Origin of the sequence: Mesorhizobium sp. CA10 (assembly GCF_020165285.1) — a bacterium.
Classification (GTDB): Bacteria; Pseudomonadota; Alphaproteobacteria; order Rhizobiales; family Rhizobiaceae; genus Mesorhizobium.
Map to the genome: position 1 here is coordinate 57071 of NZ_JAIUHV010000002.1, position 56580 is coordinate 113650.

General features: G+C 63.7%; 56 protein-coding genes and 1 other RNA gene (2 of these 57 only partly in view). 15 read left to right on the top strand and 42 right to left on the bottom strand.

What is annotated here, in order from left to right:
* The 24 genes from infB to LB535_RS03870 all read right to left on the bottom strand — a co-directional run.
* On the bottom strand, window positions 1-207 hold the 5' portion of the coding sequence (infB, locus tag LB535_RS03755) for a translation initiation factor IF-2 (RefSeq protein WP_095765962.1). The gene continues 2361 nt to the left of window position 1, outside the view; 207 of the gene's 2568 nt are visible here — the first part of the coding sequence; its start codon is at window positions 205-207; its stop codon lies beyond the left edge, outside the window.
* Entirely contained in the window at window positions 204-854 is a 651-nt protein-coding gene (locus tag LB535_RS03760; RefSeq protein WP_224631655.1) for an RNA-binding protein, read from the bottom strand. Before LB535_RS03760 ends, infB begins: the two co-directional genes overlap by 4 nt.
* Window positions 855-886: 32 nt before the next feature.
* On the bottom strand, window positions 887-2482 hold the full coding sequence (gene nusA, locus LB535_RS03765) for a transcription termination factor NusA (RefSeq protein ID WP_095765964.1): 1596 nt from the start codon (window positions 2480-2482) through the stop codon (window positions 887-889).
* 46 nt (window positions 2483-2528) lie between these two features.
* Window positions 2529-3161 carry a ribosome maturation factor RimP gene (rimP, locus tag LB535_RS03770; protein WP_140629422.1) on the bottom strand — a complete coding sequence of 211 codons (633 nt, stop codon included), beginning with the start codon at window positions 3159-3161 and terminating at the stop codon, window positions 2529-2531.
* Between the two features lie 154 nt (window positions 3162-3315).
* The gene (locus LB535_RS03775; RefSeq protein WP_224631229.1) at window positions 3316-3825 is read right to left on the bottom strand and encodes a GNAT family N-acetyltransferase; all 510 of its coding nucleotides are present in this window, start codon (window positions 3823-3825) and stop codon (window positions 3316-3318) included.
* 3 nt (window positions 3826-3828) lie between these two features.
* A complete protein-coding gene (locus LB535_RS03780; protein ID WP_224631230.1) occupies window positions 3829-4128 on the bottom strand; it encodes a DUF1778 domain-containing protein in 300 nt (99 codons plus the stop codon).
* Between the two features lie 63 nt (window positions 4129-4191).
* Window positions 4192-4902, bottom strand: a complete 711-nt coding sequence (gene trmB / locus LB535_RS03785) for a tRNA (guanine(46)-N(7))-methyltransferase TrmB (RefSeq protein ID WP_224631656.1) — start codon at window positions 4900-4902, stop codon at window positions 4192-4194.
* Window positions 4899-6164 carry a methionine adenosyltransferase gene (gene metK / locus LB535_RS03790; protein ID WP_095765968.1) on the bottom strand — a complete coding sequence of 422 codons (1266 nt, stop codon included), beginning with the start codon at window positions 6162-6164 and terminating at the stop codon, window positions 4899-4901. The genes trmB and metK overlap by 4 nt, the downstream gene beginning before the upstream one ends.
* A gap of 161 nt (window positions 6165-6325) precedes the next feature.
* On the bottom strand, window positions 6326-6748 hold the full coding sequence (locus LB535_RS03795; protein ID WP_140545192.1) for a helix-turn-helix domain-containing protein: 423 nt from the start codon (window positions 6746-6748) through the stop codon (window positions 6326-6328).
* Window positions 6749-6887: 139 nt separating this feature from the next.
* Complete coding sequence (gene lnt, locus LB535_RS03800) at window positions 6888-8474, bottom strand: apolipoprotein N-acyltransferase (RefSeq protein ID WP_224631231.1); 1587 nt, start codon at window positions 8472-8474, stop codon at window positions 6888-6890.
* Between the two features lie 177 nt (window positions 8475-8651).
* Window positions 8652-9122 (bottom strand): VOC family protein, encoded by a 471-nt coding sequence (locus LB535_RS03805; protein ID WP_095765971.1) that lies wholly within the window; start codon window positions 9120-9122, stop codon window positions 8652-8654.
* Between the two features lie 12 nt (window positions 9123-9134).
* On the bottom strand, window positions 9135-10208 hold the full coding sequence (locus LB535_RS03810) for a hemolysin family protein (protein ID WP_224545234.1): 1074 nt from the start codon (window positions 10206-10208) through the stop codon (window positions 9135-9137).
* A 27-nt stretch (window positions 10209-10235) separates the two neighbouring features.
* The gene (gene ybeY, locus LB535_RS03815; RefSeq protein WP_224631232.1) at window positions 10236-10733 is read right to left on the bottom strand and encodes an rRNA maturation RNase YbeY; all 498 of its coding nucleotides are present in this window, start codon (window positions 10731-10733) and stop codon (window positions 10236-10238) included.
* An 11-nt stretch (window positions 10734-10744) separates the two neighbouring features.
* On the bottom strand, window positions 10745-11737 hold the full coding sequence (locus tag LB535_RS03820) for a PhoH family protein (RefSeq protein ID WP_411962568.1): 993 nt from the start codon (window positions 11735-11737) through the stop codon (window positions 10745-10747).
* A gap of 84 nt (window positions 11738-11821) precedes the next feature.
* Entirely contained in the window at window positions 11822-13231 is a 1410-nt protein-coding gene (miaB, locus tag LB535_RS03825) for a tRNA (N6-isopentenyl adenosine(37)-C2)-methylthiotransferase MiaB (protein ID WP_224631233.1), read from the bottom strand.
* Between the two features lie 145 nt (window positions 13232-13376).
* Window positions 13377-14177, bottom strand: a complete 801-nt coding sequence (locus LB535_RS03830) for a lysophospholipid acyltransferase family protein (protein ID WP_224631234.1) — start codon at window positions 14175-14177, stop codon at window positions 13377-13379.
* Between the two features lie 26 nt (window positions 14178-14203).
* Window positions 14204-14698, bottom strand: a complete 495-nt coding sequence (rimI, locus tag LB535_RS03835; RefSeq protein ID WP_224526718.1) for a ribosomal protein S18-alanine N-acetyltransferase — start codon at window positions 14696-14698, stop codon at window positions 14204-14206.
* Window positions 14698-15453 (bottom strand): tRNA (adenosine(37)-N6)-threonylcarbamoyltransferase complex dimerization subunit type 1 TsaB, encoded by a 756-nt coding sequence (tsaB, locus tag LB535_RS03840; protein WP_224631235.1) that lies wholly within the window; start codon window positions 15451-15453, stop codon window positions 14698-14700. Before tsaB ends, rimI begins: the two co-directional genes overlap by 1 nt.
* Window positions 15454-15578: 125 nt before the next feature.
* Complete coding sequence (locus LB535_RS03845) at window positions 15579-16685, bottom strand: DUF1513 domain-containing protein (RefSeq protein WP_224631236.1); 1107 nt, start codon at window positions 16683-16685, stop codon at window positions 15579-15581.
* Between the two features lie 4 nt (window positions 16686-16689).
* Window positions 16690-17763 carry an imelysin family protein gene (locus tag LB535_RS03850; protein ID WP_224631657.1) on the bottom strand — a complete coding sequence of 358 codons (1074 nt, stop codon included), beginning with the start codon at window positions 17761-17763 and terminating at the stop codon, window positions 16690-16692.
* A gap of 20 nt (window positions 17764-17783) precedes the next feature.
* Window positions 17784-19319, bottom strand: a complete 1536-nt coding sequence (locus LB535_RS03855; protein WP_411969522.1) for a di-heme oxidoredictase family protein — start codon at window positions 19317-19319, stop codon at window positions 17784-17786.
* 78 nt (window positions 19320-19397) lie between these two features.
* Window positions 19398-19883, bottom strand: coding sequence for a bacterioferritin (gene bfr, locus LB535_RS03860; RefSeq protein WP_095765979.1), 486 nt, complete (start codon window positions 19881-19883; stop codon window positions 19398-19400).
* Window positions 19849-20160 (bottom strand): (2Fe-2S)-binding protein, encoded by a 312-nt coding sequence (locus LB535_RS03865; RefSeq protein WP_224631238.1) that lies wholly within the window; start codon window positions 20158-20160, stop codon window positions 19849-19851. The genes bfr and LB535_RS03865 overlap by 35 nt, the downstream gene beginning before the upstream one ends.
* Window positions 20161-20261: 101 nt before the next feature.
* Complete coding sequence (locus LB535_RS03870) at window positions 20262-21551, bottom strand: imelysin family protein (RefSeq protein ID WP_224631658.1); 1290 nt, start codon at window positions 21549-21551, stop codon at window positions 20262-20264.
* Between the two features lie 416 nt (window positions 21552-21967).
* On the opposite strand from LB535_RS03870, the gene LB535_RS03875 reads away from it, so the two are divergent.
* The 3 genes from LB535_RS03875 to LB535_RS03885 are packed head-to-tail and all read left to right on the top strand — an operon-like array spanning window position 21968 to window position 23821.
* On the top strand, window positions 21968-23221 hold the full coding sequence (locus tag LB535_RS03875) for an NAD(P)/FAD-dependent oxidoreductase (protein ID WP_224631239.1): 1254 nt from the start codon (window positions 21968-21970) through the stop codon (window positions 23219-23221).
* A 38-nt stretch (window positions 23222-23259) separates the two neighbouring features.
* On the top strand, window positions 23260-23490 hold the full coding sequence (locus LB535_RS03880; protein ID WP_224526731.1) for a type II toxin-antitoxin system ParD family antitoxin: 231 nt from the start codon (window positions 23260-23262) through the stop codon (window positions 23488-23490).
* A 4-nt stretch (window positions 23491-23494) separates the two neighbouring features.
* Window positions 23495-23821, top strand: coding sequence for a type II toxin-antitoxin system RelE/ParE family toxin (locus LB535_RS03885; RefSeq protein WP_224631240.1), 327 nt, complete (start codon window positions 23495-23497; stop codon window positions 23819-23821).
* 48 nt (window positions 23822-23869) lie between these two features.
* Here LB535_RS03885 and LB535_RS03890 read toward each other — a convergent pair whose 3' ends face one another.
* From LB535_RS03890 to ffs, 12 genes are all read right to left on the bottom strand, one after another.
* Window positions 23870-25147, bottom strand: coding sequence for a 4-aminobutyrate--2-oxoglutarate transaminase (locus LB535_RS03890; protein ID WP_224631241.1), 1278 nt, complete (start codon window positions 25145-25147; stop codon window positions 23870-23872).
* A gap of 184 nt (window positions 25148-25331) precedes the next feature.
* The gene (locus LB535_RS03895) at window positions 25332-26078 is read right to left on the bottom strand and encodes an ABC transporter ATP-binding protein (RefSeq protein ID WP_224631242.1); all 747 of its coding nucleotides are present in this window, start codon (window positions 26076-26078) and stop codon (window positions 25332-25334) included.
* On the bottom strand, window positions 26075-26935 hold the full coding sequence (locus tag LB535_RS03900; protein WP_224631243.1) for an ABC transporter ATP-binding protein: 861 nt from the start codon (window positions 26933-26935) through the stop codon (window positions 26075-26077). The genes LB535_RS03895 and LB535_RS03900 overlap by 4 nt, the downstream gene beginning before the upstream one ends.
* The gene (nikC, locus tag LB535_RS03905) at window positions 26932-27852 is read right to left on the bottom strand and encodes a nickel transporter permease (protein ID WP_224631244.1); all 921 of its coding nucleotides are present in this window, start codon (window positions 27850-27852) and stop codon (window positions 26932-26934) included. The genes LB535_RS03900 and nikC overlap by 4 nt, the downstream gene beginning before the upstream one ends.
* Window positions 27853-28048: 196 nt before the next feature.
* Window positions 28049-29116: an ABC transporter permease gene (locus LB535_RS03910; protein WP_224631245.1), complete on the bottom strand. Its 1068-nt coding sequence runs from the start codon at window positions 29114-29116 to the stop codon at window positions 28049-28051.
* A gap of 15 nt (window positions 29117-29131) precedes the next feature.
* A complete protein-coding gene (locus tag LB535_RS03915) occupies window positions 29132-30769 on the bottom strand; it encodes an ABC transporter substrate-binding protein (RefSeq protein ID WP_411969523.1) in 1638 nt (545 codons plus the stop codon).
* Between the two features lie 268 nt (window positions 30770-31037).
* Window positions 31038-32315, bottom strand: a complete 1278-nt coding sequence (locus LB535_RS03920) for a lytic murein transglycosylase (RefSeq protein ID WP_224631246.1) — start codon at window positions 32313-32315, stop codon at window positions 31038-31040.
* Between the two features lie 172 nt (window positions 32316-32487).
* Window positions 32488-33093, bottom strand: coding sequence for a recombination mediator RecR (gene recR, locus LB535_RS03925; protein WP_224631247.1), 606 nt, complete (start codon window positions 33091-33093; stop codon window positions 32488-32490).
* Between the two features lie 201 nt (window positions 33094-33294).
* Window positions 33295-34278, bottom strand: coding sequence for a cell wall hydrolase (locus tag LB535_RS03930; protein WP_224631248.1), 984 nt, complete (start codon window positions 34276-34278; stop codon window positions 33295-33297).
* A gap of 217 nt (window positions 34279-34495) precedes the next feature.
* Entirely contained in the window at window positions 34496-34819 is a 324-nt protein-coding gene (locus LB535_RS03935) for a YbaB/EbfC family nucleoid-associated protein (protein WP_224631249.1), read from the bottom strand.
* A gap of 22 nt (window positions 34820-34841) precedes the next feature.
* Window positions 34842-36656, bottom strand: a complete 1815-nt coding sequence (locus tag LB535_RS03940) for a DNA polymerase III subunit gamma/tau (RefSeq protein ID WP_224631250.1) — start codon at window positions 36654-36656, stop codon at window positions 34842-34844.
* 106 nt (window positions 36657-36762) lie between these two features.
* Window positions 36763-36859: signal recognition particle sRNA small type (gene ffs, locus LB535_RS03945), an RNA gene on the bottom strand.
* A gap of 183 nt (window positions 36860-37042) precedes the next feature.
* Here ffs and LB535_RS03950 point away from each other — a divergent pair.
* From LB535_RS03950 to LB535_RS03960, 3 genes are read left to right on the top strand one after another with little or no spacing between them, the layout of a single operon-like run.
* The gene (locus LB535_RS03950; RefSeq protein ID WP_224545216.1) at window positions 37043-37462 is read left to right on the top strand and encodes an HIT domain-containing protein; all 420 of its coding nucleotides are present in this window, start codon (window positions 37043-37045) and stop codon (window positions 37460-37462) included.
* 43 nt (window positions 37463-37505) lie between these two features.
* Window positions 37506-38447: an NAD(+) diphosphatase gene (gene nudC / locus LB535_RS03955; RefSeq protein ID WP_224545215.1), complete on the top strand. Its 942-nt coding sequence runs from the start codon at window positions 37506-37508 to the stop codon at window positions 38445-38447.
* Window positions 38448-38457: 10 nt separating this feature from the next.
* Window positions 38458-38760 carry a Dabb family protein gene (locus tag LB535_RS03960; protein WP_224631251.1) on the top strand — a complete coding sequence of 101 codons (303 nt, stop codon included), beginning with the start codon at window positions 38458-38460 and terminating at the stop codon, window positions 38758-38760.
* Between the two features lie 262 nt (window positions 38761-39022).
* On the opposite strand, the gene LB535_RS03965 is transcribed toward LB535_RS03960, so the two are convergent.
* Window positions 39023-39886, bottom strand: a complete 864-nt coding sequence (locus LB535_RS03965) for a prephenate dehydratase (RefSeq protein ID WP_224631252.1) — start codon at window positions 39884-39886, stop codon at window positions 39023-39025.
* Window positions 39887-39895: 9 nt separating this feature from the next.
* Window positions 39896-40624: a 3-deoxy-manno-octulosonate cytidylyltransferase gene (locus tag LB535_RS03970; protein ID WP_224631253.1), complete on the bottom strand. Its 729-nt coding sequence runs from the start codon at window positions 40622-40624 to the stop codon at window positions 39896-39898.
* Window positions 40625-40817: 193 nt separating this feature from the next.
* On the opposite strand from LB535_RS03970, the gene LB535_RS03975 reads away from it, so the two are divergent.
* From LB535_RS03975 to LB535_RS04005, 7 genes are all read left to right on the top strand, one after another.
* Entirely contained in the window at window positions 40818-41489 is a 672-nt protein-coding gene (locus tag LB535_RS03975) for a c-type cytochrome (RefSeq protein ID WP_224631254.1), read from the top strand.
* A 252-nt stretch (window positions 41490-41741) separates the two neighbouring features.
* Entirely contained in the window at window positions 41742-43622 is a 1881-nt protein-coding gene (locus LB535_RS03980; RefSeq protein ID WP_224631660.1) for an extracellular solute-binding protein, read from the top strand.
* Window positions 43622-45499, top strand: coding sequence for an extracellular solute-binding protein (locus LB535_RS03985; protein ID WP_224631255.1), 1878 nt, complete (start codon window positions 43622-43624; stop codon window positions 45497-45499). The genes LB535_RS03980 and LB535_RS03985 overlap by 1 nt, the downstream gene beginning before the upstream one ends.
* 30 nt (window positions 45500-45529) lie before the next feature.
* The gene (locus LB535_RS03990) at window positions 45530-46627 is read left to right on the top strand and encodes a microcin C ABC transporter permease YejB (protein ID WP_224631256.1); all 1098 of its coding nucleotides are present in this window, start codon (window positions 45530-45532) and stop codon (window positions 46625-46627) included.
* A complete protein-coding gene (locus LB535_RS03995) occupies window positions 46627-47766 on the top strand; it encodes an ABC transporter permease (protein ID WP_224631257.1) in 1140 nt (379 codons plus the stop codon). Before LB535_RS03990 ends, LB535_RS03995 begins: the two co-directional genes overlap by 1 nt.
* On the top strand, window positions 47763-49391 hold the full coding sequence (locus LB535_RS04000; protein ID WP_224631258.1) for an ABC transporter ATP-binding protein: 1629 nt from the start codon (window positions 47763-47765) through the stop codon (window positions 49389-49391). Before LB535_RS03995 ends, LB535_RS04000 begins: the two co-directional genes overlap by 4 nt.
* Before the next feature lie 38 nt (window positions 49392-49429).
* Entirely contained in the window at window positions 49430-50371 is a 942-nt protein-coding gene (locus tag LB535_RS04005) for a 2-hydroxyacid dehydrogenase (RefSeq protein WP_224631259.1), read from the top strand.
* Window positions 50372-50468: 97 nt separating this feature from the next.
* Here LB535_RS04005 and LB535_RS29025 read toward each other — a convergent pair whose 3' ends face one another.
* From LB535_RS29025 to LB535_RS04020, 3 genes are all read right to left on the bottom strand, one after another.
* A complete protein-coding gene (locus LB535_RS29025; protein WP_411969524.1) occupies window positions 50469-50786 on the bottom strand; it encodes a hypothetical protein in 318 nt (105 codons plus the stop codon).
* Between the two features lie 288 nt (window positions 50787-51074).
* Window positions 51075-51449 carry a hypothetical protein gene (locus tag LB535_RS04015; RefSeq protein ID WP_224631260.1) on the bottom strand — a complete coding sequence of 125 codons (375 nt, stop codon included), beginning with the start codon at window positions 51447-51449 and terminating at the stop codon, window positions 51075-51077.
* A gap of 135 nt (window positions 51450-51584) precedes the next feature.
* A complete protein-coding gene (locus tag LB535_RS04020; RefSeq protein ID WP_224631662.1) occupies window positions 51585-52529 on the bottom strand; it encodes a class I SAM-dependent DNA methyltransferase in 945 nt (314 codons plus the stop codon).
* Window positions 52530-52639: 110 nt separating this feature from the next.
* Between LB535_RS04020 and LB535_RS04025 the strand changes: the two genes are divergently transcribed.
* Window positions 52640-53650: a ligase-associated DNA damage response exonuclease gene (locus tag LB535_RS04025; protein ID WP_224631663.1), complete on the top strand. Its 1011-nt coding sequence runs from the start codon at window positions 52640-52642 to the stop codon at window positions 53648-53650.
* Between the two features lie 241 nt (window positions 53651-53891).
* The gene (locus tag LB535_RS04030) at window positions 53892-55493 is read left to right on the top strand and encodes a cisplatin damage response ATP-dependent DNA ligase (RefSeq protein ID WP_224631261.1); all 1602 of its coding nucleotides are present in this window, start codon (window positions 53892-53894) and stop codon (window positions 55491-55493) included.
* 161 nt (window positions 55494-55654) lie between these two features.
* Here LB535_RS04030 and LB535_RS04035 read toward each other — a convergent pair whose 3' ends face one another.
* Window positions 55655-56580: the 3' portion of a hypothetical protein gene (locus tag LB535_RS04035; RefSeq protein ID WP_140843796.1), read on the bottom strand. Its footprint extends 271 nt past the window's final position; the window shows 926 of its 1197 coding nt (coding positions 272-1197); its start codon lies beyond the right edge, outside the window — the gene reads right to left on this strand; its stop codon occupies window positions 55655-55657.

Consider the following 56580-nt stretch of genomic DNA (forward strand, 5'->3'; position numbering starts at 1 on the left):
CGTGAAGACGGACGCAGCCACCGGTTCCGGCTTGTCGCCGGGCAGCGAGAACTTGCGCTTCTTGGTCTCGACCACGACCGACTTGGTGCGGCCATGCGAGAAATTCTGGCGCACGGTGCCCTGCTCGAGGCCGGGGCGCTTCAGCGTCAAGGTCTTCTTCGGCGTCACGCTCAACGTCTTGTCGTCGCCCGATTTCGTATCGCTCATTCCATATCCTCTGCGGCATCATCTTCGTCAGCAACGGCCGCAAGCATTGCCAGATCGTTCGGGGTACCGCCCCGATATCGGTCGAGCGCAACTACGCGCTTCTCAACCGCCTGTCCCGCGTCCTGCGCGAGAACGGCAGCATGTATCACATTTGTACCCCCCAATGCCAAGCTCAACTCGGCTTCGGGGAAAAGTTTGTAGGCAAGGATGGCCGGTCCGCCGAGATGGACGGTTGCCCGCCGCGCCTGACTGATCTTGCGGACACCGTCGTCCGAAGCCTCGGTCGCATGCAGCACCAGAAGCGCCAGCCCGTCGCGCACCGCGCCTTCGACCTTGGCGGCGCCAAGGACGACGGCGCCAGCCTTGCGAGCAAGGCCGAGCATGCCCAGAGCGGATCTGGAGAGCAGCCCGTCGACCATGCCGCCGAGATCGGCCGGAACGGTCACCTGCGCCTTGAAGGCACGGGCAAACAGGTTCTTGGCCGCTGCCTTCTCGATATGTAGGCGATCGGCAGTAACCCAGCAACCGCGGCCGGGCAGATTTCTCTTGATGTCCGGAACGACGGCCGAATCCGGGCCGACGACGAAGCGGATCAGTTCATCCGCTTCGGCCTGCCTGCGCGTAACGATGCAAGTGCGATCGTTCATCTCGTCCACGGGCTTTGCGATTGGTGGTCACCTCACGCACCAACGGTTTCGTCGGCCGCTGCCTCTTCGGCAGCGAGTTCTTCCTCGGTGATCCAGCCGGCCTGCTTGCGGGCGGCGAGCACCATCTGCTCCGCCTCCGCGCGCGAGACGCCGTGGCTGGCGAGCACGCCCGGATAGACCTTGGTCTCGCCGTCCTTGCGCTCTTTCCAGCCGATCAGATCGTCGGCGGCATAGCCGGCGAAGTCCTCGACCGTCTTCACGCCGTCCTCGCCGAGCGTCACCATCATGGCGGTGGTGATGCCGGGAATGTCGCGCAGTTCGTCCTTCACGCCCAGCGCCTTGCGCTTTTCGTCGTGCTCGGCCTCGATCTTCTCCAGATATTCGCGGGCGCGGGTCTGGATTTCCGAAGCGGTGTCCTCGTCGAAGCCATCGATCGAGGAAATTTCGCCAGAGTCGACATAGGCGACTTCCTCGACGCTGGTGAAGCCTTCGGAGGCAAGCACCTGGCCGACCATCTCGTCGACGTCGAGCGCTTCCATGAAGAGCGCCGAACGCTCGACGAATTCCTTCTGGCGACGCTCGCTTTCTTCCTGCTCGGTCAGGATGTCGATATCCCAGCCGGTGAGCTGCGAGGCAAGGCGCACGTTCTGGCCGCGGCGGCCGATCGCCAGCGACAGCTGGTCGTCCGGTACCACCACCTCGATGCGCTCGGCGTCCTCGTCGAGCACCACCTTGGCGACCTCGGCCGGCTGCAGCGCGTTGACGATGAAGGACGCGGCCGATGGCGACCACGGAATGATATCGATCTTCTCGCCCTGCAATTCGCCGACCACCGCCTGGACGCGGCTGCCGCGCATGCCGACGCAGGCGCCGACCGGATCGATCGAGGAATCGCGCGAGATAACGGCGATCTTGGCGCGCGAGCCCGGATCGCGGGCGACCGACTTGATCTCGATGATGCCGTCGTAGATTTCCGGCACTTCCATGGTGAACAGCTTGGCCATGAACTGCGGATGGGTGCGCGACAGGAAGATCTGCGGGCCGCGCTGCTCGCGGCGCACGTCATAGACATAGGCCCGCACGCGGTCGCCATATTTATAGTTCTCGCGCGGGATCAGCTCGTCGCGGCGGATGATCGCCTCGCCTCGGCCGAGATCGACGATGACATTGCCGTACTCGACGCGCTTGACGGTGCCGTTGACGATCTCGCCGATGCGATCCTTGTACTCGTCATACTGGCGATCGCGCTCGGCCTCACGCACCTTCTGCACGATGACCTGCTTGGCCGACTGCGCGGCGATGCGGCCGAAATCCATGGGCGGCAGCTGCTCGGCGATGAAGTCACCGATCTGGGCGTCGGGGTTGCGCTCGCGCGCCGTGGAAAGCGCGATCTGCGTCGCGTAGTCCTCGACCTTCTCGACCACTTCCATCAGCCGCTGCAGCTTCATCTCGCCGGTGTTCGGGTTGATGTCGGCGCGGATGTTGGTCTCCTGACCGTAACGAGAGCGCGCTGCCTTTTGGATCGCATCGGCCATGGCGGCGATGACGATCTGCTTGTCGATCGACTTTTCACGCGCGACCGCGTCGGCGATCTGCAGCAGTTCAAGCCTGTTGGCGCTTACAACCATTGTCTTTCTCCCGATTTCGCGCCGGGCATACGGCCCGGCTACTCAATCAACTTTCCTGTTCGGTTTCATTTTCCTCGCCGTCGGCGGCGTCTTCCGCCTCGCCACGGCGCTTCCTGGCTTCCTTGCGCGCCCGGTTGTCCTTCGACAGGGCATCGCGGATGAGATCGTCGGTCAGCACCAGCCGGGCCTCGGCGATCGCGTCGTAAGGCACGCGCACCGTCGGCTCTTCGCCATAGGCCGCCTTGTCGCGCTCGATCAGGATGCCATCGGCATCCGCCTCGGCGATCTTGCCCTTGAAGCGTTTGCGGTCGCCGACAAGAACCGATGTCTCCAGCTTGACCAGATGGCCGGTCCAGGCGGTGAAATCCGACTTGCGCACCAGCGGCCGGTCGATGCCTGGCGAGGAAACTTCCAAATGATACGCCTTTTCGATCGGATCATCGACATCGAGCGCCGGCGACACGGCGCGGCTGACCTCTTCGCAATCCTCGACGGTCATAGTGCCGTCCTCGCGTTCGGCCATGATCTGCAGCGTCAGCCCGTTCTGGCCGGTCAACTGCACCCGCACGAGCCGGAAGCCGATGGCCTTGAGCACCGGCTGCACGATCAGCGCAATGCGCGCATCGATACCGCTTTCGCGGATGATACGGTCGTCGGCCTCGCTTGCCGCTGCAGTCATCAGATCCCTGTCGTTTTTTGGCTTCCGGCCGGCGGGTAATAAAAAAGAGCGGGACCGGGTGGACCCACTCTTCGTCATACCGACCAAGAATTTGAGGCTGATATAGACGATTGCCGCCGGCGTTTCAAGCCTGCCGGCACAGGCGGTGCCTACCTTACCTTTGTGCCTCCACGAGCGAAGCGGCGATCGCCGCGATCGAACGAAGCAGGACAAGCGGATCGTCCTTCGTCGGGAGAAATCCCCGCCGTTGCCAGAATTGCGCCGCTTCCGCGTCGACTGCATTGACCATCAAAGCGCGGCCGCCGATCAGGTCCGCCGCTTGAACACACCGCTGAAGTGCATGTTTCACCAAGCCCGTGCCGATGCCGCGCCCGGCCCATCCGGTATCGGTCGCAAGCTGGCCAAGGAGCAGGCATGGCACCGGGTCGGGCGGTTGCCCCGTGCGGATCGACCGGGGCAGGATCGACGGCAAGACGGCCGTCGGCGCCAAGCCGTAGTATCCGACCACGCGGCCGGCTTCGTGAACAACGAGAACGGCCGTAAAACCCTTCTCCTGATTGGAGAGCGCGCGGGCTTTCAGCCAGTGATCAAGCGCAGGCTTCCCGCAGGAAAATTCCGACACGTCGTGGACTGCGGTGAGCGGTTCGGGCGCCGATAACGCCACCGGTCAGCGCTTCATCGTGTAGCCCGCCTCCCAGGGAGCGGGCCGCTTTGCCAGTTCGACCATATCAAGAACCGGGGCAGCCGGGGCTGACAGAACCTCCATGAACTCCGCAAACCCTTCCGGGCTCATGCGGACAAGACGGTTGTCCATCAGCACATCCTCGGCCGCGCGCACGGCAGCATCGCGCACGAAATCCGTGCGGGACCGGCCGCGCAGAGTGGCGGCACGATCGATCATCGCCACGTCCGCTTCCGGCAGGCGCATAGAGATTGGATATTCCTTTCGTTCGACAGTGGCGGACATAACAGTCTCCTTACCGGCAATGTAGCGATTTGTAGCGCTAAATGCAATACAAGGCAGGGCGGCCTATTTCCGTATGAAGGTCAGGTAAGCGGGCCGCCGTCCTTCGCGGATGGCCTTGGCCTCGTAGCGGGTGCCGGGCCAGCCGTCATAGGGCTGGTGCCAGCCGGCAGCGTCCTCGGCCTGCCATGCGAAGGCGCCGTGATCCCGGCAGGCAAGCAGCGTCCAGTTCACATAGCTGTCGATGTCGGAAGCGAAGCGGAACCTGCCGCCGGATCTCATCACCCGGGCAAAGCGGTCGAGATTGGCGGCGCCGACAAAACGCCGCTTCCAGTGCTTCTTCTTCGGCCACGGATCGGGATAGAGCAGGTCGATGCCGTCGAGCGAGCCAGACGGCAGCCAGTCGAGCAGCCGCATGGCGTCGTCGTCATAGACCCTGAGATTGCCAAGCGGCGCCTTGCCGAGCGCCGTCATCATCTTCGCCATGCCGTTGACGAAGGGCTCGACTCCGATGAAACCGGCTGCCGGCGCTTCCGTCGCGCGATGCAGGAGATGCTCGCCGCCGCCGAAGCCGATTTCCAGCTGGAGCGTCGAGACCGGTGCCTTGAACAAGGTCCTGAGATCGGCCGGCGCTTGCGCCGTCAGGTCGATCCGGTATTGGCGCAGGCCGCTTTCGAGGGCGATCGCCTGCTGCGGGCGGATAGTCTTGCCGTGCCGGCGACCGAAGAATCCTTCGGTCGCCCGGCTCGGCCTATCCTTTGCGTCCGCTGGCGTCAGGCGGCGACGGCGTCCTTGAGCGCCTTGGCAAGATCGGTCTTTTCCCAGGAGAAGGAGCCGTCGCGACCGGCCTTGCGACCGAAATGGCCGTAGGACGAGGTTTTTGCATAGATCGGCTTGTTGAGGTCGAGATGACGGCGAATGCCCGACGGCGACAGGTCCATCACCTTGCGCAGCGCATCCTCGAGCTTCGCTTCGTCCACCTTGCCGGTGCCGTGCAGGTCGACATAGACCGACAGCGGCTGGGCGACGCCGATGGCATAGGAGAGCTGGATGGTGCAGCGGTCGGCAAGCTTGGCCGCCACCACGTTCTTGGCAAGATAGCGCGCCGCATAGGCGGCCGAACGGTCGACCTTGGTGGTGTCCTTGCCCGAGAAGGCGCCGCCGCCGTGGGGGGCTGCGCCACCATAGGTGTCGACGATGATCTTGCGGCCGGTGAGGCCGGCATCGCCGTCAGGGCCGCCGATGACGAACTTGCCGGTCGGGTTGATGTACCAGTTGCAGTCCTCGGCGATCTTCAAGTCGCCAAGCGCCTCGCGGATATAGGGCTCGACCACCTTGCGGACCTTCTTGGAGTCCCAGTTCGCATCGAGATGCTGGGTGGAGAGCACGATCTGCGTGACTTCCGCCGCCTTGCCGTCGGCATAGCGCACGGTGACCTGGCTCTTGGCGTCCGGGCCGAGCTTGCCGGCCTCGCCATTGCCTTCATGACGTGCCGCTGCCAGCAGTTCGAGAATCTTGTGGCTGTAATAGATCGGTGCCGGCATCAGGTCGGGCGTCTCGCGGCAGGCGTAGCCGAACATGATGCCCTGGTCGCCGGCCCCTTCCTCGCCCTGGCGGTCGGCGGCATTGTCGACGCCCTGGCCGATGTCGGGCGACTGGCCATGCAGCAGCACGTCGATCTTGGCGGTCTTCCAGTGGAAGCCGGACTGCTCGTAGCCGATCTCGCGGATCGCCTTGCGGGCAACCGACTTGAACTTGGCCGGGTTGACCACAGGGTGGCCGGACGCGTCCTTGAGGACGTTGCCCGCCTTGTCCTTCTTCAAAAGCGTGTCCGGGACGCGGACCTCGCCGGCGATGACGACGCGGTTGGTGGTGGCCAGCGTCTCGCAGGCAACGCGCACCTTCCACGGATCCATGCCCGTCTTCTTGGCTTCGCGATAGACCAGATCGACGATCTCGTCGGAGATACGGTCACAGACTTTGTCGGGATGACCCTCGGAGACGGATTCCGAGGTGAAGAGATAGTTCTGCCGCGTCACGGGTGTCCCCTCTTGAAAAGATCGGCAAGCCGCCGATTTGGCGCGCCACGTGTTAGCGGTGCCGGGCGCTGCTCGTCAAGCGGCGCGACGGATCTGGCATGAATGTAGGCAAGGTCGGCTATGCCACCGGCGGCATGAAACCGCCGGCGGCATCAGGCAAATCAATCGGCGTCCTCGGCGGAAAGCGCCTTCACCAGATCGATGATCCTGCGGCGCACCTTAACGTCGCCGATCTTGACGAAGGCCCGGTTGAGCTGGAGACCCTCGGGACTGCCGCAGAATTCGATGGCGAACGCCATCGAGGAGTCCTCGGCAAATCCCCTGGTGCCGCCGGCGGGCTCCTCGCCCGGGGCATCCTCGAAGAAGAAGGCGACAGGAACGCTCAGGATGGAGGCGATCGCCTGCAGGCGGCTGGCGCCAACCCTGTTTGTGCCCTTCTCGTACTTCTGGATCTGCTGAAAGGTGATGCCGAGATTTTCACCCAGCTTTTCCTGGCTCATTCCAAGCATATTGCGACGCAGCCGGATGCGGCTCCCGACATGGATGTCGATCGGATTCGGCTTCTTCTTGTTCTCTTCTGTCATTTTTTCCTCGCCGAATTTTTCCGGCTTTTTCTATTTGTTCCGCCCATATGAAGCCGGAGCCACCTGCCCCAACAGAACCCTCCAACCGACTTCGAGAAAATTTTAGGCGTTACAGTATGAGTTTCTAATGTGCCGACTGTCAATTCACCCGTAGCCGCTGCCTTACATTCAATGTGAAGGCAATCAGCGCAAACAGCAACATGATCAGCAATCCGTTAATGCGTCGCTGTTCGGCGGGCAGGAGGGAGCGCCCAGAAACGGGCACATGCGCGTCGATAGCGCCGCGCGCGTCGACGGCAAGCGCATCGACAATGCGCCCGCGCGAATCGACGACGGCCGATATGCCATTGTTAGCCGCGCGCAACAGAGGCATTCCATTCTCCGCCGCCCGAATTTGGGCCTGCCTGAAGTGCTGATACGGGCCCGGCGTGTCGCCGAACCATGCATCGTTGGTGACGTTCACAATCAAGTCGGCGGATGCAGCGTCAGCAGCAACGAGATCGGGAAAGATCACCTCGTAGCAGATGAACGGAGCGGCACGCAGGCCGCCCGGAACGCCGATCGGATGGCGTTTATTGCCGGCGGCGAAATTCATCGGCCCGGCAACGAGTTGGCCTATGCCCAAGCGTTCGAACAGGCCGGCGAAGGGCAGATATTCGCCGAACGGCACCAGATGCACCTTGTCGACGGCATCGACGATCTCGCCCTTGTCGTTGATCGCCACGACGGAATTGTAATAGCGGCTGCCGGCATTGGCCGATCCGCCTTCTTCGCGCACGACACCGGCAATCAACATCTGACCGTCGGCCAGCATGTCGCCCAGCGCCGTCAGCGCGTCCGGACGCTCGGTGAAAAGGAACGGCACCGATGTCTCCGGCCACAGGATAAGCTGCGGCTTGGCGTGGCCCTGTTCCGGCGCTTTCCCCGATATCCCCAGCAAAGTTGCGAAGATGCGGTCGCGCACCGAGGCATCCCATTTCTCGCTGAGATCGACAGCGGGCTGGACGATGCGGACGTCGATCGCGCGGCTCGATTCGACCGGTGCCACAAGCCTGACATAGCCGAAGCCGACATGGGCGGCGACGAGGATGACAAACAAGGCGAGGCCGAGCTTGAGATGGCGGCGCGCGGCGATGAGCGCCGGAAGCGAAAAGACAAAGACCGCGAGCGCATTCATGCCGATCATGCCGGTCACCGATACGCTCTGCATCAGGAGCGGCACCGGCATTGCGGCATAGCCGACGGCATTCCACGGGAAGCCGGTGAAGAGGAAATCGCGCAGCCATTCCGCGAGCCCGAAGCCGAAGGCCAACGCTGCGATACGACCGATATCGCTGCTCCAGAACAGCCGCGCCACAACGGTGGCGAAACCATAGAAGAAGGCCAGCGCGAAGGGGATGCCGACAACGGCGAACGGCAAGGCCCAGGCGAACGTATCGGCCTCGACCAGCAATGCCTGGCCGATCCACCAGAGACCGGCCAGGAAATAGCCGAAGCCGAACCACCAACCGGCAGCGAAGGCCGGCCTCAGGCGCCTCAACCAGCCATCCGATGCCTCGCCGGTGGCGCCGTCGAGCAGCCAGACAAGGACCGGGAACGAAACGAAGCAGACGGCGAAGAAATCGTAAGGCGCCTGGGCAAGCACCGCCAGCGCTCCGGCGGCAAACGCCACCAGAGCCCGCCGCCACCCCCACAGCAGAATTATCCGGCCGGCAAAGCGCTGCATCAAGCTTCCCAAGTCGCGCGAATCAGGGAGCTAGAGGTTTAACAGGCTGCGCCACCCGATCCAAACCCAGATAAGCGCAGCCTGATGCGCCGTCGCGCTATATCGGTATCCCGCCACAGCTCTTTGCCTTAGCCGCATTTCTGCAACGCCAAGCGATTCCGGTTGGGTGCAAAATGCTCAGTTGTGCCAGCCCTCGATCCGCAGGCCGCTCAGCCGCTCGGCCTCGTCCTTCGGGACAACGCGCACGGTCTGGCTGAACGTCCAGACATGACCCTCGGGATCGCGGGCGCGGTATTGGCGCTCGCCGTAGAAATGATCCGTCGGTCCCTGAAGAATTTCCGCGCCGGCCGCACGTGCCTTTTCGCAATGAGCGTCGAGATCTTGCCGCAGCCGGATATAGACGGCCTGGGTGTTCTTGCCGCCGACCGAGGCCGGGCTGGCGACATGCTCGGCCCATTCGCAATCGACGATGATGTAGCCGTCGCCGAAACGCATTTCGGCGTGGACAAGCCGGCCGTCGGCGTCGCTCACCACCATGCTCGGTTCGAAGCCGAAGGCCGCCTGCAGCCAGGTCAATGCGGCGCGCGGATCTTTATAGAAGACGCCTGAGCCGAGAACGGCATGCTTGAATGGATCGTCGACGGGCATGTCGCGACGGTATCAGGCCTGCTCGGTGCGCGCGGCGCGGCGGCGACGCTCGCCTTTCTGGCTCTGCACGATGCGCACGCGCTTGACGCGGCGCGGGTCGGCGTCGAGAACGTGGAACTCGAAACCTGGGATGGCCTGCACCACTTCGCCGCGAGCGGGGACGCGGCCGAGCGTGTTGAAGATCATGCCGCCGATGGTGTCGACATATTCGCCATGCTCGCCGGCGGCGAAATCCTCGCCGATCATCTTGGCGACCTCGTCGATCTCGGCCTTGCCGTCGACGACGAAGACGCCGTCGCCGGTCTGCGTGATCATCGGCTCGTCGTCGTCATGCTCGTCCTCGATGTCGCCGACCACCATCTCGACGATGTCCTCCAGCGAGGCGAGGCCGTCGGTGCCGCCATACTCGTCGATGACCAGCGCCATCTGCGTGCGGGTCGTCTGCATGCGCCCCATCAGGTCGGAGGCAAGCATCGAGGGCGGCACGAACAGAACCGGGCGGATCAGGCTGAGATCGCCGATGGTGCGCGCGAGGTCGACCTGAGCAAGGTCGAGCGCGGTCGACACCGGCGTCTTCGCTCTGCTGCGGCCCTTTTTGACGCGGGCGAGCTTGGTGATGTGGGCGAGCACGTCGCGAATGTGGACCATGCCGCGCGGATCGTCCAATGTCTCGGAATAGACCGGCATGCGCGAATGGCCGGACTGCTCGAACAGGCCAAGCAGATCGCCAAGCGTCGTGTTGATCTCGACCGCCTCGATGTCGGCGCGCGGCACCATGACGTCCTCGACCCGGACTTCGCGCAGGCGCAGGATGTTGTTGAGCATGGCGCGTTCGCCGGGCGAGAAGGCGCCGGCATCGGTCGCCGTTTCGGCAAGCGCGCCGGCGATTTCCTCGCGCAGGCTGGTGCCATTGCGGTGCCGGAACAGGCCAAGCACGCGGTCGACAAGGGAAGGACCGGCATGCGTCGGCTCAGCGGCCGCGCTGCCGGTCGGAATACTCGGACTTGAGCCCTCTTCCGTCTTTTCGGAAGACTTGGCAGCACTGCCGGCGTCCGGACGGGCGGCAGTTTCTGGTGTGTCGTTCATCGCCATCGGGTCAATTGAGCTTTTTTGTTACGCGTAGGGATCGGGAATGGCAAGTCTCGCAAGCGCCGCGCGCTCGATCGCTTCCATCTTCTCGGCCTCGGCGTCGGTCTCATGATCATGGCCCAAAAGATGCAGCAGGCCATGGATAACAAGATGGGTGATATGGTTCGCAACCGGCTTGTCTTCCAGTGCCGCCTCGCGAGACACCGTCTCGGAAGCCAGCACGATATCGCCCAGCATCGGCGGCAGCTTGCCGCCTTTCGAAAACGAAAAAGCCGGGAAAGACAAGACGTTGGTGGGCTTGTCCTTGCCGCGCCATTCGGCATTGAGCGCCTGGATATGGGCATCGTCGGAAAAAACGACGCTGAGCTCGGAAGCGCCGCCCGCGCCGGTCTCGGCAAAAGCGGCCGCAACGGCGCGCTCGACCAGACGCGTCAACTCGGCTTCCGCGGGCCAAGCGCCGGCCTCGATGAAAATATCGATGTCGACCGGGATTCCGGCAGAGGATTTGTTGTCTGCAGCCATGCGGCCTTTGATCAGCTTTCGGCGCCGAGGCCTCGTGCCAGCTTGCCGTCGCGGTCATAGGCCTTGACGATCTCGGCGACCAGCGGGTGGCGCACCACGTCGCCTTCGTTGAAGCGGACCGTGACGATGCCCGGCACGCCGTCGAGGATGCGCAGCGCCTCGACCAGCCCCGACTTGGTGTTGGGTGGCAGGTCGATCTGGGTCGGATCGCCGGTGACGATCATGCGTGAGTTCTCGCCGAGACGGGTCAGGAACATCTTCATCTGCATCGGCGTGGTGTTCTGCGCCTCGTCGAGGATCACCGCCGCATGCGCCAGCGTGCGGCCGCGCATGAAGGCCAATGGCGCGATCTCGATGACTTCGGCGGCGATCGCGCGCTCGACCTTGTCGGCCGGCATCATGTCGTAGAGCGCGTCGTAGAGGGGCCTCAGATAGGGGTCGACCTTCTCCTTCATGTCGCCGGGCAGGAAGCCCAGCCGCTCGCCGGCCTCGACGGCCGGGCGCGACAGCACGATGCGCTCAACCATGCCGCGTTCGAGCAGCATGGCCGCATGCGCGACCGCCAGATAGGTCTTGCCGGTGCCGGCCGGGCCGATGCCGAAGACCATTTCCGAGCGCTCCAGCGCCCGCATATAGGCGTCCTGCGTCAGCGAACGGGCATAGATCGTCTTCTTGCGCGTCGCGATCTGGGCGGCCGAAACCTTGCCCTTGCGCTCCAACGTGGGCAGCGTCAGCTGGTCGTCGGCGGCAATCGCCATGCGCACGGCGCCGTCGACATCCGACTGGCCGATGTCGACGCCCTTCTGCAGGATGCCGTAGAGCGTATCCAGCGCCCGGCGCGCCTGCTCGGCGGCCGGAGCCGAGCCTTTGATCGCAAGCTGGTTGCCGCGCGAACGGATATCCACGCCGAGCTTCTGCTCGAGCCGGGCCAGATTCTCGTCGAACTGACCGTAAAGGGCGCTGGCAAGCTTGTTGTTGTCGAAGGTCAGTACGATGTGCGCCATGTCGGAAGCCCCGGACGCCTGGTTCGGGGGCGGATTCTTCAGTTCAGCAGCGCTCAACCGTCTCTCCTCATCTGCCGAGGCCCGTCAGGCCAGTTCGGCGAACAGGCTATTGTAGCCGGTCCTTGTGATTCGTACGTCGATAATGTCACCGATTCCGCCGGCCTTGTCGTCAACAATAACGGGCTGCAGCCAGGGCGAACGGCCAACTTTCTGCCCTGCCTGCCGGCCAGGCTTCTCGATCAGCGTGCCGATGGTCCTGCCGACCAGGCTCAAGCCGAAATCCTGCTGCTGCCTGAGAAGCAGAGCCTGCAGAGCCTGCAGACGCTCGTCCTTCACCGCTTCCGAGACATGGCCATCCATTTCGGCGCCCGGTGTGCCGGGGCGCGGCGAATATTTGAACGAGAAGGCCGAGGCATAGTTCACCTCGCGCACCAATTTCAGTGTCGCTTCGAAATCCTCATCCGTCTCGCCGGGGAAGCCGACGATGAAGTCGCCGGACATGGCGATATCGGTGCGGGCGGCGCGAATGCGCTCGATGAGCGCCAGATAATCGCGCGCCGTATGGCGCCGGTTCATCGCCTTCAAAATCCGGTCGGAGCCCGACTGTACCGGCAGATGCAGATAGGGCATCAGCGCCGGCAGGTCCCGATGCGCGGCGATCAATTCGTCGTCCATGTCGCGCGGATGGCTGGTGGTGTAGCGCAGCCGCGCCAGGCCGGGGATTTCCGCCAGACGAAACAGCAGGCGGCCAAGGCCCCATTCCTCGCCATTTTCGCCGATGCCGTGCCAGGCATTGACGTTCTGGCCGAGCAGCGTCACCTCGCGCACGCCGGCCTCGGCGAGGCGCTCGGCCTCGGCGACGATCTGCGCCACCGGGCGCGAAACCTCGGAGCCGCGCGTGTAAGGCACCACGCAGAAGGTGCAGAACTTGTCGCAACCTTCTTGCACCGTCAGGAAAGCGGTGACGCCGCGCCTGGCAAGCTCGGCGCGCTTCGGCTGCGGCAGATGCTCGAACTTGTCCTCGACGGCGTATTCGGTCTCGACGATCTTTTCGCCGCCACGGACCCTCGCCAGGACGTCGGACAGCCGGTGATAGGTCTGCGGGCCGATGACCAGATCGACCGCCGGCGAGCGGCGGATGATCTCGGCGCCCTCGGCTTGCGCCACGCAGCCGGCGACACCGATCAGCAATTCGCGGCCAGCCTCGGCGCGTTCGGCCTTCATGTCGCGAATGCGGCCAAGCTCGGAATAGACCTTTTCCGCCGCCTTTTCGCGGATATGGCAGGTGTTGAGCAGCACAAGATCCGCATCTTCGACGGCGTCGGTGGCGACATAGCCGTCGGCCGCCAGCGCATCGGTCATGCGCTGGGAATCGTAGACATTCATCTGACAGCCATAGGTCTTGACGAAGACCTTTTTCGCCGCCCGGTCCGTGCCGGCCGAGTGCTCGGCGGCAGCGCCGATGTCGTGGCTTTCAATCGTGTTCAATTCCATCGGGCGGCTTCTAGCGCCTTTCCGTGACAAAAAACAGACGAATCTGCCCGAAGCAGGTCGTCCCGACAGGACGCGCTTCAGGTCTTTTTTCTTTATGTATGTCGTTGTCCCAAAACCGCTATGCACTTTGGGCAAAATGCATCGGCTACCGGCTCTTGGCCGGATCGGCGAGGACGGCCTGCATCATCTCGCGCACCCTGGCTTCCATCAGCCGTGCCGTTTCCTTGCGGTTCGAGCCCTTGGAGAACGGCACAGGCTCGCCGAAATGCACCTCGGCATCGATCGCGCCTTCGGCAAGCAGGGTTCTCAGGTGCGGCATCAAATCCTGGTCGCCGATCCAGGCGGACATCGGCCGATGGCGGCGGCCCATCGGCATGCCATGCAGGCGCGTATAGGCGATCGCCACGGGCTGGATGAAGACCTGGTCCGCCGCACCTTCCGAAATCGCCATCGAGGCGGCGCCGAAGAGCGTGCTCTTGAACGGCAGCACAAGGTTGCCGTCTCCGGTCGAACCTTCGGCGAACAGCACCATGGCGTCGCCCTTGGCCATGCGCCTGGCGATCTCGCTCGCCTGGTCGCCGGAGGTGCGCTTGCGCTCGCGCTCGATGTAGACGGTGCGCTGCAGCTTCGACAGCATGCCGATCAGCGGCCAGCCTTCCATGTCGGCCCTGGCGATGAACTTCACATCGACAAAGGAGCCGAGCACCATGATGTCGGTCCAGGAGATATGGTTGGCCGCGATCAGCAGCGGACGTTCCCTGGCCAGCGCGCCCTTCACATGCACCCGCATGCCCAGCGCCCTCAGGATCATGCGATGCCAGATTTTCAGGATGAAGATCTCGGGCCAGAGTCCCGTCTTCATCGACAGTATCTGCAGCGGCACCAGCACCAGTGAACAGACGACGACATAGAAGAGCGCCAGGAAAATCCGCAATTTCTTGATCATTCGCTCCGCCCTATCGCGCGGACTGGCTAGCGAAGATCGCGGCGCATGACAAGCGCGCCGGTCGGACCGTGCTCGGTCGAACGGTAATAGTTCGGGCGGTGACCGACCTGGATGAAGCCGAGCCTGCGATAAAGCGCGATCGCCGGCGCATTGGTCTCGTCGACCTCGAGGAAGAGCGCTTCGGCGCGCTGCGCATGAAGCTCGCGCAGCACCGCATCCATCAATTGCCAGCCAAGGCCCTGTCGGCGATGGCTACGGGCGACGGCCACGGTCAGGATCTCACCCTCGCCGGCCGCGAGCCGCGCCAGCACGAAACCGACCGGAGGTTTCGATCCCTGCCCTGTCTCGCGTGCGGCGTAGCCGAACACCGTGTCCTGCTCGAGCAGCGCTGCGAACTCGCCATCGGTCCAGGGCCGCACGAAATCCTCGCGATGCAGCTCCGAGACGGCGGCGCTGTCGGCAACCGTCAGCGGCTCCAGCGCATAGTCCCTGCGGCGCGGCTGAAAAAACGGTATGCGCATCAGGCGTCGTTTCCTTTTGGACCACGACTTTTCCGCAAAACCGCCTCCCCCTTTTTGGGATCATGGTCTTCCTTTGGGCCATTGTCCTGTCTTGGAAGAATGAAGCCCGCCTGCGGCTTGGCGTCGGCGCCGCGCAGATAGAGCGGCTTGGGCTTTTCGCCCGGCCCTCTGGCCGACGCCAGCCTGGCATAGGTCGCGATGTCGGCGGTGGCGGCAACCGGGCCGGTGTCGAAGGCCCGTCCCGCCGCTGCGGCAATCTGTGGCGCAGCGGTGCCGACAAGGACGGCATCGGCGCCGTTGGCCATGATCGCCGCCACGGAAAGCGTGGCAGCCGAAGGCCCGTAAGTTTCCGCTAACGCTTTGTCAAAGAGCGCCGCGTGGATTTCGTCGCGGCCGGCATCGAGCGCGGCAAGCACCGCGCGCCCGGGAAAGATTTTCGCACCCTCCGCCGCCAGGGCTTCCAGCGTCGTCACGCCGATCGCCGGGATTTTCAACGCCAGCGCCAGGCCGCGCGCGGTCGAGACGCCGACGCGTAGGCCGGTGAACGAGCCGGGTCCGATCGAGACGGCGACGGCGTTGAGATCAGGGTAGCCGACGCCGCCGGCTTTCAAGGCCGTCTCGATGACGGCCATCAGATGCTCGGCATGCCCCTTGCCTAGGTCGCGCACTTCGCGGCCAAGCTCCTTCCCGGCGCCCGCGTCATAGACGCAGGCGGCGCAGAGATTGGCGGCGCAGTCGATGGCAAGCAGCTTCATACGGGCAGTTTCATAGGCCGGTTAACGAACTGGATCGAAACACAATTCCCTCTGCCCGGCATAGGCCACCGCCGCAAGGGCCAGGGCGGAGAAATGTTAAGCGGCTTCGCTTTTACGCGCCGCGATCACGCCGTCGCGACAATGCGCAGCATGTGGTTGTCCCAGACATAGTCCGGCTCTGAACGGGTGGCGCCGGCGCCACCGACGATTTCGCCGGCGCCGGTCGTCGCCATGAAGCCGGCGCCGTCGGGCGCGACGCCGCAGACCTCGACCAGCGCTCTTGTCGTGACCACGCGTCCGCTGGCGGCATCGATGACGGCCAGCGAATTGCCCTCCGGCGAGGTGACGGCGACCGTGCCCGTTGCGCCATTGGCGGCGACCGAGCCGATATAATTGTGGAAGCCCGAGAGCACGTCCTGCGGCATTTCCAGGAGCTCGAGCTCCTTGCCGCGCGCGGCGCGGCCGACCAATGCCGGTCGGTCGGTCGCCGGCCCGCGATACTGGCAGCCGAACCAGACGGTGCCCGCCTGGTCGCGATCCATGTGGCGGATCGAAAGCTGATGCAGCGCCGGCGGCAATTCGTGCTTTTCGATAAGGTCGCCGGTGATCCGGTCGACCAGTGTGTAGGAGGGCTTCATCGTCGCGATGTTGAGTTCGGCGCGACCGAAATCGGGATGGGTCTCGATGCCGCCATTGGCGATGGCTAAAGTGCGGCCATCGCCAAGCAGGAGCAGTTCATGCGGTCCCATGCCGTAGGTCGGGAACTCGCCGACGCGATTGAATTTCGCCCGCGCATCGTAGACGCCTACGACACCTGCCGCGTTGTCGAAGTCGTTCTCCGTAGCGTAGAGCAGAGCGCCGTCGGGCGAGAACACGCCATGGCCGAAGAAATGCCGGCCGGCGATGCTGGCGATGGTCAGCGGCTTGTCGCGGCCGGCATGGTCGAAGACCACCGCAAAGGTGCCGGGCTGGCGGGCAAAGACCACCGAGCGCTTCGACACCGGATCGAAAGTGACGTCGTGGCCGCGATCCGGCAGACCGATCGTGTGCAGGATTTTCCCCGCCTCGGAGAGCACGGCGGCGCCGAAGCTGCCGTCGCGCTTGACGAAGGCCGTGGCAAACACCGCATCCGCGGCAAGCGTGTCAGCCCATGCGCGCGGCGCCATCGCGGCTGCGAAACCCGCGCCCGCGGCCCGCAGGAAATCGCGGCGGTCGATGAGGGCGGTTCTCACGGCATCAATCCCCGTCCAGCGAGGAGAAGCCGGCGGTCAGGCCGAATTCTGCGGTCAACCTGATGCCGATCAAGGTCGACAGGCTGGAGGTGATCAGCGCGAAATGCTCGAGCTTGTCGCGCAGCGCGGGGTCGGCGAGCGCCTTGTCGATCGGACGGGCAACGGATTTCGCGGTTGTCACGCCGTTGGCGAGCTGGATGTGGATGGACTCGGCTATCCATTGCGCGTCGGCGGGCAGAGCGTCGCCGAGCCTGGAGGCATGAAACAGCTGGTCGATGCCGGAGAGATTTCCGGCGAGCGAGGCCGTCGTGTTCTGCGAGCGCCAGTAGATCGCCTGCTTCGGCTTGTCGGCATCGGGTTTCGCGCCGAGAAATCCCTTGAGCCGCACGTCGCGGATCATTTCCAGCTCGTTGATGAAGACGCCGACCAGTTCCGTCACCGCTTCGTTGCCGTCGCGGTAGAGCGGGTTCTTCGGCCCCGGATTGGCCCAGAGCGACGCAAAGCCGTCGGGCTTTTGCCAAGCGTCGCGCACCTCGCCCGCCATCGTTTCGATATTGCCGGCAACCGCCGCGCCATAGGCGCAGCGGTAAGGATCGTCTTTCCCGGCAAGCGTTTCGGCGCCGTCGCCGTAAAGCACATATTCGAGGGCCCCGAGGCCCTGCATAGCGACGCTCTTTTGCGCCAGTTGCGCCGGATCGGTGGCTGATGGGTCCTTGGATGCGAGCGTGGCCTGCACTTGCCTCAGGCCGATGCTCTTGCGGTCCGGCCAATACAGCATGCGTTCCAGCCGGTTGTTCTCCTTGATCGGTCCGAAGGCGATGATCTCGGCTACCGACCAGGCCTCGACCGTGCCTGAAAACGCCGCGCGAGCCGCTTCGAGCTTCTCCTTGGACGGCGCTTCGCAAAGCTGGTGCATCGCCTTGGTCAGGCCCGCCGCATGCTCATCGAGGCTGGCATAGGCGGGGCGGACGAAGCCATCGATCGCGCGGCCGATGACATCGGAAGCCTTGACCGCGGCTGATGCCGGCATCACGGCGGCCAGAAGGAACGGAAGAGCAAGGGCCATGCGTTTCGACATCAGAGCGACGCGTTTCGAGATCATAGGGACTCCAGGAATTTGATCAGCGCGTCGCGATCGGCCGCGGCGGCGCCGACAAAGCGGTCGCGCGCCTTCTGTCCCTCGCCGCCATGCCACAGGATCGCCTCGGCAAGCGTGCGGGCGCGGCCGTCATGCAGGTAAAAGGCATTGCCGTTGACTGTCGCGGTGAGCCCGATGCCCCAGAGCGGCGGGGTGCGCCACTCGCTGCCGCTCGCTTCACCAACCCGTTGCCCGTCGGCAAGGCCTTCGCCCATGTCGTGCAGCAGGAAGTCGGAATAGGGCCAGATCAGCTGAAAGGCCTGCGCCTTGTCGGGCGTGCCTCGCATGGTGACGAATTTCGGCGTGTGGCAGGCAATGCAACCCATCTCGTAGAACTGTTTTTTGCCAGCAAGCACGTCCGGCTCGTCGAGATTGCGCCGCGCCGGCACGGCCAGATTCTGCGAATAGAAGGTGACGAGGTCCATCACCGGCGGCGGCGCCTCGGCCGTGCCGAGGCGTTGCTGCACCCCGTCCGGCATGACCAGGCAATCCTTCTGCGCCTCGGTGCAATCGCCCCAATGCTTGGGCATTTCCGGCGTCGAGATGCCGATATCGCCGGCAAAGGCATCGGCCGTTTGCTGGCGGATCGAGGCGGTCTGCGCCTTCCAGCCGAAGCGGCCCAAGGTCACCGCGCCGCTCAGCTCGTCGCGCACGATGTTCGGCCGGCCCGAAATGCCGTCGCCGTCGCGATCGCCCGGATCGGCTCGGGCAAGGATGTCGGCCGGCGCGATCTGCTCGATCAGGCCCAGCCCGATCATCGGCGGCGTCAGGCGCGGCGACAGCGTGGTGCGCGGATCGAGCGGACCGTAGCCGAGATTTTCGATCGTATAGCTCGGCTTGCGCAGTGAAACGACGGCGCCGTCGCCGAGCGTGACCTTTTGCTCCTGGTAATCGACGCGCATCCGGCCTTCGCCCTTGAGCCCGGGAACCGCAAGGTCCTGCAGTTGCGCGCCATAGACAGGATCGGGAAAGTTCAGCAGCTTATGATCGGTGAGCGCGGCCCTTTCCTCGGCGCTATCGGCATCGCGCGCGAGTCTCAGGAACATCGATGTCGATCCGGCATCGCCTTCCGGAGGACGCCCGCGGCCATCCTTCAGATGGCAGTTCTGGCAGGCGCGTTCGTTGAAAAGCGGGCCGAGCCCGTCCGAAGCCTGGGTCGAGGACGGCGACGACACCCAGTTCTTGCGAAACAGCGCGTTGCCGAGCTTGAAGGTTCCTTCTTCCTCGAAGGTGATATTGGCGGAGGATTGCGAGAAGGCATCGCGGTTGATGTCCTTGCGCGAGGTGCCGGCGCCGCCCTGCATCAGCTCGAACGGCTCCGGCCTGGTGAAATCGGCCGTTGGCCTGGTGACCGCCAGAACCCGCGCCTGGTCCTTCGGCGTCAGGTCGGTGCGGCTCGTCGACAGGACGGCGGGCTCACCAGCTAAGGCGGATGCGGAAAGCATGATCGCCAGCAAAAGCGGTGCCCCGCGATAAATCCGGTATCGCGGGGTCATTTGGGACGGCAAGCCGTGAATCCCGGCCCACCACACGCGGCGCGAAAAATCTACGGGGCGCCGCATTCCCGCATGTCCTTACTCCGCCTCGTTGGCCGAGTCGGCATTGAGTTGGCCGTATTTTTCCTCGCCGATCGAGGCAAGCAGATCGAGCTGCGTTTCCAGGAAGTCGATATGTCCTTCCTCGTCCGCCAAAAGATCCTCGAACAGCTTCATCGAAACGAAATCGCCTTCGTCCTGGCAGATCTCGCGCGAGCGCTTGTAGGCGGTGCGTGCGTCATATTCGCCGGCGAGATCGGATTCGAGCACTTCCTTGACATTCTGGCCGATGCGCAACGGCGCGACGGACTGCAGGTTCGGGTGACCCTCGAGGAAGATGATGCGCGCGATCAGCCGGTCGGCGTGATGCATCTCCTCGATCGATTCCGCCCGCTCCTTCTTTGCCAGCTTGGTGTAGCCCCAATCCTCGAGCAGACGGTAATGCACCCAGTACTGGTTGACGGCTCCAAGCTCCAGAAACAGAGCTTCATTAAGCCGCTCGATGACCTGCGGTTCGCCTTTCATGGGTTCTGCTCCCGTATTGGCGGCGCAAGCCTCGCACGCGATCCAGGTGTGAAACGATGTCCACGCCCCCCGCCTCCGAGCGGGCGTGGTAATTCTCGGTGACCCGAATGATCGTTTCCACCACATTTGGGAAACAGCCGCAACAGCGACCGCGCTTGGCCATCGCGTGGTAGACCTTAGCGGGCACGATCAGCTGCCAGGGATCCTGATCCAGCAGGCCGACGATCGTCTGCTCGATCTCCTTTTCGGTGATGATATTGCAATGGCAGATCAGCATCTACTTGCTCTGGCTGACGGCGCCGTTCCGGCGCCGCTTGGCTGGTTTCTCAATTGAGCATGATCTTGTCCAAAAACCGGCTTTTGGGATCATGCCCGATCTTACTTGAACACCTTGTCGGGCGCGTCGAGGCTGTCGGAACCCTCGAAAGCGATCTGGTTCAGCTTGAGCGAGCCGACGGCGCGCTCGATCGACTTGGTCTGGTCGATCAGGGCGTCGATCGCCCCCTGCACGGTGGCGTTGCCTTCCGTGTTGCCCTCGGCGATCTGCTGGTCATAAGCCTCGCCGGCAAGAGCACGTGCCTGAATGGCCTCCATCTTGGCGACGGTAGTGTCGAGCTTGCCCGACAGTTCCTTGTCGATCGCCGGATCGGCCGCCTTCACCATGTCCGACACCGACGGGCCCGAAACCACGGAACCGTCGAGCCGCTTGTAGCTGGCATGGTAGGCATCGCGGATGCCGACCGCGTCATAGAGATGCGAGATGTAGGTGTTGTCGGAGAAGCAGTCGTGCTCCTCTTCCGGGTCGTGCAGCAACAGGCCGAGCTTCATACGCTCGCCCGCGAGCTCTCCATAGGAGAGCGAGCCCATGCCGGTGAAGATGGTGGAGATGGCGGCATTCGCACCGCCCTCGGTGAGGTTCTTGCGCGCGGCGCCGTCTTCCTTCCAGTTGCCGACCATTTCCTGCAGGTCGGACACCAGAAGATCGGTCGCCGATCTCAGATATTCGGCGCGGCGATCGCAATTGCCGCCTGTGCAGTTCTTGAGGTCGTAGTCGGTAAAGGGCCGCTCGCCGGCGCCCGGCCCGGTGCCATGCAGGTCCTGGCCCCAGAGCAGGAATTCGATCGCGTGATAGCCGGTCGCGACATTGGCTTCGACGCCGCCGGCCTCCTGCAGCGTGCCGGAGAGGAACTCGGGCGTTAGCTTCGAGGCATCGACCTTCTTGCCGTTGATCTCGATTTCCTTGTTGGCGATGACATTGGCCGTATAGAGCGCGTTTTCGTCCGACTCGGTGCCATAGCTCTTGGCGACATAGTCGATCAGGCCCTCATCCAGCGGCCACGAATTCACCTTGCCTTCCCAGTCGTCGACGATCTTGTTGCCGAAGCGGTAGACTTCTGTCTGCTGGTAAGGAATGCGCGCCGCCTTCCAGGCCTCGCGCGCGGCGTTCAGCGTGTCTGCCGAGGGGCTGGCAATGAGCGCATCCACCGCCTTATCCAGCGCCTGCGCAGTGGTCAGAGAATCCTCGTATTTCGCTAAAGCGATGTCGGCATAGGTTTTGATCACCGCCTTGGCGTCCGTTTCGGCTTTGGCCGGCAACACGAACACCGCCGCGGTCAGCGCAGCCGTGGCGCAGATCGCAGCCAGCCTGCCGCCATTACGTGCCGTCATCATCCTTCTCCAGTTCTTTGGAAATTCAACAAAAGGCGCCCACCCGCGCCGAGGCATAATCATGCCGGGAAAAATGGTGGCCGCGTCGATGTGCGGTTCGCGATAAAAAGACACCCACTTGCCTCCAATCGAAAGGGTTCAAGGCCCAGACATCAAAGGGATACGCTTTGCGCGCAGCTCTCCATAAAGCGATGGAGAGGCCGGGAGTCAACTGGTGAGATAGAAAATATACAATTGAAACAACAGTTTAGAATTATTCTAAACTACAAATGTCAACTTTAAGCTCGGTATTGCCTCGCTGGGCCCGATTGACAGACAGCCATTCTGGGTGCGACCCGATGCGCGGCTCTTGCGGCGGCGGCAGACAATCGCCACCTGGCGCAAGAGCCTAGATTTGCTGACCAAAAAGGATTGCGATGACCAACGGGGTTGTGATTGTCGGTGCGGGCCATGCCGGCGTGCAGGCCGCCGCCAGCCTGCGCGAAGAGGGCTATGAAGGGCCGGTTGTCCTGGTCGGCGACGAGCAGGACCTGCCCTATCACAAGCCGCCGTTGTCCAAGACCTTCATCAAGGACGCCGAGGCCAAGCCGCAGCCCTTGCGCGGCGAAGCCTTCTACACTGGCAACAACATTGACTACCGGCCGGGAGTGCGCATCGACAGCATCGATGCCGGCTCGGGCCGGTTGAATGTCGCAGGCGGTGGAACGCTTGCCTTCGACCGGCTGGTGCTCGCGACCGGCTCGCGGCCGCGCCTGCTCAAGCTTGACGGCGCCAGCCTTGCCGGCGTGGTCTCGCTGCGTTCGCTGGCCGATGCGCGCCTGATCCGCGAGCTCAGCTCGCAAACCGAGGACGTGGTCATTCTCGGCGGCGGCTTCATCGGCCTGGAGATCGCGGCAACGCTGAGAGCGGCCGGCCGCAACGTCACCGTCGTCGAGGCGGTCGATCGGCTGCTCGGCCGCGCCGTGGCGCCAGTCATCGCGGCGCATGTGCGCCAGCGCCTGGAGGCGATCGGCGTGCGCATCCTGACCGGCACCACCATTGCCCGCCTCGAGGGCGAAGGCGGCCGCGTCTCGGCCGCGATCACCTCGGGCGGCGAACGCCTGCCGGCGCAGATGGTGATCATCGGCATCGGCGTGGTGCCCAATGTCGAACTGGCTGAAGCCGCCGGTCTGGCTACCGGCAACGGCATCCGCGTCGACCAGCATATGCAAAGCTCTGTTCCCGAAATCCTCGCCATCGGCGACGCGGCCTCCTACCGGCACTGGTTTACCCGTGGCGACGTGCGGCTGGAATCGGTGCAGAACGCCACCGACCAGGCGCGGCTTGCCGCACGCACCGTCCTCGGCCATGGCGAGCCCTTCTCGGCCGTGCCGTGGTTCTGGTCGGATATCGGCGACATGAAGCTGCAGATGGTGGGCCTGACCCAAGGCGGCGATCACCATGTCGTGCTGGGCGATCTCGCCGAGAACAAGTTCTCGATCTACCACTATGCGGGCAACCGGCTGCTCGGTATCGAATCCGTCAACCGCCCGGCCGACCACATGCTTGGCCGCAAGATGCTCGGCGCCGGCTTCTCGCCGACGCCGCAAACGGTGGCAGGCGGGCCGGATGCGCTGAAGGCGGCGCTTGCGGCCTTCAGTCGGGACGAACCGGCAAGGGCGAGCGCGTAGAGATTGCCAATTTTTGCCATAGATCATAAAGTGGCTGAATGAGCACGATGAACATTTCACTGCCGGACAGCTTGAAGAATTTTGTCGATCAGCAAGTGACTGATCGAGGCTATGGCACGAGCAGCGAATATGTGCGTGAATTGATCCGCCAGGATCAGGATCGTCAACTTTTGCGCCGCTTGCTCCTAGAGGGCGCGTCGTCCGCGCCGAGTGAGCCCGTTGACGATGATTATTTCGCAGCGTTGAGGAAACGAGCGCAGGGCCAATAAGTTAGTGGCCACCAAGCCAATTATTCCTCGAAGGCTTGCTCTGCGCGATATCGAGGACGCTGTCGATTATTATGCACGTGAAGCTGGTTCGCACGTGGCGTTAGGCTATGTCGAGGACCTTCAGAAGGCCTACAAGTTAATAGCCAGCCACCCGGCATCAGGCTCTCTGAGATATAGTTATGAAGTTGGGTTGCCCGGCCTACGCAGCCTACCGCTCAAGCGTCATCCATATTTGATCTTCTATATTGAACAGCCAGACCACATCGATGTGTGGCGCGTGCTTCACGCCAAAATGGATATCCCATCCTGGTTACAAAATCCGGGCTCCTGACGGCTTGCGCGCGCCGGTGCAGACCGTCAGAAGAGCACCGCACCATCCTCAGGCCGCCCGCGCCTCGCGGATCGAGGTCTCCAGGATATCCAGCGCCTCGGTCATGACGCCGTCCTGGATGGTGATCGGCGACAGGAAGCGGATAACGTTGCCGTAGACGCCGCAGGTGAGCAGGATGAGGCCCTTGTCCAGCGCCTTCAGCCTGACCGCGTTGGCGAACTCCGCCGACGGAAGCCCCTTCTTGACGTCGTTGAACTCGACCGCGTTCATGAAGCCCGGACCGCGGATGTCGACGATCTCCGGCACGTCCTCGCGGATCGATACCAGCCGCTGCTTCAGCCGCGCGCCCAGCGCATTGGCACGGTCGCAGAGCTTTTCCTCCTCGATGACGTCGAGCACTGCGTGCGCGGCGGCAACGCCGATCGGGCTGCCGCCATAGGTGCCGCCGAGCCCGCCGGGGCCGGGCGCGTCCATGATCTCGGCGCGGCCGGTGACGGCCGACAGCGGGAAGCCGCCGGCGAGGCTCTTGGCCATGGTGGTGAGGTCGGGCGCCACGTCATGATGATCCATGGCGAACATCTTGCCGGTACGGGCAAAGCCGGTCTGCACTTCGTCGGCGACCAGCAGGATGCCGTGCTGATCGCAGATCTTGCGCAGCGCTGCCATGAAATCGCGCGGCGCCTCGTAGAAGCCGCCCTCGCCCTGAACCGGCTCGACGATGATGGCTGCAACGCGGCCCGGATCGACATCGGCCTTGAACAGCTTGTCGAGCGCGGCAAGCGAATCGGCGACCGAGACACCGTGCAGCGCCACCGGGAACGGGGCGTGGAAGACATCGGCGGGCATGGCGCCGAAGCCGACCTTGTAGGGCACGACCTTGCCGGTCAGCGCCATGCCCATGAAGGTGCGGCCATGAAAGCCGCCTGAAAAGGCGATGACCGCCTGACGGCCGGTGGCGTTGCGGGCGATCTTGATTGCGTTCTCGACCGCCTCGGCGCCGGTGGTGACGAACACGGTCTTCTTGTCGAACTTGCCGGGCAGCAGGCCGTTCAGGCGCTCGGCGAGATGCACGTAGCTTTCATAGGGTACGACCTGGTGGCAGGTGTGGGTGAAGCGGTCGAGTTGCGCCTTGACGGCCTCGATCACCTTCGGGTGGCGGTGGCCGGTGTTGACGACGGCGATGCCGGACGAGAAGTCGATGTAGCGGCGGCCTTCGACATCCCAGATTTCCGAATTCTCGGCGCGTTCGGCGTAGATCTGTGTCGTCATGCCGACGCCGCGCGAGATCGACTGGTTCTTGCGTTCGGAAATGGCTGAATTCTTCATCTCATCCCTCAATTGGGCCATCCCTCATCGAGACTGGGCCCGTTCTCGTTTGATGCCGTTGAAACCCCTTCTGGCCTTATTTCACGTTTTGCTCAAGTCGGCACGAAGTCCAGTCAATTGGGCCTGCCCCAGATAAAGTCCTCCCCGGTACACCTGGGCAGGGACGCGGCTTGGCAATTGCGGGCTAAACCCTCACAAATCCTTCGCTGGCCCTCAACAGATTGCGCGTATAATCCTCGCTGACGCGATGGCCGATCAGCTGGCTCGCGGTCAGCGTCTCCACGGCCTCGCCGTTCTGCATCACCATCAGCCGCTCGCACATATGGGTTATGATGGCGAGGTCGTGGCTGACCATCAGGAAGGTGAGCTTGCGGCGACGCCGCACCTCTTCCAGCAGGTTCAGCACTTCCGCCTGTACCGAGGCATCGAGCGCCGAAGTCGGCTCGTCGAGCAACAGGATCGAAGGTTCGAGGATCAGCGCACGCGCAATGGCGACGCGCTGGCGTTGGCCGCCGGAGAGCTGGTGCGCGTAACGAAAGCGGAAGCCCTTGCCAAGCCCTACCTCGTCCAGCGCGCGCTCGATGCGCTTCTCGCCGTCGGCAATGCCGTGGATGGCCAGAGGCTCCTGCAGCAGGCGGTCGACGGTCTGACGCGGATGCAGCGAGCCGTAAGGATCCTGAAAGACCATCTGCACCTCGCGATAGAACGCCTTGTCGCGAGTTTTGCCGAGCGTCTTGCCGTTGACGGTAATGGTGCCTGCGGAAACCGGCGCGAGACCTGTGATTGCTCTCAGCAGCGTCGACTTGCCGGAACCGCTTTCGCCGACGAGGCCGTAGGATTCGCCTTCCCTGACTTCGAGGCTGACGCCCTTCAGCGCGCGAAACCGGTCGAAGACCACTTCCAGCCCTTCGACAGTGATGGAAGCCGTCATGCCGCCCACTCCGGCTTGCGGTCGAGCACCGGCAGCGGATGGCGCTCGAAGCCGATCCTGGGCATGCAGTTGAGCAGGCCGCGCGTGTAAGGGTGCTGAGCGTCGCGCAGCTCCGAAGCCTTGATCTGCTCGACCACCTTGCCGGCATACATGACGACGACGCGGTCGCAGAAGGAGGAGACCAAGCGCAGATCGTGCGAGATGAAGATCAGCCCCATGCCGCGCTCGGCGACGAGCTTGTCGAGGATATTGAGCACGTCGAGCTGCACGGTGACGTCGAGCGCCGAGGTCGGCTCGTCGGCGATCATCAATTCGGGTCCGGTGACCAGCATCATGGCAATCATGGCGCGCTGGCCCATGCCGCCCGAGACCTCGTGCGGGTAAAGGTCGAAGACGCGGACCGGATCGCGGATCTGCACCGCCTGCAGCATGGCTAAAGCGCGCTCGCGCGCCTCGGCCTTGGAGACTTTTTCGTGCGTGCGCAGCGTCTCGACGATCTGGCGGCCGATGGTCATCACCGGATCGAGCGAATATTTCGGATCCTGCAGGATCATGGCGATGCGGCTTCCCCGCAGCGCCCGGCGTTCACGCGGCGACATGGAAAGCAAGTCCATGCCGTCGAAGGCGAGCCTCTTCGCCGACACCTCGGCCTGCGGCGGGGTCAGCCCCATGATGGCGCGGCCGGTCTGCGATTTGCCGGAGCCGCTCTCGCCGACGATGCCCAACCGCTCGCGTCCGAGCGAGAAGGAGACGCCGCGCACGGCCTGAACAAGGCCGGTGCGGGTCGGGAAGGTGACGCGCAGATCGTCAACCTCAAGGAGCGTGTCTGTTGGTTGGGTCCTCGTGTTGCTGGTCATTGGTCGCCGCTCCGGGGATCGAGCGCGTCGCGCAGGCCGTCGCCGAGCAGGTTGAAGCCGAGGCTGACGATGAGGATGGCGGCACCTGGGGCTGCGGCAACCCACCATTGGTCGAGGATGAAGCGGCGTCCGGACGCGATCATCGCGCCCCATTCGGGCAACGGCGGCTGCGCGCCGAGACCGAGAAAACCAAGGCCGGCGGCGGTCAGGATGATGCCGGCCATGTCGAGCGTGACGCGGATGATCAGCGATGAGATGCAGAGCGGCATGATGTGGCGCAGCACGATGCGGAAGGGCGAGGCGCCCATCAGTTGCACCGCCTTGATGTAGTCGGAATTGCGCACCGTCAGCGTCTCGGCGCGCGCGATGCGCGCGTAGGGCGGCCATGAGGTGATGGCGATCGCCAGCACGGCGTTCTCGATGCCGGGGCCGAGCGCGGCAACGAAAGCCAGCGCCAGAACCAGCTTGGGAAAGGCGAGGAAGATGTCGGTGATGCGCATCAGGATCGTGTCGGTCCAGCCGCCGGCATAACCGGCGATCGTGCCGACCAGAAGACCGATGGGCGCGGCGATGATGGCGACGAGGATCACCACATAAAGCGTCCAGCGTGAGCCATAGACGATGCGTGAATAGATGTCGCGGCCGAGGTCGTCGGTGCCGAACCAGTGCGCGGCGCTGGGCGCCAGCAGTCGGGCGTTCTTAAGATCACCAACGGTCGGCGAATAAGGTGCGAGCACATCAGCAAAGGCAGCGACCACCAGCAGCGCGATGATGATCAGCATGCCGACCAGCGCCAACCGATTGGCGGAGAAGCGCCGCCAGGCGACATAGGCGCGGCCGAGCCTTGCCTGCAGGCGCGAGGCCGGCCGATCGCTGAGCAGCCATTCGCGGCGCGAGAGGGGAACGGAGACGGTCATGAGGGTGACTCGTGAAGCTGTCGACCCCCACTCCGGTCTGCTTCGCAGACCACCTCTCCCCCGTTCGACGGGCGTGAGGAAAGGCGCCAGGCGTGCGACCGGCTCGTCCTCTCCCCCAGGCACGAGGAGAGGTGGCCCGAAGGGCCGGAGCGGGGGTGGTTGGCCGCGGCCAAGCCCAAAACGGCAATAGCTCCGATCATCCGGTCTTCGTCCTTGGATCGAGCAGCCGGTAGAGCAGATCGGAGAAAAGGTTGATGGCGATGAAGACCGAGCCGATGGCGATGGTGCCGCCGAGCACGGCGTTCATGTCGGCGTTCTGCAGCGAGTTGGTGATGTAGAGGCCGATGCCGGGCCAGGAGAAGACGGTCTCGGTCAGCACCGAGCCTTCGAGCAGGTTGGCGTAGGAAAGCGCGATCACAGTCACCATCGGCACGGCGGCGTTGCGCAGCGCGTGGCCCCAGATGATGCGCGTCTCCGACAGGCCTTTCGCACGCGCCGCGACGATATACTCCTGCGCCAGCTCGTTCAGCATGAAGGAACGCGTCATGCGGCTGATATAGGCAAGCGCGAAATAGCCGAGCAGCGAGGCCGGCAGGACGATGTGGCGCCAGGCGTCGTAGAAGACGTCCCACTGCCCCTGGATCGCCGCATCGAGCAGGTAGAAGCCGGTGATCGGCGTGAAAGTGTATTCGTAGACGACATCGAGCCGCGCCGGAAAGGCGATCCACTGCAGCTTGGCGTAGAACAGCACCAGTCCGAGCAGCCCCAGCCAGAAGATCGGCACGGAATAGCCGATGAGGCCGACGATGCGCGCGATCTGGTCGATGAAGCTGCCGCGCTTGACGGCGGCCAGCACGCCGAGCGGCACGCCGATGACTGCGCCGATGATCGTGCCCAGCGTCGCCAGTTCGATGGTCGCCGGGAAAACGCGGCGGATATCCGTCATCACCGGATTGGTAGTCAGCACCGACGTGCCGAAGTCGCCGCTCAACGCACTTTTGACATAGAGGTAGAACTGCTCGATCCAGGGCAGGTCGAGACCCATCTCGCGGCGCGTGCGCTCGACGACGGCCGTCGGCGCCCGGTCGCCGAGAACGGCCAGCACCGGATCGATCGGGATGACTCGGCCGATGAAGAAGGTTACCGCGAGCAGACCGAGATAGGTCGTCACCGCAATGATCAGAAAGCGGCCGAGCGACGATAGGATGGCCACGGCGCGGGCGCTGCCGCGCCCGGCCGCCGCCTGGTTTTCAGCTACGCTCACGCGTGGCGCCCGGGGTTACTGCTTCGACACCGCCCAGACAAAATTGGTATCGAAGCTCGGGCCGAGCTTGAAGCCCTGGAGGTTCTTGCGCAGCCCCGCCACTTCCAGCTGCTGGTGGATGATGACGAAGGGGCTGGTGTCCATGATCTTCTGCTGCAGGTCCTTGTACATATCAGCGCGCTTGGCCGCATCCTTCTCCAGCAATGCCGCCTCGGTTTCCTTGGTCAGGTCCGGAATGTCCCAGGCATTGCGCCAGGCCAGCGTCTTGATCTTGGCGTTGTCGGAATTGTCCGGGTTGGAGGCAAAAGTCTGGGCGTTGGAGTTCGGATCAAAATAGTCCTGGCCCCAGTTGCCGATATAGATGTCGTGGTTGCGGGCGCGGTATTTGGTCAGCGTCTGCTTACCATCGCCCGGAATGATCTCCAGCTTGATGCCGGCCTGGCCGAGCGTCTGCTGGATCGATTCCGCCATGCCGGTGGTCGGCTGTCCAGTGCGCACGTCCATGGTCACCTTGAAGCCGTCCGGCAGGCCGGCCTTGGCAAGCAATTCCTTGGCTTTGGCGACATCGAGCTTGAACGGGTTGTCATCGATGGCGCCGAGGTCACCCTTGGGCAGGAAGGACTGATGGATCTCGCCGATGCCCTTGAGGATGGTGGTGCTCAACGCGTCGTAATCGACCAGATATTTGAACGCCTGTCGAACCTCAGGCTTGGCGAGCGTCGGGTTCTTTTGGTTGAGGCTGATGTAGTAGACTGTACCCTTCGGCGCGCTGGTGGTGGTGAGATCGGCGTTCTTGGCAATAGCGTCGAGATCGTTCGGCTCGAGATTGCGGGCAACGTCGATATCGCCGGCTTCAAGCGCCAGGCGCTGCGCCGAGCTTTCCTTCATGTTGCGATAGATGACGCGGGCGAGCTTGGCTTTCTCGCCATTGTAATTGTCGTTGCGCTCCAGCACGACGGCCTCGTTGGCGCGCCATTCGCGCAGCTTGTACGGTCCCGAGCCGGCATAGCCGGTCTTCAGCCAGGCATTGCCGAAATCGTTGTCCCATTTGTAGTCGGCGCTCGGCGTGACGGCGGCGACATGTTCCTTGACCAGCTTCGCATCGACGACCGAAGCAACGGTGGCCGATAGGCAGTTGAGCACGAAGCTCGGCGCATAGGCCTTGTCGACGACGAACTGGAAGGTGGTGTCGTCGACGGCCTTGGCCTTTTCGGTAACGTTGTCGCCGGTAATGCCGAACTGGTTGATGATGAAAGCCGGGCTCTTGTCGAGCTTGATGGCGCGTTCGAAGGAATAGGCGACGTCGGCTGCGGTGATCGGATTGCCGGATGCGAATTTCATGCCGGGCTTCAGCTTGAAAGTGTAGGTCAGGCCGTCATCGGAAACGGTCCAGCTCTCGGCAAGGTCGCCCTTGACCTTGGAGGTGTCGCTGAGATCGAGGCGGACCAGGAGATCATAGGTATTGCCGGTGACCTCGGCCGTCGACAGCTCGAACGCTTCGCCCGGATCCATCGAGATGATGTCGTCGATGGCAAAGCCCTCGACCAGCGTATCGGCGGGCGTGACCGCGAAAGCGGGCGCGGCGAGCAGCGCGGACAGCGCGGCGCCCGCAAGCAAGGCGCGCGAGCGGAGAGCAAACTTTTCCAGCATCATAGTGATCGTTCCCTGTTTTGTTGACCTGAGTTCCCGGCTCAGGGCTGTATTGTTCTTTGCAAGGCCGGCTGCGGCTTTGACCGCTTACCGTCGTGTTTTTTGTCCAGTTGGTCAACACCCTATTCAGCGGTTCTCGAACCGGCAACGGACATTTTGCGAGACGCTATATCGGGGGACCAGACGAGCCGTATGAGTCGACCCATGCGCCGGCTAATTGAAGCCGCCAATCCGCAAAAAATTATCAGCTCCGTCCCTTGCGAGGCAGCCGCTATTTCAGCTGCGCGACCAAACCCGCATCGGGAAAGCAGGTGACGGGCTTGCCGTTCTTTGCCTGCCAGATGCCGATGGAGCGACGGGTCTTGAAGCCAGGCAGGCCGTCGGCGCTGCCGACATCGTAGCCCTTGGCCTCCAGCGCCCGCTGCAGGGCGGCGATATCGGAGCGGTGGAGATCGCCGACCGCGCCCCAGCCGCCGACGAAGGCGGCGTCGCCCTTGGCGATGCGATCGGCGGCATGACCGATGAACAGGCCGTAGAGATCGCTGTTGTTGTATTGCTTCAGCACATAGAAGTTCGGCGTCACGACGAAGGCCGGACCGCTGCGCCCGGCCGGCATCAGCAGCAAGCCCTCGGCCTTCAATTCGCTCGCCGCAAATGCCTTGCCGTCGACGCGCCTGATGCCCATCGCCACCCAATCGGAGATCCTCTTGCCCCGGTCGGGTCCTTCGAGCGAGCACGACACATTTGCCGGCACCGTCACCTCGGCCCCCCAGCCGCGCCCCCTCACCCAGCCATAATGAACGAGATAGTTGGCGATCGAGGCAAGCACATCGGGCGTCGAATTCCAGATGTCGGGCCGGCCGTCGCCGTCGAAATCGACGGCGTGCTTCAAGAAGGAGGTCGGCATGAATTGCGGCTGGCCGAGCGCACCAGCCCAGGACGATTTCATCGCATTGACCGGCGCCAGCCCGCGCTCGACGATTTCGAGCGCCGCCAGCACCTCGGTGCGGAAGAAATCCTTCTTGGTCGACATGAACGCCTTGGTGCCCAGCACCTCGAAGGCGCCGTAAGGCATCTTGGCCGCGCCGAATCCGGTCTCGCGGCCCCAGATCGCCAGCACGATCTCGCCTGGAACGCCATAGCGCTTCTCGATCAGCCCGAGTGTCCGGGCATTGGCGCTCTCGCGCGTCCTTCCGCCCGAGGTGACGGCCCGAACCACCTTCTCGGCGAAGTAGCTGGCCGGCGGGCCGAACTCGGCCTGATGCTGCTTCTCAGGCGTCGTCGGCTTCTCGCCGGGCAGGACGAGATCGGGCAGTTTCAGGTTCGGCTTCACGCCGAGGAAGGCAGCGTCGAAGGTCTTCTTGGAGATGCCTTTGGACTTGGCCTTGGGCCAGAGGTCGGTTTTAAGCCAGGCCTGGAACTGCTCGTCGATGGGGGCGGCATGGGTGGGGTTGATAGTGAAGAGAGCGATCAACGCGAGCAGAAAGGAAAGGACGACCAATCTGGAAGGCTGGCGTTCTGTCGCGCCCCCCTCTGTCCTGCCGGACATCTCCCCCTCTAGGGGGGAGATTGGCAGCTTCGGCGCTCCGCTCAATCCTGCGACGTTGGAGATTGGCGAAAGCCGGCGTGACGTCTGATCTCCCCACTTGAGGGGGAGATGTCCGGCAGGACAGAGGGGGGCGCGAAGGAACGCTGTCATCTCCAAGCCCCCATAAGTCCCCTCAAAACGCCGTCCTCGACCGCAGCGCCGCGGCCAGCGTGCCTTCGTCGAGGTAGTCGAGCTCGCCGCCGACCGGCACGCCATGCGCGAGCCGCGTCACCTTCACATCAGAGCCCGATAACTGATCGGTCAAGTAATGCGCCGTCGTCTGCCCCTCGACGGTGGCATTGACGGCGAGGATGACTTCCTTCACCTCGCCGCCGGCAACGCGGTCGACCAGCGAGCGGATGTTGAGCTGATCCGGACCGATACCGTCGAGCGGCGACAGCGTGCCGCCGAGCACGTGATAGCGCACGTTCATCGCCGCCGCGCGCTCCAGCGCCCAAAGGTCCGAGACGTCTTCGACGACGATCAGCGTGCCGGCGTCGCGGCGTGGGTCGGTGCAGATCATGCAAGGATCGGCGGTATCGACATTGCCGCAGGTCGAGCAGATGCGCACCTTGTCGACCGCTTCGCTCATGGCGGCAGCCAGGGGCTCGAGCAGCTGTTCCTTCTTCTTGATGAGATGAAGCGCTGCGCGCCTGGCCGAGCGCGGCCCTAGCCCCGGCACCTTGGCCAGGAGCTGGATCAGGCGTTCGATTTCCGGACCGGCGATTCTCTTCGACATCGCCCTGATCTAGAGCAATTCCAGGAAAAGTGCGAAGCGGTTTTCCGTCCCGAATTGCGTGCAAGGGAAAAGATGGATCAGTTCGCCGCTTCTTGAAACGGTGGACTGATCCAGGATTTTTCAGAGCGGTTTGGAACAGCCAGCAAGGGCGGAGGGCCCGCCATGCTGCCATGGCGGGCCCTGTGTTGGATCAAATCGGGCTCAGTTGGTTTCGAGCGGCCGATCCTGGCTGGCGATCATCGCGCCGATGGCGTCGGTGTTCTCAGGTGTCGACTGGAAGCCCATCGAGGCTTCCTGCGGCGCGCTGGGCACCGAAGAGACGTAGCGGCTCTTGAGCGTGCCGCCGAAACGCGAGGCGTCCGGCTCGGCCATCGGCTCCTGCATCGCCACGACCATCGGCTTCTGCGCGAGGCGGCCGGATTTCTGCGAAGGAGCAGCAGCAGCCGTCACATAGGTCGCTTCGGCCGGAACGATTGCCGCCTTGGCCGGAAGCGTCGGTTCGGCCGCATTCATCGCGGCCTGCTTGGCCGGATCCGGGCGTACGATCGTCTTGACCACCGGCTCGGCGGAAGCCACCAGCACGGGGGCAGCAGGGTCGATTTTCTGCTGTTTGTCGGAGGCCATGGCGACCATCGGCTCGTCCGGCAGCGGCTGCCAGTTGCGGCCGCGCTTCTCATAGAAGGCGTTGCCGCCGGCCACCATGGTGTAATGCATGTTCTTGTAAGGGAAGCGCAGGCCGGCGGTGTGGAAATACATTGTGTTCTTGAGCTTGGCCTTGCGCTCGCCTTTCAGCACCGCGTTCGCGGCTTCCTCGACGTCGGGCAGCGCCCTGGAGTTCATCGGCCGCGTCAGCACGCCGGGCGCGAACTGGCCCCTCTCGCCGACGACCTCGCAGATGGTGTTGCCATGCTGGCCCGAGCGCAGCCGGTTCATCACGACCGTGCCGACGGCGATCATGCCGTCACGGCTCGACCGGTTGGACTCGAAGAACATCGCCCTTTGCAGGCATTCCTTGTCCTTCATCGTGTAGGAGCGCGAGCTGAGGAAGCTCGGCGTAAGGGCGTCGGTTAGACCCGACACCGACATGCCATGGGAGGAAGTGGTCTGGCTGCAACCGGCCAGGAGCAAGGGGGAAGTGACGATGCCGATAAGCAGCAGCGGCGTCTTCCATCGCGTCGCGATCACCAAAAAAGCCTCATGTCCAGATGCCAGCCCGCCCCGAGATGTGGCAAGAATGAGACTCTTTCAGGCAAAAAGATGGCTAGAAGGTTAGCAACTTCTGGACTTGGGTAAAACTTTATGAATGCCGCGAAATGAGCCCGTGAGCATTGCCGGCAAAATGGTTAATATTGCAGGCTGGACTCAATTTCCGTTCATAATCAATTAACTGTCGGACACCGCCTCAGAAAGGCAATTTCATTCCGGGCGGGATCGGCAAGCCTGCCGTCAACGCCTTCGTCTTCTCCTGCATGATCTGCTCGACCTTATTTTTGGCGTCATTGTGGGCGGCCAGAATGAGGTCCTCCAGGATCTCTGCTTCGTCCGCCTTGATCAAAGACGGATCGATCTTCAGCGTCCTCATTTCGAACTTGCCGGTAAGCGTGATGCTAACCAGACCGCCGCCGGCCTGGCCGGTGGCTTCAAGCGTGGCGATCTCGTCCTGCATGGCCTGGAACTTGGCCTGCATTTCCTTCGCCTTGCCCATCAGGCCGAGAAGATCTTTCATCGGTTGGTCCTCTAAAAATGTTTCAGGTCTCGTCGTCATCGGCCGCCGGCTCGACCGGCAGGTCGGCCTCGGCTTCATCCACTTCCGGCACGTCCGGGATGCGCACATCGATGATCTTGGCGCCGGGGAAACGGGCGAGAATGGCCGCGACTACGGGGTCGCTCTTGGCGTCGGAGAAGGCATTCTCGCGCTTCGTCGTCTCCATCTCGGCCAATGTCTGGCCGCCTTCTTCCTTCGACAGCGACACCAGCCAGTTGCGCCCGGTCCAGGCGCGCAGCTTGGCGGTGAGGTCGTTGAGCAGCATCTTCGGCGCGTCGTTAGTCAAGGCAACGTCGAGCCGGCCGGGCTCGATGCGAACCGGCCGCACGCAGCGTTTCAGCAGCACCTTGAAGGCCATGTCGCGATTGGCGTCGGCAAGCGCAACGATGTCGGCCAGCGATTTCACTGGAACGACAGGCGCCTCGGCGACCGGCTCCGGCGCGGGAACGAAGGTCTCCGGCACAGGCTGCGCCTCGACCAGGCGCATCGTCTGCGCGCCGCCGGGGGAAGCTGGCACCCGGGTCTGCGCGACAGCAGTTGCGCTGCCATTGCCGGACCCCGCGGGTGTTCCGTTGGCGCGCGGCGCCACATTCGACTGCGGGGCCGCACCTTCCAGCGATTTCAACGCCTCGTCCAGCGTCGGCAGGTCGGCGGCATGCGCCAGGCGGATCAACACCATTTCGCCGGCGCTGACCGGGCGGTTGGAAGACTGCACCTCAGGAATACCCTTGAGCAGCATCTGCCAGGTCCGCGACAACACGCGCACGGAAAGCGTGCCGGCGAATTCGGCGCCGCGCCGGCGCTCATCCTCGGAAAGCGAAGCATCGTCGGCTGCCGCCGGCACGAAGCGCAGGCGAGTGACGAGGTGGTTGAACTCGGCAAGATCGGTAAGAACGGCGGCCGGATCGGCGCCGGTGTCGTATTGCGCGCGGAATTCGGCCAAGGCCGCTGCGACATCGCCCTTCATGACATGCTCGAACAGGTCGATGATGCGGCCGCGGTCGGCAAGGCCGAGCATGGCTCGCACCGCCTCGGCGCTGACCGTGCCGCTGCCATGGGCGATCGCCTGGTCGAGGATGGAGAGCGAATCGCGCGCCGAGCCTTCGGCGGCCCGCGCGATCATCGCCAGCGCCTCGTCGTCGACGGTAATACCTTCCTTGGCCGCGATCGAGGACAGATGCCCGACAAGCGCGCCGGCATCGATGCGGCGGAGATCGAAGCGCTGGCAACGCGACAGGACCGTTATCGGAACCTTGCGTATCTCGGTGGTGGCGAAGATGAATTTGACGTGCGGCGGCGGCTCTTCCAGCGTCTTCAGCAGGCCGTTGAAGGCCTGGGTGGAGAGCATGTGCACTTCGTCGATGATGTAGACCTTGTAGCGCGCCGAGACCGGTGCGTAGCGCACGCGGTCGATGATATCCCTGATGTCGTCGATGCCGGTATGTGAGGCGGCGTCCATCTCGATGACGTCGACATGGCGGCCTTCCATGATCGCCTGGCAATGCTCGCCGAGAATCGAAAGGTCGACGGAGGGCTGGTCGACGGTCGCGGTTTTGTAGTTGAGGGCCCGCGCCAGGATGCGCGCGGTCGTCGTCTTGCCGACACCGCGCACGCCGGTCAGCATCCAGGCCTGGGCGATGCGGCCGGTGGCAAAGGCGTTGGTCAGCGTGCGAACCATCGGCTCCTGGCCGATCAGCTCGGAGAAATTCGAAGGGCGGTATTTGCGCGCCAGGACGCGATAAGCGGCGGCCTTGCCAGTCTCCAGGCTTTGTGGCCCCAAATTTCCGGCTTCGCTCATTCGCCGTCAAAAGCTCCAAGGACCGCGACGGAAGGCGGCCGATTCCTGCGCATAGTCTCACCCGCACGGCTTGGCGCCGTCAATGTCGCGGGAGAAAGGCGAAGAGGTGGGAGGCTGGAACAATGACCCGTTCCGGGCTCGTTAGGGCTGCTTCCTTCCGGACCTGACCCGGTTGGCGAGTGGATCGTCCACCACCAACCTCCCGCGCTCCATATCGGCAATTCAGCGGCGAAATGCAAGGGCCGAGCCGCAACCCGCAACCGCATCGAAGGCGGAAAGTCCTTCAAATCGATAATGGCGGTCAATGAATCGCTTGCAGCCACCCTGCCGCCGCTCTAGCGTTCCTGGTTTGGAAAATGCTTGCAACAAAAGCGAAGGAAACGCTCATGCTGCCGGGCCTCGAGGCCGGATTCACGCTGGACGCCCGGCTGGAGGCGGACAGCGAGCAGCTTTTGTGGCTTGGCCTTTGCGAGCTCAGGCTGATGAACGACCGCCGCTGGCCATGGCTGGTTCTGGTGCCACAGCGGCCGGGCGTGGAGGAAATTCACGACCTGACGCCGCTCGACCAGGCGATGCTGACCTTCGAGACCAATATGGTGGCGCAGGCGCTGAAGCGGGTGACCGGATGCACCAAGATCAACACCGGCGCGCTCGGCAACATCGTGCGTCAGCTGCATGTCCACGTCGTCGCCCGCTCGGAGGGCGATCCCGGCTGGCCGGGACCGGTCTGGGGCTATGGCATACGCGAGCCCTACCAGCGCTCCGATATCAGGCGGTTTGCCGAAACGATCAAGGCGGCGCTATAAGCTGACCAGTGTCCATCCGCACATCGAGCCCACCCGAGTCTCCATGAGCTTTCGCCTGTTCGACGCGCCCTTGCGCGAGCCCAGCCAATTCGTCGGTTTCGCCGGCAACCGGATCGATCGGCAGTCCGAGAACCGCGCCGATGATGCGGTCGAAAAAGCGCTGGCCGACCAAGCCGCTCGGCTGATGCTGATGCATGCCGGCCGGCTCTATCTCAAACTCGAGGATGGCACGTTCGACCCCTGGTTCAGGACGGATGAGAGTGGAGCTTTCGAAGCCGCACTCGATCGCGGCGTGCTGCTCGGCTTCTCTGACAGCGGGCCGGTGCTGGCCGTGCCCGCCGGCATCGAGCCGGAAAAGCTGCCCGAGACGATCAAGGCGATCGACTATCGTTCCGTCTATATGCAAGGGCTGGTCGACGAGGCGGCGGCCGGCGCGCTGGCGCAAGGCGCCGCGCTGCTTGCCTGGCACGTAAGCCATGCCTTCTGCTCGAAATGCGGCAACCGCTCGGAGATGCGCGCCGGCGGCTACCGGCGCCATTGCCCTGCCTGCGGCACCGACCATTTCCCGCGTACCGATCCGGTGGCAATCATGCTGACGGTGACGCGCGAGAAATGCCTATTGGGGCGCGGCAGGCATTTCGCGCCGGGCATGTATTCGGCGCTTGCCGGCTTCATCGAGCCGGGCGAGACAATCGAGGCGGCGGTACGGCGCGAGACGCTCGAAGAGGCCGGCATCCGGCTCGGCCGCGTCGTCTACCACGCCAGCCAACCCTGGCCGTTCCCCTATTCGCTGATGATCGGTTGTTTCGGCGAGCCCCTTAACGAGGATATCCAGGCCGACCTCAACGAGCTGGAGGACTGCCGCTGGTTCTTCCGCGACGAGGTGCGCACCATGCTGGACAGACAGCATGCCGAGGGCCTGATTACACCGCCGAAAGGGGCAATCGCCCATCACCTCATCCGCGCCTGGGTCGACAGCGAATAGGAGCCGAGACATGATCCGCCACACCGTCGTGTTCACTTTGAAGCATCCGCTGCAGTCGCTGGAGACAAAGCGTTTCCTGCACGATGCGGAGAAGATCCTGACCGGGATCAAGGGCGTCACGCATTTCGAGCAGTTGCGGCAGGTGAGCCCGAAGAACGATTACCAGTTCGGCTTCTCGATGGAATTCGCCGACCAGGCGGCCTACACGCGCTACAACGAGCACCCCGACCATGTCGCCTTCGTGCGCGACCGCTGGGTGCCCGAGGTCGAGAAGTTCATGGAGATCGACTACGTGCCGTTGGGGTTCGGCTGAACGACATTGCTGACATCGAGACTAGCGCGGGCCTCCCGTGACATCGTCATTCCAGGGCGGAGCGGAGACCCCGGTGCCGAAGGTGCAGCGGAGCAGAATTCTGGACCGTCGCAACGCGTCGAAGTCACGGAATGGATCCTCGGGTCTGCGCGCGTCGCTTCGCTCCTTGCTTCGCCCGTGGATGACGAAGCTCGAAGGCCTCCGCCAATCCCCGAAGGGCAGTCGTGCCCTTTGAACCGTCAGCTTACGGACCGAAGACCGTTCAATCCGCAACCTTCCACTGCTCGCGCGAGGCGTTGGCCGGATAGACGCCGAGGATGCGCATCTCGCGCGAGAAGAAGCGCAGCTCGTCCAGCGCCAGCTTGACCAGCGGATCGTCCGGGTGGCCCTCGATGTCGGCGTAGAACAGCGTCGCGGTGAAGGCGCCGAGCTGGTAGCTCTCGAGCTTGGTCATGTTGATGCCGTTGGTGGCGAAGCCGCCCATGGCCTTATAGAGCGCGGCCGGCACGTTGCGGACACGGAAGATGAAGGTGGTCATCATCTTGGCGTCCGGCGCGGGGCGCTCCGCCCATTGCTTGTTCTTGGTCAGCACGACGAAGCGGGTGACGTTGGAGTCGGTGTCCTCGACATTCTTCTCGACGATGTCGAGCCCATAGAGCTCGGCGGCTAAAGCCGGCGCCAGCGCGGCCATGGTGCGGTCCCTGACCTCCGACACCATCTTGGCCGAACCCGCCGTGTCGCCGGCGACCACAGGCTTCCAGCCGTTCTTGCGGATATATTTGCGGCACTGGCCGAGCGCGTGGATGTGGCTGTGGACGGTCCTGATCTCTTCCCGCTTCACGCCCGGCAGCACCATGAGCTGGAAATGGATCGGCAGGAAATATTCGCCGACGATGTGCAGCTTCGATTCCGGCAAGAGGTGGTGGATGTCGGCGACGCGGCCGGCGATGGTGTTCTCGATCGGGATCATGGCGAGATCGGCCTTGCCGGTCTCGACCGCGTTGAAGGCATCCTCGAAGGTCGGGCACGGCAACGGCTCCATCGCGGGGAACATGTTGCGGCAGGCCGTGTCGGAATTGGCGCCGGGCTCGCCCTGGAAGGAAATTCTGTTGGTCTTGTCAGCCATGCCGATATCTCAATTTGAAAGGATCTGTCTTGCCCGCTCGAGATCATGCGGCGTGTCGACGCCGAGCGGCAGCGATTTGACGATCTCGGCGTCGATGCGCATGCCGGCTTCCAGCGCGCGCAGCTGCTCCAGCCGCTCGCGACGCTCCAGCGGCGACGGCTTCAGCGCGACGAAACGTTCCAGCGCGGCGCGGCGATACGCGTAGAGGCCGATGTGATGGTAGAGCGGCCCCTCGCCCCAGGGCGCGGTGGCTCGGGTGAAATAGAGGGCTCGCAATCGTGTCGCGGACTGCGGCGAGCCGACGATCTTGACGACATTGGGATTGGTCTTCTCCTCGTCGCGCACGATCTCGACGCCGAGCGTGGCGATATCGACCGATTTGTCCTCAAACGGCCGCAGCGACGCGCCGATGATCTCGGGGGCGATGGTCGGCAGATCGCCCTGGACGTTGACGATCGTTTGCACCCGCTTTTCGGGGTCGAGCGCCGTCAGCGCCTCGAAGATGCGGTCGGAGCCCGATTCGTGATCCGCTCGGGTCATGACAGCCTCGAAACCATGCGCCCGCACGGCTTGCGCGACCGCTTCCGTGTCGGTCGCCACCACCACGCGGCCAAGCCCGGCCTCGGCTCCGCGCCGGGCGACATGGACGATCATCGGCACGCCCGCAATCTCGGCCAGCGGCTTGCCCGGCAGGCGCGTGGAGGCCATGCGGGCGGGGATCAGGATCAAGGTCGACATCGGATTTCAGGGCAGCCGAAAAAAGCGGATGGAAAAGTGGCAAAAGGTCTCACTGGAAGCGCCCTTATAGGTGTTGCAACGCCAGAGCAAAAGACCTAGTTTCCGCGCGGTTTGACTGGCCTTTCAGGGCAGTTCGCGATACCGACGGACGGAGTGGACGGGACGGTCCGCCGGAAAAGGGAGCAAGGGGCGTATGGATTCCAACGAAGTCAACAAGCTGCTCGGCGGATTTCTTGGAACCTGCTTCATCGTCTTTTCCATAGGCCTCGTCTCGGACGGGCTGTTCGCCTCGCCGACGCCCGAAAAGCCCGGCTTCGCCATCGAAGCGCAGGAACCGACCGAAGGCGGTCCGGCTGCTCCCGCGGCGGAAGCCAAGCCGATCGCCGACCTGCTCGCCACCGCCAATGCCGAGGCGGGCGCCGCGATCTTCAAGAAATGCCAAGCCTGCCATTCCGGCGAAAAAGGCGGTCCGAACAAGGTCGGTCCGGACCTTTGGGACATCGTCGACCGCCCCGTCGCCGAGCATGAAGGCTTCGCCTATTCGGCCGGCATGAAGGATTTCTCCAAGGGCGGCCAGGAGCACTGGACGTACGACAATCTCAACCACTTCATCACCTCGCCGAAGAAGTTCGTGAAGGGCACGGCGATGGGCTTCGCCGGCCTGCCGAAGGATGAAGACCGCGCCAATGTGATCGCCTATCTGCGCACGCTGTCGGACAACCCGAAGCCGCTGCCGCAGCCGGGCGCGTCGGCGGAAGCCAAGCCGGCGGAAGCTGCCGCACCCGCGAAGCCCGCCGAAGGCGCCGCGCCGGCCAAGCCGGCCGAGGGAACCGCTCCGGCCAAGCCCGCCGCGCCCGCTCAATAAACAATTCGTCATAGAGACTTCCTTGGAAAAGCCGGGTTCATCCCGGCTTTTCTGTTAGGAAAGCTGCATGGACCGCGACAAAGGCGGCACTTGCGGTTTCCACCCGCGTCAAATGATCTAGATTGCGGGTGGACAGAGCAATTCCAGGAAGGGAGAACCGGTTTCCGTCCGGAATTGCTTCGAAACAAAGCGATAGGGCGTTTGTCGTTTCCGGAAAACGATGAACCGCTCTGGAGTTCGCGAGGAGAACGCATGAAGGTTGGCCGTTTCCGCACGCTTTTCGCATCGGCGTTCGCGCTCGCCTTCGCCGCCAGCCTGCAGGCCGGCTTCGCCGATGAATGGCGCACGACGTCGTCGCTGATCGGACCTTCGAAGTATGGCGAGAATTTTCAGCATTACGACTACGTCAATCCAGATGCGCCGAAGGGCGGCACCTACAACTCCGTCGCTGTAGGGACCTTCGACAGCTTCAATCCCTTCATAGTGCAAGGGTCACCCGCTGCTGGCTTCGCCGATTTTGGTGGCAGCCTGCTTTACGACACGCTGATGGAACAGGCTACTGATGAAGGCAGTGTGAGCCACCCCCTGATCGCAGACGCCTTCAAGTATCCTGCCGATTTTTCCTCAGCCACCTACCGACTCGATCCTCGTGCAAAATGGCATGACGGCAAGCCGATCACCGTCGACGACGTGGTCTGGTCATTCCAGGTGCTGAAGGCCAACAGCCCCAGATACAATCGCTATTTCGAGAACGTGACCGAGGCGGTCGCGGTCTCGGACCGCGAGGTCGAGTTCCATTTCAACCAGAAGGGCAACCGCGAGCTGCCCAAGATCCTCGGCGATCTCGTCGTCTTGCCGAAGCACTGGTGGGAAGGCACGGACGCCAGCGGCAAGAAGCGCGACATCACAAGGCCGACGCTCGAGCCGCCACTGGGCTCCGCGGCCTACAAGATCGCCAGCTTCAAGCCAGGCTCGGAAATCGTCTGGCAGCGCGTGCCGGACTATTGGGGCGCCAAGCTGCCGGTGAAGATCGGCCGCGAGAATTTCGACACCCAGCGCTTCACCTACATCCTTGACGACAACGCTGCCTGGCAGGCCTTCACAAAAGGTGGGCTGGACGACATCCACCGCGAAATGAGTTCGCGCAAATGGGCAACGGCCTATGACTTTCCGGCCTTCAAGGGCGGCGATGTGATCAAGAAGACCTTCGAAAGCGAACATGCGCAGCCCATGCAGGGCTTCGTGTTCAACCAGCGGCGAGCACTTTTCCAAGATCGTCGGGTGCGTGAGGCGCTGACCCAGCCCTTCGATTTCGAGACGATGAACAGGACGCTGTTTTTTGGCTTCAACACCAGAACGTCGAGCTATTTCCAAGGCACCGAACTGGCGTCGAGCGGCCTGCCGCAAGGCAAGGAACTGGAAATCCTGGAAAAATATCGCGACAAGCTGCCGCCCGAATTGTTCACTCAGGAGTTCAAGCTACCTGTCTATGACTCACCGCAAGCGGAGCGGAAACATCTTAAGCGGGCCGTTGATCTCCTTGCTCAGGCCGGCTGGCAGATCAAGGGCGGCAAGATGATCAACACAAAGTCCGGCGAGCCGCTTAAGTTCGAGATACTCGGGTCGAACGACACCGACCAAGTCATCTCCAGCCCTTACATCGCTAACCTGCGCAAAATAGGGATCGACGCGACCCTACGCATCATCGACCAGACCCAGTACATCAACCGGATCAACCACTTCGACTTCGATATGGTAACGACGGTGCTTCAGCAATCTGAATCGCCCGGCAACGAGCAACGCGAATTCTGGAGTTCGAAGGCAGCAGACGCCCCAGGCTCGCGTAACCTGATGGGCATTAAGGACCCGGTCGTAGACGCCCTGATAGATCGGATCGTTTTTGCCAGCGACCGCGCCGATCTTATCGCCGCCACCCACGCCCTTGACCGGGTGCTCTTGTGGAACTTCTACGTCCTGCCGCAGTACCATCGCACCGCTGTTTGGTACGCCTACTGGAACAAATTCGGCATGCCGGATAAGCAGCCCAGCTACCGCGGCGCCGATATCGATTCCTGGTGGATCGACACGGCCAGGGAAAAGGCGCTGGCCGCCAAGTACAAAGGCGTTAATTGATGGAGCGGCGGACTTTGCTTCCTCGCCGCGACTTCCTGGCGCTCGGCGCCGCGGCCACGGCCGCCGCGTTGCTGCCGGGCCGGGCCTTTGCCGATATCCCGACCGGCATCAGGCTGCACGGCCTGTCGGCGTTCGGCGACCTGAAATACAAGCCCGACTTCGCCCATTTCGACTATGTCGATGTCGATGCGCCGCAAGGCGGCACCTTCAACTTCTCGCCGCCCAACTGGGGTGCCAACCAGAGCCCGCAGACCTTCAACACGCTGAATTCGTTCGTCCCCAAGGGCGATTCCCCGCAGCGCATGGAAATGTGCTTCGATTCCCTGATGGTGCGGGCGCTTGACGAGCCGGATGCGGCCTATGGATTGATCGCCGACGGTGTCACGATCTCCGACGACCGCAACGGCTTCACCTTCTCGCTGCGCCCGCAGGCGCGCTTCCATGACGGGACCCCACTCACCGCCGACGATGTCGCCTTCACCTTCAAACTGCTGAAAGACAAAGGGCATCCGGACTACGCGCTGTCGCTGACGCATCTGGATGACGCGGTGGCGAAGGACACCCACACGGTAGTGCTCAAATTCTCCGGCAAGCAGTCGGCCCGAACCATCCTCAACGTGGTCGGATTTCCTATCCTTTCGAAGGCGTTCTTTACGGCCAACCCGTTCGATTCCTCGCAGCTCAACCCGCCGCTCGGTTCGAGCGCCTACAAGGTCGGGCGCTGGTCGGCCGGCGCCTGGATTGAATATGAGCGGGTGGCCGATTATTGGGGCAACGACCTGCCCGTCAATCGCGGCCTGAACAACTTCGGGCGCATCCGCATCGAATTCTACCAGGATCGCACCGCAGGCTTCGAGGCTTTCAAGAAGGGCGAAATCCTCTACCGCGAGGAGTTTACGTCGCGCGTCTGGGCGACGGCCTACGACTTTCCAGCTTTTACCGCAGGCAAGGTGGTCAAGCACGAATTCCCCGCCGAAACGGTGCCCTCGATGCAGGCCACCGCGGTCAACCAGCGGCGTGAGCAGTTCAAGGACCCGCGCGTGCGGCAGGCGATCGCGCTCTGCTTCGATTTCGAATGGACACGGCGCAACTTCTTCTATGGTTCCTATGAGCGCTCGCAATCCTGCTTCGAGAAATCCGACTTCCGGGCCGCGGGCTTGCCGACGCCGCAGGAGCTGGCGCTGCTGGAGCCGTTGCGCGACCAGCTGCCGCCAGAGACCTTCGGCGAGGCGGTGACGCAACCGCCGTCGGACGGCTCCGGACGAGACCGCAAGCAGCTGAGCGCGGCGCTGAAACTGCTCGCTCAGGCCGGTTGGAAACGCTCCGGTGACTTCGTGGTCAATGACAAGGGCGGGCGGCTGGCCGCCGAATTCCTGGTCGACGACGAGACCTTCGTGCAGGTCTATTCGCCCTGGGTCGCCAACATGAAGGCCATCGGCATCGATGCCTCGATCCGCCTGGTGGATTCGGCGCAATATCAGCTCAGGCAAGCGACATTCGATTTCGACCTGCTCTCGGCGGCCTTCAATTTCAGCGCCACGCCGACCCGCGACGATCTGGAAATTTTCTTCCACTCACGCAGCGCCTCAGTATCGGGTTCACGCAACCTGTCGGGCGTTGCAACCCCGGCAATCGATGCGCTGATCGAAGCCGTCGGCGCCGCCAAGGATCGTGAAAGCCTGACCACCGCCATGCGTGCGTTGGACCGGGCCTTGCGCGCGCGGCGCGATTGGATTCCAAGTTGGTATCTGGCGAATCACCGAAGCGCCTATTGGGACATGTTCGGCTTTCCCGAACAGAAACCCGATTTCGGCTTTCCGGTCGAGGCGCTGTGGTGGTTCGACAAGGGCAAGGCGGCAAAGATTGGCAAAGCCTGACATCACTGTCCGCGCGGGGCCCGTCGCCTGATGGGCGCCTATATCCTGCGCCGCATTCTTCTGATGATCCCGACGCTGTTCGGCATCATGGCGATCTCCTTCGCGGTCATCCAGTTCGCCCCGGGCGGGCCGGTCGAGCAGGTGATTGCCCGGCTGACCAATCAGGGCGGCAACGATCGCCTCGGCAGCGGTGGCGGCGACGCAGGCGGCGGCGGCAATTTCGACGTGGCCGGCGATGTCGGCTCGAAATATCGCGGCGCGCAGGGGCTCGATCCCGAATTCATCAAGAAGCTGGAAAAGCAATTCGGCTTCGACAAGCCGCCGCTCGAGCGCTTCGGCATGATGCTGTGGAACTATATCCGCTTCGATTTCGGCGACAGCTATTTCCGCGATATCTCGGTGCTGAACCTCATCCTGGAGAAGATGCCCGTCTCCATCTCCATCGGCCTCTGGATCACGCTTTTATCCTACCTGATCTCGATCCCGCTCGGCATCCGCAAGGCGGTGAAGGACGGCTCGACCTTCGACGTGTGGACCAGCGGCGTCGTCATCGTCGGCTATGCCATTCCCGGCTTCCTGTTCGGCATCATGCTCATGGTGCTGTTCGCAGGCGGTTCGTTCTGGGACTGGTTTCCGCTGCGCGGCATCGTTTCGGACAATTGGGATCAGCTCTCCTGGCCGGGCAAGATCGCCGATTACTTCTGGCACATGACGCTGCCGCTGACGGCGCTCGTGCTGTCGGCTTTCGCGACGACCACCCTGCTCACCAAGAACTCCTTCCTCGAAGAAATCCGCAAGCAATATGTGGTGACGGCGCGCGCCAAGGGGCTGTCGGAGCACAAGGTGCTCTACGGCCACGTGTTCCGCAACGCCATGCTGATCGTCATCGCCGGTTTTCCCGGCGCCTTTATCTCGGCCTTCTTCACCGGCTCGCTGCTGATCGAGAACATCTTCTCGCTCGACGGCCTCGGCCTGCTCGGCTTCAAGTCGGTGATCGACCGCGACTATCCGGTGGTGTTCGCCACCCTCTACATCTTCTCGCTGCTTGGCCTGTTTGTCGGCCTTCTGTCCGACCTGATCTACACCTGGGTCGATCCGCGCATCGACTTCGAGCGGAGAGACATCTGATGGCCGAGGCCGCGATCGAAAGCGCCCCGGTTCGGCCCCGCAGGCCATTTCTGTCGCCGCTCAACCAGCGGCGGTTGCAGAACTTCAAGGCTAACCGGCGCGGCTACTGGTCGCTCTGGATCTTCCTGTTGCTGTTCGTGCTGTCGCTGTTTTCCGAGCTGATCGCCAACGACAAGCCGATCATCGCCTCCTACAAGGGCGAGATCCTGTTTCCGGTCCTGGTCGCCTATCCGGAGGAGAAGTTCGGCGGCTTCTATGCCGTCACCGACTATCGCGATCCGGTGATCCAGGACGAGATCAACTCCAATGGCTGGATGATCTGGCCGCCGGTCCGCTACTCCTATCAAACGGTCAACAACGCCATTCCGGAACCAGCGCCGGCAAAGCCGTCCTGGCTTTACGACAAGAAGACGCGCTGCAGCCAGTACCCGCAAGGCGAGGCCGATTCCAACTGCACCGTCGGCAACTGGAACTGGCTGGGCACGGACGACCAGGCCCGTGACGTGCTGGCGCGGGTGCTCTATGGCTTCCGCATCTCGGTTCTGTTCGGCCTGATCCTGACGCTCGGCTCGTCGCTGATCGGCGTCGCGGCCGGCGCGGTGCAAGGCTATTTCGGCGGCTGGACCGACCTTCTCTTCCAGCGTTTCATCGAGATCTGGTCGGCGATCCCGGTTCTCTATCTGCTGCTCATCATCTCGGCCATCCTGCCGCCCGGCTTCTTCATCCTGCTCGGCCTGATGCTGCTGTTTTCGTGGGTGGCGCTGGTCGGCGTGGTGCGGGCCGAATTCCTGCGCGCGCGCAACTTCGAATATGTCAACGCGGCGCGCGCGCTGGGCGTGCCGAACCTCACCATCATGTTCCGCCACCTGTTGCCGAATGCCATGGTGGCGACGTTGACCTTCCTGCCCTTCCTGCTCTCTGGCTCAATCTCGACGCTGACCTCGCTCGACTATCTCGGCTTCGGCCTGCCGCCGGGCTCGGCCTCGCTCGGCGAATTGCTGAAACAGGCGCAGCGCAACCTCAACGCCCCCTGGCTCGGCATCTCCGGCTTCATCGTGATCTCGCTGATGCTGTCGCTGCTGGTCTTCATCGGCGAGGCGACCCGTGACGCCTTCGATCCGCGCAAGACGTTCAAATGAGCCAAGCCCTCCTTTCCGTCCAGGACCTGAGCGTCGCCTTCGCGCAAGGCGGCAACCAGGCGATCGCCGTCGATCACATCTCATTCGACATCGCCAAGGGCGAGACGCTGGCCCTGGTGGGCGAATCCGGCTCGGGCAAATCGGTCTCGGCGCTGTCGGTGCTGAAGCTCCTGCCCTATCCCGCCGCCAGCCATCCGTCGGGTAGGATCCTGTTCAGTGGGGCCAACCTGCTCGCCATGGACGAGAAGGCGTTGCGCGGCGTGCGCGGCAACAAGATCACCATGATCTTCCAGGAGCCGATGACCTCGCTCAACCCGCTGCACACGATCGAGCAGCAGATCGTCGAGGTGCTGCAACTGCATCAGGGCCTGCGTGACCAAGCCGCGCGCGCCCGCACGCTGGAACTGCTCACCGAGGTCGGCATCCGCGATCCGCAAAAACGCCTCGACGCCTATCCGCACCAGCTCTCCGGCGGCCAGCGCCAGCGCGTCATGATCGCCATGGCTCTGGCCAACGAGCCGGAGCTTCTGATCGCCGACGAGCCGACGACCGCGCTCGACGTCACCGTGCAGGCGCAGATCCTGGAACTGCTGGCGGAGCTCAAAGCCCGCAAGGGCATGTCGCTGCTGTTCATCACGCATGATCTCGGCATCGTGCGCAGGATCGCCGACCGCGTCTGCGTCATGACCAAGGGCAAGATCGTGGAGAGCGGCCCGACCAGGGAAATCTTCGCCAATCCGCGGCATGACTATACAAAGCATCTGCTCGCGGCCGAGCCGAAGGGCAAGCCGCCCATAACCGACCCGGGCGCCAAATCCGTCATGACCGGCAAGGACATCAAAGTCTGGTTCCCGATCAAGAAAGGCTTCTTCCGAACCACGGTCGACCATGTGAAGGCCGTGGACGGCATCGACGTCACGGTGCGGGCCGGCCAGACCCTTGGCGTCGTCGGCGAATCCGGCTCGGGCAAGACGACGCTGGGCCTGGCGCTCGCCCGGATGATCTCCTCGACCGGTACGATCAATTTCAACGGACGCGATATCAACCAGCTGTCCTTCGGCGCCATGCGGCCGCTGCGGCGCGAATTGCAGATCGTCTTCCAGGATCCGTTCGGATCGCTCAGCCCGCGCCTGTCGGTCTCCGAGATCATCGAGGAAGGACTGAAGATCCACGAGCCGAAGCTCTCGGCCGACCAGCGCGACGACAAGGTGGTCGCCGTGCTGAAGGAGGTCGGCCTCGATCCCGAAACGCGCCATCGCTACCCGCACGAATTCTCCGGCGGCCAGCGCCAGCGCGTCGCCATCGCCCGCGCCATGGTGCTCAACCCGCGCTTCGTCATGCTCGACGAGCCGACCTCGGCGCTCGACATGAGCGTGCAGGCGCAGGTGGTCGACCTTTTGCGCAGCCTGCAGGCCAAGCACAATCTCGCTTACCTCTTCATCAGCCACGACCTCAAGGTCGTCCGCGCCCTTGCCAATGATGTCATCGTCATGCGCAATGGCCGGATCGTCGAGGCGGGACCTTCCGAGCAGATTTTCAGCAGCCCGCAAACCGATTATACGCGGGCGCTGATGGCGGCGGCCTTCAAGATCGAGACCGCGCCGACCGGCGTGGTCAGCGAGTAGCCGGTTCCGCACCGGCGAAACAGGGAAAAAATCCGAGAATGGAAAAAGGCAAAATCCTGCTTGCCCTCACGGGCATCCACCCGCAGCGCTGGCACGAGCTGCTCTCGGCCGAGCGCGAGGTCGTGCTGGAGCCGAACGGCGCCGACGATCCTTCGATCACCTATGCGGTGGTGTGGAAGCAGAAGCCCAACCTTCTCAAGTCGCTGCCCAATCTGCGCGCCATCTTCTCGATCGGCGCCGGTGTCGACCATGTCTTTGCCGACCCAGGCCTGCCCGACGTGCCGATCGTCAAGATCGTCGCCGACAATCTTACCCAGCACATGGTCGAATATATTGTCTGGCGCGTGCTCGACCACCATCGCCAGGCCTCGCTTTACCGGGCCCAGCAGCAAAAGAAGATCTGGCACGAGCCGCCGCAACGGGTGGCGGGCGACGTCTCCGTCGGCATCATGGGGCTTGGCAGTCTTGGCCGCGCCGCGGCTTCGGCGTTGTTGTCGCTCGGTTTCGCCGTCAACGGATGGTCGCGCAGCGAGCGGGGGATGAAGGGCGTTTCGACCTATGCCGGCGAGGCGGGTCTGATCCCCTTCCTCAATGCCACTGACATCCTGGTTGTGCTCTTGCCGCTCACGCCGCAGACCCAGGGCATCGTCAATTACGGACTGCTCAAGGAACTGCGCCGGCGCAACGGGCTCGGCGGCGCGGTGCTGATCAATGCCGGGCGCGGACGGCTGCAGAAGGACGCCGACATTTTGCGCGCGCTGGACGACGGCACGCTGAAGGAAGCGAGCCTCGACGTGTTCGAGGTCGAACCGCTGCCGAAGACCAGCCCGCTGTGGAGTCATCCGAAAGTGTTCGTCACGCCGCATGCGGCGGCGACGTCGGACCCGGCGCATCTGGTGCCGATCATGCTTCGCCAGATGGCCGCCTTCGAGCGCGGCGAGAAGCTCGAGAACCTGGTCGACCGCAAGGCGGGGTATTAGAGCATGGTCCCGAAAAGTGGGAACCGGTTTTCGGAAAAGATCATGCTCCAACAAGGAGTTAGATGAGGGTGACGATTCAACGAAACGTCATCCTCATCTAGTCAGGAGTCAGACCCCAGTCGCGGAAGCGCTGCTTGATCGCCCGCAGCGAAGATAGCTGCAGCTTCGGCAGATCGAGAGCGTCGAACATCGCCCGATATTTCCTGCGGTTTCGCGGCGTGATGACGGCGATGTGGTGGATCATGTCCCATTTGATGCTGTCGCGCCCGCCTTCCAGAGCGCCGAGTCTGTCCTTCTCGAACAGCGTTCGCCTTAAATAGCGCAGAAGACTCGCGGCCGTGGAGATATCCAGCAGAATCAAGCCTGTCGCCCGCCGAAGTCGCTGCGGCATGCAACCCGAATAGTTCCCGTCCATCACCCAGCGCTCGCCGGCTATCGCAGCATCGTGCAGGGCAATGAATTCGGCCCTCGGACGCTGCTCCCAATCCGTATTGGGGAGATGAAAGAGCTGATCGAGGTGAACGGCTTCCAGGCCGCGCTTGCGCGCTATAGCGTCGGCAAGGGTGGACTTGCCGCTATTGGACGGGCCCAGGATGCAGATGCGCTCGCCGAGGGTCTGAGAGGTTCATGGGGCGTCTTTCAAGCGCGATCAAACGCTCGTCGGTCCAGCCGAGCGTTAAACAGAATATCGGATATCGGACACTCAGGAAGGCTTCGAGCCGGGCAGCCCGAGCGTCTCCTTCTTCTTCGGCTTGCCGCAGTCGCGGCGTTCGATCGAGCGGTTCATGGCGTCGATCTCGCCGCTCGCCTTGTTGCTGGCGCGCTGCGCCTTGGAGCGCATATCCGGCATGAACGGGCCGAAGCCCATGGCCGGATTGGAGAAGCCCGGCTTGGCAGTGACGGGCAGATTGTTCTGCCGCGCCAGTTGATTGCGCTGCGCCAGCAACTGGTCGCAAGGCACATCGTCATATTGCAATGAGGATTGGACATCCTCGTCCTGACGCTCGGCCATCGACGTGCCGCCGACACAGCCGGAGACCGTCAGGCAAGACGCCAACGCAACCATGATCCAGCGCATGGATATCTCCCTAGGGCAATTCCAGGAAAAGTGCGTCGTGGTTTTCCGTCCGGAATTGCGCAAAAACAAAGACTCGGTATCCGCCCCGCGCAACCCCGACCATGCCATTCGGGCTTTTTCGCAGCAAGGTCGACCTCATGCCGTTGCCGGATTCCCCAGCTCGGCGGCTGCAGCGGGAAACCCAGTTACAATGGCCAGGCCCTCGATCGGATCCCGCCGGTCGTGCCGGATTACCGTGCTTTCCAGCGACAGGACTGCAAGCCCGTTGGCGCGAAGCACGCGCCGCGCATAGGCCTCGGAATGGGCATAGCGCCGTGACGGCAAAAGGGCGAAATCGCCGCCGCCGGCAAGCGTCTCGACCGAAAAGGCGAACAGGCCGCCATCGGCAAGCATGTTCGCGACCGCGCCGACAATGCGTTCGAGCGCGCCCAGATAGATGAACACGTCGGCCGCGACCACGAGGTCGGCCTTGGCGCCTGTGTAAGAGAAATGCTGGAGGTCGGCCTTGGCAAGCCGGTCGTAGATGCCCTTGGCCTTCGCCTTCCTCAGCATGCCGGCCGAGATGTCGTAGCCCTCCAGCCGGTCGGCGAACGGGCGCAGCCTCTCGCCCATCAGGCCGGTGCCGCAGCCGAAGTCGAGGGCCAGCCGGAACCGGCCGGGCCGTGCCTTGCTTATGGCGCGCCAGAGAAAATCCGGCAGCCCATAACCGAGCTTCCCGACAAGCGAGTCCTCGAAACTGTCGGCGTAGTGATCGAACAAGGTCTCGACAAAGGCGCTGGGCGGCGCCTCGGCGGCGGGCGCCTTGCCGATCAGTTGAAGCTTGAGCGCGGCGCCAAGGCGATCCGCGGGGTCCAGCTTCACCGCTATGGCCCAGGCCTGCGCGGCCTGGTCGAGCAGGCCGGCGGCCTCCTGCATCTCGCCGAGGCGAAACCAGCCCGCGGCCCATCGCGGCGCCAACTCCAGCGCGCCGAGCAGAAGCTCGGCCGCCTGCGCGGGCTCGCCCGAGGCGAGCAGCATCTCGGCGAAATCGGCGCGGCGGTCGGTGTTCAAATCGCCCGAGGAGGCCTGGAGCGGTTTCATCATTTGAAGAATCCCACCGGCGAGGCGGAGCCGGCAAGGGGCTGTAGGACGAGTCAGCAGTCTCTTGCAACAGGCTTCCCGAGGCAAATTTAGCCACTATGTTCAAAGCCATGCGCGCCAGCGACCTGCTCAAGCCCCGGCCGGAGGGCCTCTACTGCCCGCCCGGCGATTTCTTCATCGATCCGGTACGGCCGGTCGGGCGGGCACTGATCACGCATGGCCATTCCGACCATGCGCGCTCCGGTCACCGCTCGGTGCTGGCCACGCAAGAGACGCTCGACATCATGGGGCTGCGTTACGGCGAGGATTTCGCCGGAACCACGCAGGCCGCTGTGATCGGCGAAACGCTCGACATCAACGGCGTCGCCGTCACCTTCCATCCGGCCGGGCATGTGCTGGGCTCGGCGCAGATCTGCGTCGAGCATGGGGGCATGCGCATCGTCGCTTCCGGCGACTACAAGCGTCAGAAGGACGCCACCTGCCTGCCGTTCGAGCCCATCCGGTGCGATGTTTTCATCACCGAAGCGACCTTCGGCCTGCCGGTGTTTCGCCATCCGCCGGACCAGGACGAGATCGCGCGCGTGCTCAAATCGGCGGCGCAATTTCCCGAACGCTCGCATCTGATCGGCGCCTATGCGCTCGGCAAGGCGCAGCGCGTGATGCGGCTGTTGCGCGACGCCGGCTACGACAGGCCGATCTATATCCATGGCGCGCTGGCGAAGCTCAGCGAATATTATCAGAGCCAAGGCATCGATCTTGGCAAGCTCGAGCCGGGGACGGTGGAAAGCCGCGGCAAGGCCGATTTCGCCGGCGCGATCGTCGTCGGCCCGCCGTCGGCCTTCGCCGACCGCTGGGCGCGGCGTTTTCCCGACCCGATCTCCTGCTTCGCCTCGGGCTGGATGCGCATCCGCCAGCGCGCCAAGCAAGGCGGCGTCGAGCTGCCGCTGATCATTTCCGACCATGCCGATTGGGACGAGCTGATCATCACGATCAAGGAAACCGGCGCGGAGGAAATCTGGGTCACGCATGGCCGCGAGGAGGCGCTGGTGCGCTGGTGCGAGCTGGAGGGCATCGCGGCGCGGCCGCTGCATCTCGTAGGGTATGAGGATGAGGGCGATTGATGGCGTACGCGCATAGGGAAATCGCCACCGCCGCGCTCTACGGCGCCCCCCTCTGTCCTGCCGGACATCTCCCCCTCAAGGGGGGAGATTGGCAGCTTGAACGCCGGCGCATCTCTACCGGCGCCGAAGATTCGCGAAAGCGGACGCGACGTCCAATCTCCCCCCTTGAGGGGGAGATGGCCGGCAGGCCAGAGAGGGGGGCCTCGCGCCAGCTTTCGCAATTGGCGCAGCGCAAACGCCCATGAACCGCTTCGCCGAGCTCCTCGACCGCCTTGTGCTGACGCCGTCGCGCAACGGCAAGCTGACGCTGCTGACCGATTATTTCCGCAGCGTCGAGGATCCCGATCGCGGTCTGGCGCTGGCGGCGATCACCGGCGATCTCTCGATCGCGGCGGTGAAGCCGGCGATGCTGCGCGCGCTGGTGGTCGAGCGCATGGACCCGGTGCTGTTCGGCTATTCCTACGACTATGTCGGCGACCTCGCCGAGACGGTGTCGCTGGTCTGGCCGCAACCACAAGGGCACATCCCCAATCATGTGCCGACGCTTGCCGAGGTGGTCGGCAGACTGCAGGCGGCGAGCCGCTCCGACGGGCCGAAGGTTCTGTCACGGCTGCTCGATGACGCCAGCATCTCGGCGCGCTTCGCCATCATCAAGCTGGTGACCGGGGGCTTGCGCATCGGCGTGTCGGCGCGGCTCGCCAAGCAGGCGCTGGCCGACCTTGGCCAAGTCGACGTCGCTGAGATCGAGGAGCTCTGGCACGGGCTGGCGCCGCCTTACACCGAGCTGTTCGCCTGGCTCGAGGGCCGGGCGGAAAAGCCGACGAGCGCCGCGCTGGCGCTGTTCCGTCCGGTGATGCTGTCCAATGCCGTCGACGACGGCAACCTCGAAAAGCTCGACCCGGCCGATTATGCGGCGGAATGGAAGTGGGACGGCATCCGCGTGCAGGCGGTGTGCGAAGGCGGGGTGCGCCGGCTTTATTCGCGCACCGGCGACGACGTGTCCGGCGCCTTCCCGGACCTTGCCGCCGCGATGAATTTCGAGGCGGCGCTGGACGGCGAGCTTTTGGTCGGCGACCCGCGCGAGGCGACCGGAACCTTCTCCGACCTGCAGCAGCGACTGAACCGCAAGAGCGTGTCGCCAAAGATCCAGCAGCAATATCCGGCCTTCATGCGCTGCTACGACGCGCTGCAGATCGACGGCGAGGACCTGCGCGCGCTGCCCTTCGCCGAGCGTCGCATGCGGCTCGAGGCTTTCGTCAAAACCCTCGACCCCAGCCGCTTCGATCTCTCGCCGCTGGTCGCGTTTTCCGACTGGGAGACGCTGGAGCGGCTGCGCCAGGCGCCGCCGCATCCGATCATCGAAGGGGTGATGCTGAAGCGCTGGGATTCGCCCTATCTTGCCGGCCGGCCGAAAGGCCCGTGGTTCAAGTGGAAGCGCGACCCGCACACCATCGACGCGGTGCTTATGTATGCGCAGCGCGGCCACGGCAAGCGCTCGAGCTTTTATTCCGACTACACATTCGGCGTCTGGTCCGGCCCGGAGGGCTCGGAAGAGCTGGTGCCGGTCGGCAAGGCCTATTTCGGCTTTACCGACGAGGAGCTGAGAGAGATCGACAAATATGTGCGCGACAACACGATCGAGCGTTTCGGGCCCGTGCGCTCGGTGCGCGCCGACCGCAGGAACGGCCTGGTGCTGGAGGTGGCGTTCGAAGGCCTCAACCGCTCGACCCGCCACAAATCGGGCGTTGCGATGCGCTTTCCCCGCATCTCACGGCTGCGTTGGGACAAGCCGGCGGCGGAGGCCGACCGAATCGAGACGCTGCAGGCATTGCTGGATAGCTAAAGATCGAGCGCCGGCGCTTCACCCCACCCGGCGCTTCGCGCCGACCTTCCCATCATGGGGAGGCAGGGGGTGGCGCGACCTTCTACCTCCCCTTGACGGGGAGGTCGCGCCGAAGGGGCGGGTGGGGTGCAGCGCCTGCGTTGGCGGACAGAGCGGCGCGATCACTGCGCTATCGAGACGCGTATCTCGTAGATATCGACCGACTTGCCCTTCTGGTCGAAATCGGAATTGACGGCGATAGTGCCGGCGGCGCCCGGATGCTTGTTCGGGAACTGCACGTCGAACAGATATTCGTTGCGCTCATGGCCGACCGCGTAGCGCTTGCGGCCGCAATCGCCGAGATCGCCGAAATTGCAGTCGATCGATATCTGCGTCTCCTTGCCTTCTTCCGAACGCGCGACGATGTCGAACATGGCATGCTTGCCGGCAAGCTTCTCCAGCACGCCCTGGCCGACATCGAAGGCAATGGCCGAACCCGACGCGCCCGAGCGGATGCGCAGGAACTGGCCGGTGTCGTCCTTCATCACCTCGGCGGCGGCGTCGGACGGCGCGCTGACATGGGTCGGGTCGGCGGGCGAGAAGACGTTGATCCAGTTCTTCGACTGGTCGGCTTCGCCCGGTTTCTGCGGCGAGCCTGGCTCGGTCGGCTGCGAGGAGTCCTCGTCGTCCAGCGCCGGCGCCGGCTCCGGCGGGCCGGTGTTGAGCTCGGCCGCCGTCTTGAAGACACCGGTCTGCTTGGCGAAATAGAGGCCGATGCCGGCGGCCGCGAGCAATGTCGCGACGACGAAGACCGCGGTGAGCGGCAAGCGCCGGCCCCTGATGCGCCGCTCGTCGCGGTCGGGCGCGACCTGGGCGCCATTGCCGACCGGAGCGCCCGGCGAATCATCGAGCGAGGGCGCATCGGGAAGCCCCGTCTCGTCGGGCATGATGTCGGGCACGCGCGGCAGCACACGCGCACGCGGCCGGTCCGACGCATCGGGCTGGACCGGGCCGTCGACGGTGATCGAGGGCGAGGGCGCGGTTTGCGACGGCGGCAGCGGCGCGTCGACAGACGGCGCGGCCGATTCGGACGGCGCTTCGACGCCGG

Excerpts from the sequence above, each read along its gene's own strand:
- LB535_RS03940 (WP_224631250.1), bottom strand. The coding sequence starts at position 36,656 with ATGAGCGAAGCCGGAAATTTGGGGCCACAAAGCCTGGAGACTGGCAAG.
- ybeY (WP_224631232.1), bottom strand. The coding sequence starts at position 10,733 with ATGGCTGCAGACAACAAATCCTCTGCCGGAATCCCGGTCGACATCGAT.
- LB535_RS03820 (WP_411962568.1), bottom strand. The coding sequence starts at position 11,737 with ATGGCGCACATCGTACTGACCTTCGACAACAACAAGCTTGCCAGCGCC.
- LB535_RS04025 (WP_224631663.1), top strand. The coding sequence starts at position 52,640 with ATGCGCGCCAGCGACCTGCTCAAGCCCCGGCCGGAGGGCCTCTACTGC.
- LB535_RS03875 (WP_224631239.1), top strand. The coding sequence starts at position 21,968 with ATGACCAACGGGGTTGTGATTGTCGGTGCGGGCCATGCCGGCGTGCAG.
- LB535_RS03870 (WP_224631658.1), bottom strand. The coding sequence starts at position 21,551 with ATGACGGCACGTAATGGCGGCAGGCTGGCTGCGATCTGCGCCACGGCT.
- LB535_RS03780 (WP_224631230.1), bottom strand. The coding sequence starts at position 4,128 with ATGTCCGCCACTGTCGAACGAAAGGAATATCCAATCTCTATGCGCCTG.
- LB535_RS03760 (WP_224631655.1), bottom strand. The coding sequence starts at position 854 with ATGAACGATCGCACTTGCATCGTTACGCGCAGGCAGGCCGAAGCGGAT.
- LB535_RS03970 (WP_224631253.1), bottom strand. The coding sequence starts at position 40,624 with ATGTCGACCTTGATCCTGATCCCCGCCCGCATGGCCTCCACGCGCCTG.
- LB535_RS03915 (WP_411969523.1), bottom strand. The coding sequence starts at position 30,769 with ATGATGCTGGAAAAGTTTGCTCTCCGCTCGCGCGCCTTGCTTGCGGGC.
- LB535_RS03900 (WP_224631243.1), bottom strand. The coding sequence starts at position 26,935 with ATGACCAGCAACACGAGGACCCAACCAACAGACACGCTCCTTGAGGTT.
- LB535_RS29025 (WP_411969524.1), bottom strand. The coding sequence starts at position 50,786 with ATGGACGGGAACTATTCGGGTTGCATGCCGCAGCGACTTCGGCGGGCG.
- LB535_RS03935 (WP_224631249.1), bottom strand. The coding sequence starts at position 34,819 with ATGAAAGATCTTCTCGGCCTGATGGGCAAGGCGAAGGAAATGCAGGCC.
- LB535_RS03995 (WP_224631257.1), top strand. The coding sequence starts at position 46,627 with ATGGCCGAGGCCGCGATCGAAAGCGCCCCGGTTCGGCCCCGCAGGCCA.
- LB535_RS03890 (WP_224631241.1), bottom strand. The coding sequence starts at position 25,147 with ATGAAGAATTCAGCCATTTCCGAACGCAAGAACCAGTCGATCTCGCGC.
- rimP (WP_140629422.1), bottom strand. The coding sequence starts at position 3,161 with ATGACTGCAGCGGCAAGCGAGGCCGACGACCGTATCATCCGCGAAAGC.
- LB535_RS03805 (WP_095765971.1), bottom strand. The coding sequence starts at position 9,122 with ATGCCCGTCGACGATCCATTCAAGCATGCCGTTCTCGGCTCAGGCGTC.
- LB535_RS03855 (WP_411969522.1), bottom strand. The coding sequence starts at position 19,319 with ATGACCCCGCGATACCGGATTTATCGCGGGGCACCGCTTTTGCTGGCG.
- bfr (WP_095765979.1), bottom strand. The coding sequence starts at position 19,883 with ATGAAAGGCGAACCGCAGGTCATCGAGCGGCTTAATGAAGCTCTGTTT.
- LB535_RS03985 (WP_224631255.1), top strand. The coding sequence starts at position 43,622 with ATGGAGCGGCGGACTTTGCTTCCTCGCCGCGACTTCCTGGCGCTCGGC.
- LB535_RS04000 (WP_224631258.1), top strand. The coding sequence starts at position 47,763 with ATGAGCCAAGCCCTCCTTTCCGTCCAGGACCTGAGCGTCGCCTTCGCG.
- LB535_RS04020 (WP_224631662.1), bottom strand. The coding sequence starts at position 52,529 with ATGAAACCGCTCCAGGCCTCCTCGGGCGATTTGAACACCGACCGCCGC.
- LB535_RS04030 (WP_224631261.1), top strand. The coding sequence starts at position 53,892 with ATGAACCGCTTCGCCGAGCTCCTCGACCGCCTTGTGCTGACGCCGTCG.
- LB535_RS03810 (WP_224545234.1), bottom strand. The coding sequence starts at position 10,208 with ATGAACGACACACCAGAAACTGCCGCCCGTCCGGACGCCGGCAGTGCT.
- LB535_RS03920 (WP_224631246.1), bottom strand. The coding sequence starts at position 32,315 with ATGTCCGGCAGGACAGAGGGGGGCGCGACAGAACGCCAGCCTTCCAGA.
- nusA (WP_095765964.1), bottom strand. The coding sequence starts at position 2,482 with ATGGTTGTAAGCGCCAACAGGCTTGAACTGCTGCAGATCGCCGACGCG.
- nikC (WP_224631244.1), bottom strand. The coding sequence starts at position 27,852 with ATGACCGTCTCCGTTCCCCTCTCGCGCCGCGAATGGCTGCTCAGCGAT.
- LB535_RS04005 (WP_224631259.1), top strand. The coding sequence starts at position 49,430 with ATGGAAAAAGGCAAAATCCTGCTTGCCCTCACGGGCATCCACCCGCAG.
- recR (WP_224631247.1), bottom strand. The coding sequence starts at position 33,093 with ATGTCGAAGAGAATCGCCGGTCCGGAAATCGAACGCCTGATCCAGCTC.
- LB535_RS03795 (WP_140545192.1), bottom strand. The coding sequence starts at position 6,748 with ATGACAGAAGAGAACAAGAAGAAGCCGAATCCGATCGACATCCATGTC.
- nudC (WP_224545215.1), top strand. The coding sequence starts at position 37,506 with ATGAGCTTTCGCCTGTTCGACGCGCCCTTGCGCGAGCCCAGCCAATTC.
- LB535_RS04015 (WP_224631260.1), bottom strand. The coding sequence starts at position 51,449 with ATGCGCTGGATCATGGTTGCGTTGGCGTCTTGCCTGACGGTCTCCGGC.
- LB535_RS03960 (WP_224631251.1), top strand. The coding sequence starts at position 38,458 with ATGATCCGCCACACCGTCGTGTTCACTTTGAAGCATCCGCTGCAGTCG.
- LB535_RS03865 (WP_224631238.1), bottom strand. The coding sequence starts at position 20,160 with ATGCTGATCTGCCATTGCAATATCATCACCGAAAAGGAGATCGAGCAG.
- LB535_RS03850 (WP_224631657.1), bottom strand. The coding sequence starts at position 17,763 with ATGTCGAAACGCATGGCCCTTGCTCTTCCGTTCCTTCTGGCCGCCGTG.
- rimI (WP_224526718.1), bottom strand. The coding sequence starts at position 14,698 with ATGCGCATACCGTTTTTTCAGCCGCGCCGCAGGGACTATGCGCTGGAG.
- LB535_RS03895 (WP_224631242.1), bottom strand. The coding sequence starts at position 26,078 with ATGACGGCTTCCATCACTGTCGAAGGGCTGGAAGTGGTCTTCGACCGG.
- LB535_RS03965 (WP_224631252.1), bottom strand. The coding sequence starts at position 39,886 with ATGGCTGACAAGACCAACAGAATTTCCTTCCAGGGCGAGCCCGGCGCC.
- lnt (WP_224631231.1), bottom strand. The coding sequence starts at position 8,474 with ATGCAGCGCTTTGCCGGCCGGATAATTCTGCTGTGGGGGTGGCGGCGG.
- LB535_RS03950 (WP_224545216.1), top strand. The coding sequence starts at position 37,043 with ATGCTGCCGGGCCTCGAGGCCGGATTCACGCTGGACGCCCGGCTGGAG.
- tsaB (WP_224631235.1), bottom strand. The coding sequence starts at position 15,453 with ATGAAGCTGCTTGCCATCGACTGCGCCGCCAATCTCTGCGCCGCCTGC.
- LB535_RS03830 (WP_224631234.1), bottom strand. The coding sequence starts at position 14,177 with ATGATCAAGAAATTGCGGATTTTCCTGGCGCTCTTCTATGTCGTCGTC.
- LB535_RS03975 (WP_224631254.1), top strand. The coding sequence starts at position 40,818 with ATGGATTCCAACGAAGTCAACAAGCTGCTCGGCGGATTTCTTGGAACC.
- miaB (WP_224631233.1), bottom strand. The coding sequence starts at position 13,231 with ATGGAATTGAACACGATTGAAAGCCACGACATCGGCGCTGCCGCCGAG.
- LB535_RS03980 (WP_224631660.1), top strand. The coding sequence starts at position 41,742 with ATGAAGGTTGGCCGTTTCCGCACGCTTTTCGCATCGGCGTTCGCGCTC.
- LB535_RS03880 (WP_224526731.1), top strand. The coding sequence starts at position 23,260 with ATGAGCACGATGAACATTTCACTGCCGGACAGCTTGAAGAATTTTGTC.
- LB535_RS03990 (WP_224631256.1), top strand. The coding sequence starts at position 45,530 with ATGGGCGCCTATATCCTGCGCCGCATTCTTCTGATGATCCCGACGCTG.